Here is a 42325-nt window from a genome sequence, read left to right on the forward strand (position 1 = left end):
GGGGGGGGGGGTTGGTGGTGGGGGGGGGGGGGGGTGGGGGGGGGGGGGGGGGGGGGGGGGGCTACACCGCCCCACCCGGGGGGGTGGGTGGGGGTCCCCCCGCGGCCGCTCGCACGTCCGCGCCATCGCGAAACGGCCCCACACACCACGTGCCACAACCCGGCCCCGGCTCCGGCCCCGGCTCCGGCCGCGGGTAGGGCCGCCAGGTTTGTGGAACATTGTGGCCGCCAGGCGGCCAATAGTTTCCACAAAGCCCGGCAGGAGTGGGCTTGGGGATGGCGTTCGCGCGGGTTCGGCGGAAGATCTGGGCGATCGCGGATCGCGCCGGCGGCGACAGCACCGCGATTCGGGCGTTGACGCGAGGGTTGGAGTCTTCGGAGGAGCTGCTGGGCGACGAGCATCCCTTCGGAGGGCGTTGACAAGAGGTCGTGCGGTGGCAAAGATCTAACCATTCGTGGTGGGTTTAATGGTTAGGGGTTGGCGTGCGGCGGGTTGTGGTGGACGGGGTTTCGAACTTGGGGTTACGGCCGCCGGTGGTGGGAGCGGTGCCGGGGTGTTACAAGTTGGCGGGGGCGGTGCGGGACCAGGGGTTCGTGGGGCGGATCGGGGCGGAGGACGGTGGGTTCGTGACGCCGCCGCGGTACGACCGGGGCGACTGGAAGCCCGGGGACGGCGTGTTCAACGCTGCGGCGATGGCTTCGTACACGGTGCGGCTGGCGGATCGGCTGGAAGGGTTCCTGGGGCAGGGGAAGTTCGTCGTGCTGCTCGGGGGTGAGTGCAGCAATCTGCTGGCGCCGACGTTGGCGTTGAAGCGGCGCGGGCGGTACGGCGTGGTGTATCTCGACGGGCACTCGGATTTCCGGACGGTCGACAACGCGCCGTACGTCGGAGCCGCGGGTGGTGAGGCGTTGGCGTTGGTGACCGGGCGCGGGCAGGCGGATCTGACCGATCTCGAAGGGCGCGGGCCGTACACGCAGGACACCGATGCGGTGCTGCTCGGGATCCGGGCGGATGACGAGTACGTCGCGGACGTGGAGAAGGCCGGGATCCCGGTGTACCCGGCGGCACGGGTCGCGGAGGATCCGGTGGGCGCGGCGCGCGGGACGCTGGAGCATCTCGAGCGGGACCAACTCGACGGGTTCTGGGTGCATCTGGACGTGGACATCCTGGATGCCGCGATCATGCCGGCGGTCGACAGCCCGGATCCGGGTGGGATCGACCACGAACAGCTGCGCGCGCTGCTGCGGCCGCTGCTGGCGTCACCGAAGTGCGTCGGCTTCGACATCGGCATCTTCGACCCCGACCTCGACCCGGACGGCACCTACGCCGCCGAACTCACCGACACCTTGGTCGCCGCCCTCAGCTGACCACCCTCAGCTGGTTGTCCACACCAGTTCTTGGCCGTGGGGAGCGGCGGTGCCGAGGGAGCGTTTCTCGCCGCCGGGCCAGGTCTGCAGGTCGATGCGGTACTCCCACCCGTCCTGCCCGCGCTCATGCGTGATTACGCGGTGCGGCTCGAGGCTGAGGTGCGCGAGCGGCGCCGACGCGGTGGCCTGCGCGCCGAGCTCTTGCAGCCGCAGCTCGATCGCGGACCGGTCGGGCCGGCGCAGGTACTGCCACATGATCGAGTGCCACAGGACCGTGACGTGCCCCTCCGCCAGCTCCAGCGCACGCAGGAACGAGACCGCGTCCTCCCGCCGTACGTCGGCCGGCACGTCCCGCGCGACGACCAACGCGCCCCGCAACCGCTCCAACCGGTCAACCATGTCCGGCCACACGTACGACGCCAGCGTGAGCGCACCGTCGTCCGTCAACGGATTGACCGGCGCGATGTCGCACCCCACCCGCTCCGCGATGCGCAGCTCAACCGACGGCACCGAACCGGTCCAAGCTGGGTCGAACACCACCGGACTGTCCACCGGACCGTACGACGTCCCGTCCGCGACGTACCGGTACCGGTCTGCTCGCAGGTTCAACCCAGCCGACGCACCGATTTCGAACAGCCGCACCGGTAGCGGCAGAGTCTCAACCAGCCGCAGCAAGCCACCGTACAGCGCACCTGAGCGGCCCACCTCGTTCGTTTGCGGCGGTTGGGTCAGTAGCGACCGCACCTCCCCCAGCCGCGACCGCAGTACCTGCTCGAACGCCTCCCAGCCGAGCACCGGGTCCCAGGCGCCGCCGACGCTCGGGTAGAACGCCGCCAGCTCAGGCACCGTGCCGGACAGCACCAGACCGTGTACTGCGCCCAGCAGCCGCAGACCGATCGCCTCGCCGAACGACCGGTCCTCATAACCAGCCAGCACTTCGACAGTCACGCCACCGACCTCGTAGTCATCCACGAGCAGCCGAAGCAGTTCGGCGTACATCGGGGACCCGAGGTCCTCGCAGGCGGTCGCTTGTCGCTGGAGAGCCGTTACGACATCCACGTAGGTGAGACTAGGCCGTGTCTGGCAATTCCGCGCCGTAGCGAGCAGGTGCTCGGTGCGGTAGCTCGGTGCGCGGGAGCGAAGGTCTCGATGCGGAGCATCGTGGCCTTTGCTCACGTGCAGCGAGGTGCCGTGCCGAGTGCCGCGCAGTAGGCGGGGAATTGCCAGACACGGCCTAAAAGGTCAGGCGATCCAGGATCGACTTGGCGGTCGTTCGCGCGTCTTCCGGTTCGAGGGGCGCACCATGACGGTCGGTCAGGTAGAAGACATCCACACACTCCGCACCGAGTGTGCTGACGTGTGCCGACCGGATGTCCGCACCGGTCGCCGCGATCGCCGCAGTCACGTCGTACAGCAGGCCTGGACGGTCATGGGCTCGCAGTTGCAGCACAGTCGCTGTCTCCGACGCATCCGGCAGCAGATCGACCCGGCTGGCGACACGTGCCCGTGCCGCGGAGGAGTCCCGTGCGGTCAACCGCCGTACGACGTCCGTCGAGTCCCGCAGCGCAACGGCCAGCCGGTCCCGCAGGCGCACCGGATCAGGAGGTGATCCAGCAACGGTCCACTGCGAGATGCCAAGCCCTTCAACGGACGTGATGACAGCAGACCGCACAGCCAGCCGCTCCACAGCGAGTACTGCGGCCACAGTCGACAGGGTCCCCACCTGATCCGGTACGGCGACGTTCACGCGCAGATCGCCGTGATGGTCGGACACGGTGACTCCGAGCCGCCCTACGCCGACCACCTGGTGCAGCACGGGCACTGGAATCGGCGGAGCATCGTTCCACATGCCCTCGCCACCGCCTGCGAGCTCACCTCGCACCCGTCGGCACAGCTCACCCACCAGCCGCATCCGCCACGGCGACGACGCAGCCGGGCCGGCCGCCCGCGCATCGGCGTACGTCAACGCCTCCAGCAGGTCCAGCGTCTCGGTGGTCCGGACGATGCCCGCGACCATGTCCACGGTCATCGGGTCCTCCAGGTCGCGTCGCGTCGCGACCTGGGCAAGCATCAGGTGCTGCCGGACCAGCAGCGTGATGACGTCCGCGTCCGGCTCGCTGAATCCGAGCCGCCGCGACACCTTCGCCGCAATAGCCGCACCGGTCACGCTGTGATCACCCTCGACGGCCTTCCCGAGGTCGTGCAGCAGCGCGGCCACCAGCAACAGGTCAGGGCGCCGTACGTCGCGCACCATCGACGACGCCTCGACGCAGGTCTCCAGGAGATGCCGGTCGACAGTGAACCGGTGGATCGCCGACTGCGGCGGCCGGAAGCGCACCGCGTCCCACTCGGGCAGGATCCGCGAGATGTAGCCGGCCTGGTCCAGCCCCTCCCACACTTCGAGCAGTCCGCTGCCCGCACCAAGCAGAGCGCACAGCAGCCGCCGCGCCTCCCCCGGCCACGGCGCTGGCAGGTCTGCGGCTCTCATAGCCAGCCGTCCACAGACAGCCGGCGACAGTACGAGCTCACGATCCGCAGCGACCGCAGCAGCACGCAGACCGAGTACGGCGTCCCGCTCCGGGCGCGCGTCCGGCATCAGCACGACCTCACCCTCGTGCTGGCCCACTCCCTCGTCCAACGCGAGCAGCAACGGCCCACCGGTCCGTAGACGACGTCGCGAGCGCGGCGGCTTGGTCATCAGGCTCTCGACCCGCCGCCACGACACATCGCACACGTGGGCCAGTGTCCGGCCCGTCGCGTACACGTGCCGCAGCAACTCGTCCCGCCCCGACAAACCGACTGCAGCGGCGACCTCGCCCGCCAGGTCAGCCACCAGCCGGTCCGTCGCCCGACCGGCCACCTCATGCAGCGCGTCACGAATCTCGAGCAGGTCCCGCCGCGCACGCTCCACGACCGGATGCGGTACGTCGACCAGCCACGAGGCGACCAATGCGCGCAGTACGACGGCGTCCCGCAACCCGCCGTACGCCTCCTTCAGGTCGGGCTCGGCGAGATGTGCGAGCTCTCCGACCGTGGACGCGCGGTCACGACACGCCTGGGCCAGTCCGGGCAGCCGGGAGCGCGCAGTACGCCGCCAGTCCGCCATCAGCACGGATCGCAGTTGCAGCGTCAGGTGCGAGTCCCCCGCGACGTGCCGCGCGTCCAGCAGCCCGAGGGCCACTCGGTCGTCGGCGGCCGCGGCCTGCTGCGCCTCGACCAGCGTGCGAACGCTGTGGTCCAGCTTGGTCCGCGAGTCCCACAGCGGGTACCAGATCTGGGCAGCCAGCTCGTCGATCTTTGGGTATCCCTCGGCGTGCACAAGCATCACGTCGAGGTCGCTGTACGGCGACAGCTCCTCCCGCCCGTAGCCGCCCACAGCGACGAGGGCGACGCCCTCGGTAGGTACACCGAGGGCGTCGCATGCCTTCGCGAGCAGCAGTTGCAGCAGCGTGTCGGCCTCTTCGGCACGACCGCGCCGCTGCTCTGCCCGATCGATCATCTCAGTGTCCCGTGTGTGGTGTGGTGTGAGCGATAGCGGTGTCCAGGTGCGTGCATCGGGGTGCTTGGTCAGTGGCCTCGATGCGGAGCATCGTGGGCGCTGGGCAAGTGCCGCGAGGTGCGTGCCTGGACGCCGGTAGCGTCATGCCACACCACACACGGGGCACTAGAGCGCGTCCCCGTCCAGCTCGCCGGTCCGGACCCGGACGATCGTCTCCACCGGGGTGACCCAGACCTTGCCGTCGCCGATCTTGCCGGTCTGCGCGGCCTTCACGATCACGTCCGTCACGTCGGCGCTGTCGCCGTCCTCGACGACCACCTCGAGCCGGACCTTCGGGACCAGGTCCACCTCGTACTCCGCGCCGCGGTAGACCTCGGTGTGGCCCTTCTGCCGGCCGTAGCCGCTCGCCTCGGTGACCGTCATGCCGGTGACACCGAACGTCTCCAGGGCGGCCCGGACGTCCTCCAGCTTGTGCGGCTTGACCACCGCGGTGATCAGCTTCATGCGTTCGCACCTTCCTTCTCGGACGTCTCGGTGGACCCATTGTCCTTGTCCTGCGCCGGCGCCGCAGCAGCGGCCGGTCGCAGCGCACCGCGCAGACCCGCGGCGCTGAGGTAGTCGTAGGCCGTCTCCGCGTGCTCGACCTGGTCGACACCGGTGACCTCGTCGTCCTCCTTGAGCCGGAAGCCGATGGTCTTGTCGATCACCTTGCCGAGAATGAACGCGACGGTGAAGGAGTAGACACCGACGACCACGTTGGCCAGCGCCTGCTTACCGAGCTGCGAGACACCGCCGCCGTAGAAGAGGCCGTTGACCGCGGACGGCGCCGCCGCCGAGCCGAGCAGACCGATCGCCAGCGAGCCGAACAGACCGCCGACCAGGTGCACACCGACCACGTCGAGCGAGTCGTCGAAGCCGAGCTTGTACTTCAGCGAGACCGCGAAGGCGCAGATCGCACCGGCGAGCAGGCCGAGGATGATCGCACCGATCGGGGTGACCGCACCACAGGACGGGGTGATCGCGACCAGACCGGCGACCGCACCGGACGCCATACCCAGCGTGGTGGCCTTGCCGTGCCGCAGCCGCTCGATGATCAGCCAGCCGATCACAGCGGCGGCAGTGGCGACCTGGGTGTTCACGAAGGTGACAGCGGCGGTGGTACCGGCGGTCAGCGCCGAACCGGCGTTGAAGCCGAACCAGCCGAACCACAGCAGACCGGCGCCGAGCAGCACCAGCGGCAGGCTGTGCGGCCGCATCGGGTCCTTCTTCCAGCCGATCCGCTTGCCGAGCACGATCGCCAGCGCCAGCGCCGCGGCACCGGCGTTCACGTGCACCGCCGTACCACCGGCGAAGTCGACGGCCTTGAGCTTGTCGCCGATCCAGCCACCGTTGCCGTCGTCCAGGAACCAGACCGAGTGCGCGACCGGGAAGTACACCAGGCAGGTCCAGCCGACCACGAACACGATCCAGCCGCGGAACGTGGCCCGGTCGGCGATCGCACCGGAGATCAGCGCCGGGGTGATGATCGCGAACATCATCTGGAAGGCGACGAAGGCCAGCGTGGGCGTCGACCCGCTCACCGCCTCCGGCGCGAGCAGGCCCTTCAGGCCGACCTCGGAGAAGTTCCCGATCACATGCCCGGAGTCACCGGCGAATGTCAGCGAGTAGCCGACCACCACCCAGAGGATGGTGACGACGGCGATGGTGATGAAACTCATCATCATCATGTTCAGTACGCTCTTGACGCGCACCATGCCGCCGTAGAAGAAAGCCAGGCCCGGGGTCATCAGCATCACCAGGGCGGCACTGGCCAGAACCCAGGCGGTATCGCCGGCGTTGATCTCCATCAACGTCATCCCTTCCATCGAACTGGGGGGTGACCGGCGTCCTCAGTCGGGGAGGTCTCCACAACGCCGGGGAGCCCGCCGCTCGGCCACTCCGCACACGGTGTCGGCGCGCCGTTTCAGCCGATCGGTCCGTTTGTTTCAGGCATGTGACAAAGCACGCTCCCAAGTGACATCCGGGTGACATGCCTCACGGAGGGTCCGAATGTGACACTCTGGCCTGGACCACACGGGACCGCAGCTGCGCCACTGCGCCCGTCCGACCTGGGGAACGAGAAATGGAGCCGAACTATGCAGTGAGACCGCGCCGAGGCAGACCACGGGACCCGGAGGCGGAACCGCGAATCCGCCGGTACGCCGTACAGCTGCTGCTGGAGCGCGGATTCGACGGAATGACGGTGGATGACGTCGCCGAGGCAGCGGGGGTAGGCAAGGCGACGATCTACCGGAGGTGGGCCAGCAAGGAGTTACTCGCGAACGACGCGCTGACCGACCTGTTCGACCTGGAAATCCCGGACGCGGACACCGGCTCGTTGGCCGGTGACCTGTGCGAGGTCTACCGAACGGCATTGTTCTTCGCCAACACCGAGAGGGGGCAGGCACTGATTCGCCTCGCAGTCACCGAGGCGAACCGCGACCAGCGGTCAGCACAGATCTACCGGAAAGTCCTGGACCGGAGGATCGCACTGACGCAGGAAGCACTGGACCGGGCCAGATCCCGGGGTGAACCGATCCGCGACACCGCGGACCCGGTTCTGATGGTGGAGTGGATGGCGGGAGTCTTCGTCGTCCGGGCGCTCACCGGGCGCCCGATGCCACCGCCCGAGGACGCCGATCGCCTGGTCGACGTCACACTTCGGGCAATACTCGACGGACACACCGGAGCGATCTAGCCCGGCACTGTCCCCGCCGGCCTGGACCCCGCCGGAGGGACGAGGTCCTCAGCTGACCTCGATGACGATCGACGCGACGATCAGCGCCACGATCGCCAGCACCACACAGAGCGCCACCGCCCGGCGCCGACGACGCCGCAGCCGCACACCGGCCGCCCACGCCGCGTCGGCGAGATCGGTCTCCGGTAATCGGTCAACTGCTGTCAGCAGCAACGGCTGCACGTCCTCCCGCCTCATTGGGCGTCCCGCCAGTCCCCCGCGCCGAGCGCGGTCCGGAAGCGGCCGAAAGCCGCCATTCCGTGCGCGTGGACGGCGGTGTGGGACATGCCGAGCAGATCGGCCACCTCGAACTCGGTCAGCTCCTCCAGGTGCAGCAGCACGAACACGGTGCGTTGCGCGGGCGTCATGCCGGCCAGCGCCAGCTGCACCTTGTCGTCGGTGTCCACGAACGGCTTCGACCGGTTCCAGGGCCGCAGCGCCGGCTGGTAGAGCAACGGCTGGACGAACGCGTCCGGGTCGTCCACCCTGGTCCACCGAACCGACAGCTGCTTGAAGGCGTGCAGCAGTACCTCTTCTGCTCGCTGCACATCGCCGTACACGAGGTACGTCGTACGGAGCCACCTGCCCTGTCGTGCGTCGACGAACGAGGCGAAATCCGGGTCGACCGTTTCGTGCATCCACCCTCCCGCCTCTATTCAACTCCTCAACTACTGCGGGCTGCTACTGCCTGACGCGTCTCTTCGGTGATCAGGTCGAAGTTGAGGCCGCCGGCGGCCATCAGGCCGGCTGCCGCGGATGGCATGACCTGAGCGGTCGGATTGGTCACGTTGCCTGCCGCGAACACACCAGGGACCTCTGTAGCGCCCATGCCGTCGACTTTCACCGCAGTACCGACCTCGACACCGTTCGACTCGACCAGCGTCGTCTCCAGACCCAGATCGGTCACGAAGCCCGCACGGGCTCGCATGGTGCTCTGAATCGCCACAGCCTGCCGCGGTACGACCGTGCCGCTCTCCAGCCGCACACCGGTGATCTTGTCGCCGGTCACCTCGATCTGCTCGACCTTGCCCTGCACCACGGAGATGCCACGAGCAGCCAGCTCCTCCCACTGCTCCTCGGTCGGCTCCGGTGCGGTGTGCAGGAACAGCGTTACGTCGTCGCTCAGCTGCCGGAACAGCTGCACCTGGTGGATCGCCATCGGACCAGTCGCCAGCACGCCAATAGCCTGGTCCTGCACCTCCCAGCCGTGGCAGTACGGGCAATGCACGACGTCCTTCCCCCACCGCTCGGCCAGCCCGGGTACGTCGGGCAGTACGTCGGTCAGCCCGGTCGTCACCAGCAGCCGCCGACCGCGGTACGTCGTACCGTCGGCCAGCTCGACCGTGAACCCGTCAGCGTCCTTCCGGGCCGTGGTGACGGTGCCGTCGGCGAACTCACCGCCGTACCCGATCACCTCCTGGCGACCGATGGCGTAGATCTCGCCCGGCGGCGTGCCGTCGCGGGTGAGGAAGTTGTGCACGCCGTCGGCGGGCGCGTTGCGTGGGGTGCCGTCGTCGATCACCAGCACCGAACGGCGGAACCGGACCAGGGCGAGCGCTCCGCTCAGCCCGGCGGCACCGCCACCGATCACGATCACGTCGTACGTCGTCATCTCGGGACTCCTCGTTTCTAGGTATACGCCGAGGATGCGTCGTGGTTTTCATTTTCGACAAGTATTGTTGCTGGTATGGCAAACACCGAGACGTTCGACGATGTCCTCGAGTCGGTCGGGCCGCGGCTGCGGGCGCTCCGCATCGAGCGCGGTACGACGCTGGCGCAGTTGTCGGAGGCGACCGGGATCTCGGTCAGCACGCTGTCCCGGCTGGAGTCCGGCGGCCGGAAGCCGACACTGGAGCTGCTGCTGCCGCTGGCCCGCGCCCACCAGGTGCAGCTGGACGAGCTGGTGGACGCGCCGCCGACCGGTGACCCGCGCATTTACGCCAAGCCGATCAAGCGGCACGGCACGGTGCACATCCCGCTCAGCCGGCGGCCGGGTGGACTGCAGGCGTTCAAGCAGATCCTCCCGGAGGGATATCCGGGCACCGACGTCGTACAGAAGACCCACGAGGGCTACGACTGGTTCTACGTGCTGTCCGGCCGGATCCGGCTGAAACTCGGCGACCAGGACTTCGTGCTGAAAGAGGGCGAGGTGGCCGAGTTCGACTGCCGCGTGCCGCACTGGTTCTCCAACCCGGGCCCTGGACCGACCGAGGTGCTATGTCTTTACGGCCCGCAGGGGGAGCGGATGCACGTCCGAGCGCGAACCACATGACAGGCCACATGACAGGAGAGACCTGGTGAGCATTGCGTTGTTCACTCTGGGCGGGACCATCTCGATGGCGGGAACGCATCGGCTGAGCGGTGACGACCTCACCGCCGCGATGCCTGGCCTGGCCGAGCTCGGCCACACGGTCGAGATCCAGGACATCGAGAAGATCCCGAGCGCCAACCTGACCGCCGCCAAGCTGCTCGAGGTCGTCGACGCCGCCTCGAAGGCCGTCGCCGCCGGCGCCACCGGGGTGGTGGTTACCCAAGGCACCGACACCCTGGAAGAGAGCGCCTTCCTGGCCGACCTGGTCTGGCCGCACGCGCAGCCCCTGGTCTTCACCGGCGCGATGCGGAACCCGACACTGGCCGGACCGGATGGCCCGGCCAACCTGCTCGCCGCCCTGCGCGTGGCCGGCTCCCCCGCCGCCCGCGACCTCGGCGCGCTGGTCGTCTTCAAGGAAGAGATCCACGCGGCGCGCTGGGTCCGCAAGACCCACAGCACGAGTACGGCGACGTTCGTGTCACCGAACACGGGCCCGATCGGTCACGTCGTCGAGGACCAGGTCCGCGTCCTCACGCGCCCGCTGCGACTGGACGGCGTACAGGGCAGTGCGGAGCCCGCGACGCTGGACGCGCTTCGCGTCGCGCTCTACACGATCACGATGGACGACGACGGCGTATTGCTGCAGGGGCTGGCGGACACTCATCAGGGCCTGGTCGTCGCCGGGTACGGCGTCGGTCACGTACCGGCCGCCCTCGCGCCCGTGCTCGGCGATCTCGCGGCGCGGATGCCGGTCGTCCTCACGTCGCGGACCGGCGCGGGCTCGGTGGTCCGCAACACCTACCACTCCCCCGGCTCGGAGGCGGATCTACTGCAGCGCGGTCTGATCGACGGCGGCTTCCTCGACCCGTACAAGGCCCGGATCCTGCTTCGGTTGCTCCTGGCAACAGATGAGGACATCGCCGCGGGATTCGCGCAGTACGCCTAACTCAGCGACGCGGCTTTCGTCACCAGGTAGTCGCGTTCGGGGAGGCTCGTCGTACCGCGGGCCGCCGCCCGGAAATGCTCGGCGGCGGCCGACCGGTCGCCGCGCATCTCGTACAGATGGCCGCGGGTGGCGTCGAGGCGGTAGTGGCCGGACAACTCGGTGTCCAGCGGTTCGAGGAGCTTCAGGCCGGCGTCGGGGCCGTCGACCATGGCGGCCGCGATCGCCCGGTTGAGCTTCACCATCGGGTTGCCGGACAGGTCCTCGAGAAGTCCGTAGAGCGCGAGGATCTGCGGCCAGTCGGTGTCCTCGGCACGGTCCACCTCGTCGTGCAGCGCGGCGATCGCCGCCTGGATCTGGTACTCCCCGAGCGGCGGCGCGTTGAACGCCTCCACCGCGAGCGCCACGCCTTCGGTGATGAACTGGTGGTCCCACAGCAGCCGGTCCTGCTCTGCCAGCGGGATGAGCTCGCCGTCCTTACCTGTGCGCGCTGCACGACGTGCATCCGTCAGCAACATCAGCGCGAGCAGGCCAGTGACCTGTCCGTCCTCAGGCAACTGCGTCCGTACTGCGCGCGTCAGCCGGATCGCCTCACTCGACAGGTCACTCCGGTGCAGCTCCGGACCGCTGGTGCTCGTGTAGCCCTCGTTGAACATCAGATAGAGCACGTGCAGAACGTTGTGCAGCCGCTCCGGGTCCGCGTCCAGCGCGAAGCCTGCGCCTTTGAGCTTCTGCTTCGCCCGACTGATCCGCTGCGCCATCGTCGCCTCGGGTACCAGGTACGCCGTGGCGATCTCGGCCGTCGTCAGTCCACCGACCGCCCGCAGCGTGAGTGCGATCGCGGACGCCGGAGTGAGAGCGGGATGACAGCAGAGGAACAGGAGCCGGAGCGTGTCGTCGTACTGCTCGACCTGCTCCGCCGATACGTCGCGCAGCGCGGCGCGTTCCTCGCGGCGCCGGCGGGCCTGCTCCTGACGCACCTCGTCGATCAGCCGTCGGGACGCGGTCTGGATCAGCCAGGCCTTCGGCTTGTCCGGCCGGCCGTCCCGCGGCCACGTGGTCGCGGCCGCGAGCAGTGCCTCCTGTACGGCGTCCTCCGCAGCGGCGAAGTCACCGGACCATCGCACGACTGCTCCGAGGACCTGCGGCGTCAGCTCCCGCAGCAGGTCCTCCAGCTCGTGAGAGGGGTCAGAAGTCGTGGAGATCCCCGTCGCCCTCCATGATCCGGCGTACCTCGATCGGCTGCTCCAGCGGTACGCCGCCGGGCCCGGGCGCGGCGGACTGCCCAGCCGCGATCTCCAGCGCCCGTTCCTCCGACTCCACGTCCACGATCGTGTAGCCGGCCAGGACCTCCTTGGACTCGGCGTACGGGCCGTCGGTCCAGACCGGGGCGTTCAGAGCGGTGGCCCGCACCACCTTGGCGTGCTTGGGCCAGGTCAGCGCGCTCACCTCGACCAGCTCGCCCCGCTTCCGCAACTCGTCCAGCTGGTCGGTCAGGTGCTGCATGTGGGCCTTCATGTCGGCCGCGTCCCACTCCAGCATCGGGGTGTCGCAGTTCCCGCCGTCCATGTTCATCAGCAGCATGAACTTGGTCATGTCATCTCCTCCTCAGGGCCTTTACACGTGAGACGGAGCCGGTGCCGGGTTCTCTACATCAGTCCAGCAGGGCATCGACGAACTGCTCGGGGTCGAACGGGGCCAGGTCGTCCGGACCCTCACCGAGACCCACCAGCTTCACCGGTACGCCGAGTTCGCGCTGCACGGCGATCACGATGCCGCCCTTCGCCGTACCGTCCAGCTTGGTCAGGACCAGGCCGGTGACGTTGATGACCTCGGCGAACACCCGCGCCTGGGTGAGACCGTTCTGCCCGGTGGTGGCGTCGATGACCAGCAGCACCTCGTCCACCTCGGCGGTCTTCTCGATCACCCGCTTCACCTTGCCGAGCTCGTCCATCAGACCGGTCTTGGTGTGCAGGCGGCCGGCGGTGTCGACGAGTACGACGTCGGCCTCCTCCGCGATGCCTTCCTTGACCGCGTCGAACGCGATGCTGGCCGGGTCACCACCCTCGGGACCGCGCACGGTGCGGGCACCGACGCGCTCGCCCCAGGTCTGCAACTGGTCCGCGGCGGCCGCGCGGAACGTGTCGGCGGCACCGAGGACGACGCGCTTGTCCTCGGCGATCAGCACGCGGGCCAGCCGGCCGACGGTCGTGGTCTTGCCGGTGCCGTTCACGCCGACCATCAGCATCACCGCGGGCTGGCCGTCCGTCCGGCTCGCCTTGAGCGACCGGTCCAGCGACGGGTTCACCAGGTCGATCAGCTCCTCGCGGAGGATCTCGCGGGCCTGGGCGGCGCCGACACCCTCGACACGCATCCGGGTGCGCAGCTTCTCGACCAGCTCCTGCGTCGGCGCGACGCCGACGTCGGCGGTGATCAGCGTGGTCTCGATGTCCTCCCACGCCTCCTCGTCGACCTTGTCGCGGGACAGCAGCGCGAGCAGGCCCTTGCCCAGCGACCCCTGCGAGCGGGCCAGCCGGGCCCGGAGCCGGACCAGCCGGCCCTGCGCGGACTCCGGCTTCTCGATCGTCGGGGCCGACGACTCCGGCGTCTCCGGCAGTTCGGTGTCCTCGAGCGTCCGCGTCGGGGTGTCACGCGGTTCCTCGGCGTCCTCACCGACCTTCGGCTCGGCCGCCTCCTTGCCCTCGACCGGACCCTCGACGGAGGGCTTCGGAGCGGCCGGCGGCAGCTCGCCCCGGCGACGGCGGGCGACGACCAGACCGGTGGTACCGACGACCAGGACGACCGCGATCACCACGACGATCGTGATCAGGGCCTGGTCGGTGAGCAGCGAGATGAGCAGTGGGGTCAACACGGTTCCCCATCTTGACAGACGCCCGGCCCGCCGCCCGCATTTGTCACGTCAGGCAAACCAGTTGTCGCGATCCGTGAGGAGGCACCAACTCGGGCCGGTGGGTGAGCAGCACGACGGTGCGGTCTCCTGCCGCGGCGAACAGGTCGGCGAGCAGTGCCCGGCCGGTCTCCTCGTCCAGGTGCTCGGTCGGCTCGTCCAGCACGAGTACGTCGCGGTCCGCGAGCAGCAGCCGAGCGAACGCCAGCCGCTGACGCTCACCACCGGACAGCCTCGCGCCGTGCTCACCGAGCATCGTGTCGAGGCCGTCCGGCAGCTTCTCGACGAACATCCCGAGTCGGGCCCGGTAGAGCGCCTTCCAGAGCTGCAGGTCGCTGACACCGGGTTTCGCGAGCAGCAGGTTCTCCCGGATGCTCGTGTCGAACACGTGGCTCTCCTGCGTCAGCAGACCGACGACGGACCGCACCTGATCGCCTTCGAGCCTGGCCAGGTCCACACCGTCCAGCAGCACCTCTCCCCCGCGCGGCTCGAGGAACCGCAGCAGTACGGCGGCCAGCGTGCTCTTGCCCGAGCCACTCGGGCCTGTGATCACCACACGACTCCCAGCGGGCATGTCCAGGCTGAGACCGTTCAGTACGTCGGTGTCGTCGTACCCGACGCGCAGCAGGTTCACCCGGATGTCGCGCCCGGTCGGGAGCGGCAGCGGGTGCGCTGGCTCGGTGACGGGTTCTGGCGTGTCGACGAGTTCCTGGACTCTCGCGAGGGACGCCCGTACCCGGATGGCGAGTTGGGCTGCTGCGGGGACGCCGCCGAGGACGTCGGCCAGAGCGAGCGGCGTGAGGACCAGTACGGCGAAGACTGCGCCGGTGATGTTCGCCGTACTACCGAGGACCAATGCGGCCACGCTGGCACCGCCGATGCAGAGGACGAGAAGAGCGCTACCGAGGCCGGTGCTCCAGGCGGAGCGGCGTTCGGCGGCGGCCAGACGGGCGTCGTGGCGGCTGAAGTCGTCGAGCACCGAGTCGATCGCGTTGTACGCCACTACGTCGGCCGCGGTCAGCAGAGTCTCGGTGGTGGTGGCTGCGACGTCGCCCCGAGCTCCAGCGATGTTTCGCTCGGCCCGCTCGGCGGTCCGAGCAGTCAGCCACGGTACGACGGTGCACGCGACCAGCACCGCCAGCGCAACGGCTGCACCCGCTGCCGGCAGCAAGAGTGCGAGCAGCGCGACCGTAGCGGCAGCCGTCACCGCTGCGACCGCCACTGGCAGCAGGACCCGCAGCCAGAGGTCGAGGACCGCATCGACGTCCAGTACGAGCCGGGCGAGCAGATCACCCTTCCGCCGCGAGGTGAGCCCACCAGGCGCGATCTTCTCGAGGCGTCCGGTGATGCGAGCCCTCGTCTCCCCCAGAACCCGGTACGCCGCGTCGTGGCCGACCAGGCGTTCGACGTACCGGAAGACGCCGCGGCCGACACCGAAAGCGCGGACGGCCACGATCGGCACCATCAGGAGCAGTACGGGCGGCTGGGCTGACGCAGCGGTGATCAGCCAGGCCGACGTCGCGAGCAGTGCGACCGCCGAACCGGCGGCGGCAACACCAAGCACGAGAGCGAGTAGCAGTCGCCACCGCACACCGGGCTCCGGGCGGGCCAGTTGCCATCCCTTCATGCGTTCACCAGCTCTCGGGTTCCTACCGTGACGGTGCGGTCGGCGGCTTCGATCAGCGCGGGACGGTGGGCGACCATGAGGACCGTGCGGCCGCTGGCGCGCAGACCGGTGACCACTGCGGCCTCGGTGTCCGCGTCCAGGCCGGCCGTTGGCTCGTCGAGGAGGAGGACCGGGGCGTCGGTGATGAGCGCCCGGGCGAGCGCGACCCGCCGCTGCTGACCGCCGGACAGCAGCTGCCCCTGCTCCCCCACCGCCTTGTCCAGCTCCAGTTCGCCGGCGCCTGCAGTGAGAAGTGCCATGCGGATCTCGTCGTCCGACGCGTCCGGCCGACCCAGCCGCACGTTGTCGGCGACCGTCCCCGAACGCAGTCCGGGACGCTGCGGCACCCAAGCGAACTGCCGTCGCCACACCGCGGGATCGAACTCGTCAGCGGCGCTCCCACCGGCCACGACCACACCGCGCTCCGGCTGCACAAACCCAAGCAGCACAGCCAACGCCGTGGACTTCCCAGCTCCACTGGGGCCGGTCAGCGCCACCACCTCGCCCGGCCGCAATTCCAGATCGAACCCGTCCAACGCCGGCTTCCCACGCCCGGGATAGCTCACCGACACGTCGTACAACTGGAGCGGAGTCACCCGCAGGTCCGGTACGTCGGTCCGCTCGCCACGCTCCGGTAGCGGCGTCTCGAGCACGCGGAAGACCTCCTCGCTCGCCGCCACACCGTCTGCGCTCGCGTGGAACTGCTGTCCGACCTGTCGCAACGGCAGGTACGCCTCAGGCGCGAGGATCAGCACCATCAACGCCGTCTCGAGTCCTAGCTTGCCGTCGACCAATCGCAGACCAACGCCCACGGCAACCAACGCCACCGAGATGCTGGCCAGCAGCTCCAACGCGAACGACGACAGGAACGCCAGCCGCAGACTCCGCATCGACGCGGACCGGTGCTCATCGGTCACCCGGCGTACGGCGGACTGCTGAGCCTTGGCGCGACCGAACAGCTTCAGCGTGGTCAGTCCACCGACCACATCCGCGAAGTGGTGAGCCAGCACCGCCAGCGCGTGCTGACGCCGGCGGCTGCGGGCCTGTGTCGCCCAGCCGATCAACGCCATGAAGATCGGAATCAACGGGAGGGTGATCAGTACTGTCCCGGCTGCGATCAGGTCACCAGTGGCCATCCATCCGATCACTCCAGCGGGCACAGTGGAGGCGAGGACAAGCTGGGGCAGGTAACGAGCGAAATACGGGTCCAGATCGTCAAGACCCTTAGTTAGCAGGGTTGTGAGCGCACTGCTCCGTTCACCGCTCAGCCAGACCGGTCCGAGCTTCAAGGAGTGCTCCAGCACCTGTCGCCGCAGCGTGGACTTCACAGCGGCTGCAGCACGCTGAGCGACCACCTCCTGCGCCCACACGAGCAGTGCGCGTCCTGCGATCACCGCAGCCAGTCCCCAGGCCACTGCGGTCACGCTGGCGGATCGCAGTACCACTCCGGTGATGCCGTGAGCCAGGAGGACGGCCTGCGCGACGATGAGGGCTCCGCTGGCGACACCGATGAGTACCGATGCCGCCAGGAAGACACGTGCACCCTTGGCTCGCTTGAGCAGCCGCGGGTCGAGCGGTTTCATGCGGCCGCGACCATGACGCGCTTGCGGAACACCCAGTACGTCCACCCCTGGTAGAGCAGCACCAGCGGGAAGAAGATCGCCGTGATGATCGTCATCACCTTCAAGGTGTACGCCGAGGACGCGGCCCCGACCACGGTGAGGGTTGACCCGGGCTCCAGCGTCGACGGCATCACGTCCGGGAACAGTGCGACGAACAACGACACCACGGCCAGTCCGATCGCGAGCGTCGTACCGACGAAGGCCCAGCCCTCGCGGCGCAGCAGGTTCGCGACCAGTCCGCCGGCGAACGCCACGACCGCGGCGATCGTCAACACCAGCGAGACCGTGTCGCCACGGATCGCCTGCGCCCAGGCCAGGAACGCGATCGTGAGTACCGCGGCGACGACACCGCTGCGGGTCGCTAGCCGATTCGCGCGAACTCGCAGGTCGTCCGTGGTGCGCAGCGCGAGGAAGATCGCGCCGTGGGTGATGAACACCGCGACGAACGTCAGCCCACCGAGCAACGCGAACGGGTTCAGCAGCGTGCCGAAGCCGCCGACGTACTCATGATCGGCGTCCAGCGGTACGCCGCGCACGATGTTGCCGAACGCAATACCCCAGAGCAGCGCCGGCAGCACCGAGCCGACGACGATCATCCAGTCCATCCGGTTGCGCCACGGCGCGTCGTCACGCTTGCCGCGGTACTCCAGCGCGACGCCGCGCACGATCAGGCCGACCAGGATTGCGAACAACGGCAGGTAGAACCCGCTGAACAACGTCGCGTACCACTCCGGGAACGCCGCGAACGTGGCGGCGCCCGCCATGATCAGCCACACCTCGTTGCCGTCCCAGACCGGGCCGATCGTGCTGATCGCGGCCCGGCGTTCGGGCTCGTTGCGGCCGAGCACGCGGAACAGCATCCCGACTCCGAAGTCGAAGCCCTCGAGCACGAAGTACCCGGTCCAGAGCGCCGCGATCGCGACGAACCACACACTCGTCAGTTCCATCTCGAGCCCCTCAGTACGCGTACGACAGCGGTTTGTCCGGCTGGTCCGGAGCGGTCTCGGGTGGCTCGTCCGTCCCGGCCAGACCGGCCCGGATGGTCCGCAGCAGCAGCTTCGTCTCGACCACCGCGAGGACGCCGTACAGCGCGGTGAAGCCGACCAGTGACGTGATCACCTCGCCGCTCGTCGTACCGGGTGAGACACCCGATGCCGTTGGCAACAGTCCGAAGACCAGCCAGGGTTGGCGTCCGGTCTCGGTGAAGATCCAGCCGAAGGTGTTCGCCGCGAGCGGCAGCAGCGGGAGCGGCGCGGCCAGCCAGATCAGCCAGCGCGCCGGCGCCCGGCCGCGGCGGGTCGTCCACAGCAGCCACAGCGCGATCGCCGCGGATGCCATCCCGACCCCGATCATCAACCGGAAGGTCCAGTAGGTCAGCGGGATGTTCGGTTTGTACGACCCTGGGCCGTAGAGCTGCTCGTAGGCGTCCTGCAGCGAGTTGATGCCCTTGACCTCGCCGCCGAAATGCCCGGTGGCCAGGAACGACAGCAGGTAAGGCACCTTGATCGAGAAGATCTCCTTCGAGCCGTCCAGCGTGCCGATGGTGAAGGCCGAGAACGACGCCGGCTTCTCGGTCTCGTACAGCGCCTCGGCCGCGGCCATCTTCATCGGCTGCACCTCGGTCATCACCTTGCCCTGCAGGTCACCGCTGATCGCTACGCCGACGCTCGCGACCAGGACCACCGAGGCGCCGATCTTCAGCGCCGAACGGAACACGTCCTTGTCGACCTTCGGACGCCGGAGCAGGTGCCAGAGCGCGACCCCGGCCACGAACGCGCCACCGACCATGAACGCCGCGAAAATCGTGTGTGGATAGGTGACCAGCACGACCTTGTTGGTCAGCACCGCCCACAGGTCGGTCAGCTCGGCGCGGCCGCGCTCGGCGTTGTAGCGGAAACCGACCGGGTTCTGCATCCACGAGTTCGCCGCGAGGATGAAGTACGCCGACAGTTGCGTGCCGAGCACCACCATCCAGATGCAGCCCAGGTGCACAAGCTTCGGCAGCCGGTCCCAGCCGAAGATCCAGAGGCCGATGAAGGTCGACTCGAGGAAGAACGCGAGCAGCCCCTCGAGCGCCAGCGGGGCGCCGAACACGTCGCCGACGAAACGCGAGTAGTCGCTCCAGTTCATCCCGAACTGGAACTCCTGGACGAGTCCGGTGACCACGCCCATCGCGATGTTGATCAGGAACAGCTTCCCGTAGAACTTGGTCAGCCGGAGGTACTTCTCCTTCCCGGTCCGGTACCAGGCGGTCTGCAGGCCGGCGGTGATCGCAACCAGCGAGATCGTCACCGGGACGAAGAAGAAGTGGTACACGGTGGTGATCGCGAACTGCCAGCGCGCCAGGTCAAGGGTGTCCATCGGCAGGTCTCCAACCCATCTACGACGTGTTGTAGTAGATGCTAGCGCGGATCTACTACGACGTGTAGTTATACTGGTCACGTGGCGAGTGAGGAGAAGGGACCGCGTCCGCTCGGGGACCTGGAGCGACTGGTGATGGAGCAGCTCTGGGCGGCCCCGGCAGCGCTGACCGTGCGCGAGGTGCACGAGCAGCTGAGCGGCACCCGCGAGCTCGCCTACACCACCGTGATGACCGTTCTGGACCGGCTGGCGAAGAAGAAGCTGACCGAGCGCGAGCGCGACGGCAAGGCCTGGCGCTACCGCGCCGCCGCGCCCCGCGAGGAACTCGCCGCCGACCTGATGCGCGACGCGCTCGATCGGGCCGGCGACCGGCGGGAGGCGCTGGTCCGGTTCGTCGGGCAGGTGTCCGACGAAGAGGCAGCGCTGCTGCGCGATGCTCTGTCCCGCTTGGACAACCCGGGGTGATCACCCCGGTCCTGCTGGCCGTCCTGGCGCTGGTGCTGACCGGCCCCGCGCCGGCCGTGCTGGCTCGTTCCCACTGGCCCTACCGGGTCCCGCGTGCGGCAGTCATCCTGTGGCAGGCGATCGCACTGGCCGCCGTACTGGCTGCACTGGGTGCTGGGATCTCGTTGTCGTACTCGATTGCCGGCCGGCCCGGTGAGCCCCGCTTCGACCCGTCGTCGCCACGTGATCTGCTGGCTGCCCTCATCCTCGCGATGACCGCACTCGTCGTTGTACGTCTGCTGTGGGCCGTTGGTCGAGTAGCTGTCGGTACGAGGGCACGGCGCAAACGGCACCGCGATCTGGTCGACGTCCTGGCCACTCCGGACGGGCTGATCCCCGGACTGCGGGTGCTGGCGGAGGAGACGCCACTGGCCTACTGTCTGCCCGCGTTGCGTGGCGCGCGGGTCGTTGTGTCGGTCGGTGCGCTGGATCGACTCGACGACAGCGAGCTGAAGGCCGTGCTCGCCCACGAACAGGCGCATCTGCGCGCGCGGCACGACCTGGTGCTGGAGGAGTTCACCGCACTGCACCACGCGTTCCCGCGGTGGGTCCGCAGCGACGTGGCGCTGGAGCAGGCTCGCACACTCGTCGAGCTGCTCGCCGACGACGACGCCCGCCGTCGCAGCGGCCCGCGCCCCTTGGCCCACGCACTGGTCGCTCTGGCCGGCGCACCAGCTCCGGAAGCAGCCCTGGCCGCAGCAAAGTCCGCCACGGTACTGCGTGTCGAGCGCCTGGCCGGTCCGGCGACCAACGAGCGCCTGCTCTCGACACTGACGTACGCCGGTGCCGCGACGCTGCTGATCCTGCCCACCGTGACGATCGCAGCCCCGATCGTGCAGGCGATCGTGAACGCAGTCAGCTAAACGACCACGGTCAGCTGGTCGACTGGTGCGGTCAGCTGGTCGGTTGGTACCGCACCATGACGCCGGCGGTCCCCCACGGGCGCGCCTCGATCAGATCCAGGTTCACCGGTGACCCACCGGTCGGGAACGCGGCCTTCCCGTTCCCCAGCAGCACCGGACAGATCCGCAACTGGACCTCGTCGACCAGACCGGCCCGCAGCAACGACTGGAACAACGTGATGCTGCCCCACAGGATGATGTCCTTGCCGGTCTGCTCCGCCTTGAGCGCCCGCACCGCGTCGAGGTCCGGGATCACGATGCCCGGCTCGTAGTTGCCCCACGGTGCGCTCTGCAGCGTCGTCGACACGACGACCAGGCGCAGCGCGTTAAGCTTCGCGGCGATCGGCTCACCCGCCGACGCCTCGGTCGGCCAGAACCCCGCGAACAAGCGATACGTCTCGGCGCCCAGCAACATCGTGTCGATGCTGTCGAGCAGCTCGAGGTTGTCGTCGTCCGGCTGCATGCCGATCGAGTCGAAGAACTCCAGTCCCCCGTCCGGACCGGCGGCGTAGCCGTCGAGTGTCACGTACTCCTGGAAGATGAGTCGCCTCATCCCGCGAGGCTACCCGAAATGTTTCCCCTCACCGCGTGCCACGGCGAGCAGCACGAGACCCGACAGAACCAGCAGAACCACCATCGTGACGACGAATGTCAGCACTTCTCTCCCCGACTCCCCAACCCAACAACACAGTCCCTGACGTCCTCAGCGCGTCAGAAGTTCCCCGAATGCCTTCGCGATTTCGTCGACCTGCCAATCCAGCGTGGCCGGCGTCGCCACCACCTCGACCCACGACCACCCCGGTACGTCGGCCGGCTGCCACGGACCGCACAACGCCTCGCGGGTCCGCTCCATCCGCGCGACGGCCGCGTGCTCGATCGACTCCGCCGAGCGCGGTGCGTAGAGCCGGAACGAGTTGGTGTGCGGCGGCTCCGGGAAGACGCGAAAACCCTCGCCCTGCAAGGCTATCGCGACCTCCACGGCCCGCTGGCGCAGGTCGTCCATCAACGGCAGCACCGACCGCAGTCCGTCCCGCGCGGAGACGGCGTACGGGAACAGGGCGAAGAGGTTGCCACCGAGTCGGCGTTGCCACCGGCGTACCTCGGCGATGACGTCCTCGGGGCCGGCCAGTGCCGCACCGCTGACGCCGCCGAGCACCTTGTAGAACGAGACGTACACCGTCGACGCCAGCGCGGCGATCTCCGCCAGGCTGTGCTCGAGGTACGGCGCGCTCTCCCACAACCGTGCTCCGTCGAGGTGCAGCGGTACGCCGCGTTCGGCGCAGGACTCGGAGAACACGACCAGTTCGTCCCACGTCGGCAGCACAAAGCCGGCGTCGCGCAGCGGCAACTCGAGCGTCACCGCGGCGAGCTTCCCTGGAATGGCTGCCAGCTCGTCAGGTCGCGGCTGCCGCGGCTCGGAGGTCATCCGCTCGATGCGCAGGTGGTGCACTTCTTCGAGCGCATTCAGCTCGTGCACCAGCAGGTGGGACAGACCGTGCACTGCGACGCGGCTGGTTCCCGCGCGGTCGGCGTACACGCGCAGCACGCTTTGCTGCGCCATGATGCCGGTCGGCACGAACACCGCGGCCGGCTTGCCCAGCAGCTCGGCTACCTCCTGCTCCAGCGCAGCGACCTCACCACCGTTGCCGTACATGTCGCTCTGGTCGTCTGTGGCCGCCTCTGCGAGCATCCGCAACCGGTCCGGCACCGGCACTCGCCGGTTGGACAGCCAGCGCTCACAGCCGTCGGCCGCGTTCTTCCGTCGCTCCCGCAGGTCCTCGGAGGTAGTAGCCACAGCTCTATCCTCTCGTGTCCCGCAACCCGACTCAGATGGTGGCTGTCACCACGTGCCGTCCCTGCACCGTTCTGATCTCCACCGCATGCACCTGGTCGAGCGGAACCAGCACACCGCCGCCGAAAGTGCTCCCGTCCTTCGCTGCCTTCGCCGACACCAGCCAACTGCCCGCAACCCAGGTCTTACCGGCCTTGTCGGTGACGATCAACTGACATTGGTCTCCGGCCTTCAGGCCCTTCACCTGCACCTGGACCCAGCTCCAGCCGGTCCGCGGCTCGACGGTGGTCGCCATCGTCGTACCCGTCGCCGTGTCCACCGTGGTGACTTCCTTGTACCCGGCTGTCGGCTCCGCGGCCTGCGGTGCGGTCTGCCGACCTAGTACGACGCCACCGCCCAGCGCGCCCCCGACGACAACGAGCGCGGCGGCCACCAGCAACCAGCGGGAGCGCCGCCTGGTCGGAGTGTGCACCGGCGGATCAGTGTCGAGACCACGCGCCTCCCGCAGCGTGCGATGCAGGAGCAGGTCACCGCCCTCCGGCGGCCCGTCCAGGAACGCCTCCGGCGGGACCTCTGCGAGGAAGTCCTTCATCTCGGTCAGCTCAGTCAGCTCAGCCCGGCACTCCGCGCAGGTAGCCAGGTGCTCGTCGACCGCGGCGACCTCTGAAGGCTCCAGTGCGCCCAGTGCGTAGGCGCCCAGCTGTGTACGGTCGTGCTCACTCATGGGGACACCTCCGCCTCTTGTCCGGCCAACACCGCGCGCAAGGCTCGGAGGGCGTAGTACGAACGCGATTTCACGGTACCGGGCGGCACGCCCAGTTCCTTGGCAGCCTCGGCGACGGACCGCCCGCGGTAGTACAGCTGCACGAGTACTTCACGGTGCTCGGGCGACACCTTGTCCAGTGCGTCCATCACCACCATGGTGTTCACCACGGACTCGGAGTGGTCTCCCGCGACCGGTGGAGTGTCCGCCACGTCCGCCACCTCGGCCGGACGCACTGCACGGGCCCGGGCGCGGTCCGTGACGATATTGCGCGCCACAGTGAGCAGCCAGCCCCGCACTGAGCCTTTGCCTGTGGTCAGGTCGTCCGCGTGCTTCCACGCCCGAACAAGCGTTTCTTGTACGACGTCCTCGGCGGCCGCCCGGTCGCCCGTCAGGCGGGTCGCGTACGCCAGCAGACTGCGGCCGTGTTCGGCGTACAGCGTCCGGATCAGCGTTTCGGCATCGTGCGGCGCCGGGTTGTCACCCACCGTCCGCACGATACCGGGAGCAGCGGACGACGACACCCGAACAGCACTGCTCGAATCAGTAGCCGTTGCCATTGCCCGAGCTACTCGACTGCGTGGTGATCTTCGTGCCGTTCGGTGCGACGACCCACCAGAGGCCGAGGACCGCCTGGCCGTTGGCCTCGCCGGCGTTGCTGTCCTTGGCGAACCGGTACAGCGGCATGCCGTTGATGGCCAGCTGCTTGGAGCCGTCCGAGCGGGTGATCGTGGTGATCAGCGACGGCTCGATCCCGGTGAGCTGCGCCGTACCGTTGCCGGCCGGCACCGGGGGCCACTGCGCGAGGCAGTCGCCCGAGCAGTTCGACGTACCGTGGGTGTCCTTGTCGAACACGTACACGGTCCGTCCGTTGCCGTCGACAACGACCTTGCCGTAGGAACCGACGGTGGCGACGCCCAGTTTCGCGGTCCCTGCCGCCGGTTCACTGGCCGACGGACTGGCCGGTGCAGAATTGCCCGAGCCCGAGCTCGAGTAGCCGTTGCCGCCACCACAGGCGGTCAGGCCGGCCGCCCCGAGCACCGCCACGGCGAACACACTCGCCACACGCTTCATCACTACCTCCCGGGGATCACCGACCTACACCCCGCCATACGTACGGATCGACGGATCGGTTCAGACCGGGGCGCTATCGTCGCCGGCATGAGCCAAGAAATCCCCGCCGCAGTACAGCGCGCGCTCGACGCGATCGACGCCCAGGACAACGACGCCTTCGTGGCGGCGTTCGCCGCGGACGGCTACGTGGACGACTGGGGCCGGCAGTTCCGCGGCCACGACCGGATCCGCTCCTGGAGCGACAACGAGCTGATCGGCAAACACGCCACCTTCACCGGCACCGAGGTCAGCACCTCCGGCAACCCCCTGACGATCCTGACCCAGGTCGGTGGCGACGGCTACAACGGCCCGTCCCACTTCACCTTCGACGTCCAGGCCGACACCCTGGCCTCGATGACCATCACCGCCTGAGCCAGAACTACCTGAGCCCGCGGCTCACACAGCTCGAACCGTCAGCAGACCGTCGAGACCTTTGAAGTCGGCCGGATTCCTGGTGTACAACGGCAAATCCCGGCTGGAGGCGATGGCCGCGATCATCAGATCCATCCGACGCGGCTTCCGTTCGCGGCCCGCCGAGAGCACGAGCCCCACCAGACTGCCGTACCTGGCGGCAGCATCGCCGTCGAACGGCAGCGGCTCGAACTGAGCCACGGCAGCCCCGAGCACCTCCGCCCGCGCCGCGCGGGTGAACGGGTCCTTCGCCATCGCGACGCCCTGATGCAGCTCGGCCAGCGTGACCGCCGTCAGTTCGGGATAGTCCGGGAGCGCCTCGACCTCGAGGACCGGAAGGTCGATGTAGGTACAGGTGTCAAGGACCCCGACCGACCGTTCCGTGCTCACTCCCGATCCCACGGATCGTCGGCGCCCACTCTGTCCTCGGTGCCGAAGAACTCGTCCGAATCGGCCCGCAGCTGGGCCGCATCGACCCGAGGCAGCCGACGATGCCGAGCGACGAGCTCCGCAGCAGTCGGCCGCGGCCGACGGACCAGCGGGCGCAGCTCGGCGACCTCGGTGCCGTTCCGGGTGATGTGATACGTCTCGCCCGCTTCGACGGCATCCATCACCGCGGCAGAGTTGTTACGGAACTCGCGCTGCGTGATGACCTTCATGACACCAGCGTAGCGCGAGGAGACACACGGTGCTACGGCTAGACCGGTTCGGGTTCGCGGATGCGTTGGGAGATGACGGCGGAGACGCCGTCGCCGCGCATCGTGACGCCGTACAGGGCGTCGGCGACCTCCATCGTGCGCTTCTGGTGGGTGATCACCAGGAGCTGGCTGTTCTCGCGCAGTTCCTCGTAGATCTCCAGCAGCCGGCCGAGGTTGGTGTCGTCGAGTGCCGCCTCGACCTCGTCGAGGATGTAGAACGGCGACGGCCGGGCCTTGAACAGCGCGACCAGGAACGCGACCGCGACCAGCGAGCGCTCACCACCGGACAGCAGCGACAGCCGCTTGACCTTCTTGCCGGGCGGGCGGGCCTCGACGTCGATACCGGTGGCCAGCATGTCGTCCGGGTCGGTCAGCACCAGCCGGCCCTCACCACCCGGGAACAGCCGGCTGAAGACGTGCTCGAACGCGACCTCCACGTCCCGGTACGCCTCGGTGAAGACCTGCTCGACCCGCTCGTCGACCTCCTTGACGATGTCCATCAGGTCGCGGCGGGACTTCTTCAGGTCGTCGAGCTGCTCCGAGAGGAAGCGGTGCCGCTCCTCCATCGCCTCGAACTCCTCGAGCGCCAGCGGGTTGATCTTGCCCAGCTGGTTCAGCGCCCGCTCGGCCTGCTTGAGCCGCTTCTCGACCTTCGTCCGGTTGAACGGCTCACCCTCGAGCTCCAGCGTGTCGTCACCTGATGGCGTTGTCGGCAGCGGCGGCACCAGCTGGTCCGGTCCGTACTCCGTGACCAGCGCGTCGACTTCGATCCCGAGCTCGCCGAGCGCCTTCTCGTACAGCTGCTCGAGCCGCATCTTCTGCTCGGCCCGCGCCAGCGCGTCCCGGTGCACGGTGTTGGTGAGCTGCTCCAGCTCGGAGCTCAGGTTCCGGGTCGCGGACCGGGCCTGCGACAGCGCCTGCTCCCGGTCGGCCCGCTGCGCCTGGATCTCCGCCCGCTCGGTCGCCGCCAGCTTCAGCGAGGACTCCAGCCGCGCCAGCACGTGACCAGCAGCCAGATGTACGGCGTTCGCCGCTTCCGCCTGCCGCGCCCGCCGGGCCGCCCGCGCGATCGACCGCGCCCGCGCCTCGCGCTCCTGCCGGGCCGCGCGCTCCAGCGAGTCGGCACGACCGGACAGCGCCCGGGCCCGCTCCTCGGTGGTCCGCAGCGCCAGCCGCGCCTCCATCTCGGCCGCCCGACCTGCCTTGGCCTCCTCGGCCAGCCGGTCGCGTTGCGAGGTGTCCGGCTCGTCGCCGTCCTCGTCGAACGCCTCGGCGTCCATCAGCCGTTCTTCGAGCTCGGCCAGGCCGGACAGGTTCTTGTCCCGCTCCTCCTCGGCCGCCGCGATCGCCCCGGCCATCCGCTCGGCCTCACCACGCGACGCCTTCGCCAGCGACCCGAAGTGCGCCAGCTGCTCGGCGACGGCAGCCATCGCCGCGTCGGACTCGTGCAGCCGGGCCAGCGTGATCTCGACGGACTCCTTCTGCCGGGTCCGCTCGTCCTCGAGCCCCTGCAGCTCGAAGCGCAGCCGCTCGCTGCGCGCCGTCGCCTCGGTGAGCTTCTCCGCCGCCTCGTCGACCGCGGACTGCACCTCGATCAGGCTCGGTGCCGCATCCGACCCGCCGTACGCGAAATGCGCCCCGAGTACGTCGCCCGCGCGCGTCGTACACGTGACGTCGGGCAGGTTCCGCACCAGCGACCGCGCCGCGTCCACGTCGTCGACGACCGCGACCTTGCGCAACAGCCGCCGCAGAGCGGGACGCAGCGTCTCGGGGCAGTCCACGACGTCGACGGCGTACGACGCTCCGTAGGGCAAGGCCGGCCAGGCGGCATAGTCCTCGGCCGGCGCGTCGCCGAGCAGCATCCCGGCACGACCCAGGTCGTGCTGCTTGAGGTGATCGACGGCGTGCAACGCGGCGTCGGTGTGGGTGACGGCGACCGCGTCGGCGGCCTCGCCGAGCGCCGCGGCGATCGCGGTCTCGTAGCCGGAGCGGACGCTCAGCAGCGCCGCGACGGAACCCATCAGGCCGTTGATCTGCTCGGAGGCGGCCAGCAGGGCGCCGGCGCCGTCCTTGCGGTTCAGGCCGAGCTCAAGGGCTTCCTTGCGGGCGGCCAGACCGGTGCGCTCACGCTCCGCGTCCCGTTCCTCGGCGCGCAGCTTCTTCAGCCGCTCGTCCATCTCGTCGAGCACCGCCTGCGCGGCCTCGTACTGGTCGTCGAGCCCCTTCTCGCCGGCGTCCAGCCCGGCAACCTGGGTCTCCAGAGCGGTGAAATCGTGCTGGGCCTTGGCGGCCCGCTGCTCGGCCTCGCTCCGGTTGCTAGCGAGGCGGCCGATCTCGGATTCGGCGGCGGCCGCGCGGCTCTGCAGCGCGTTCACCTGGCCGGTCAGCCGGGCCAGGCCTTCGCGGCGGTCGGCCGCGGCCCGGATCAACGCGGAGATCCGGCGCTCCTCCTCGGCCTCCTGCGATTCCAGCTGCTGGCGGCGCTCGACCGACTCGGCGAGCAGCTCGGAGTGCGCCTCGACCTCGGCCTCGATCTGAGCCTCGGTCTCGCGGACCCGGGCGGCCTCCAGCTCGAGTTCCTCGGGGTCACGGCCCGGGCGCGGCTCCTCGGCCTCGTCGTTCAGCGAGCGAATCCGGTCCGCCGCGATCCGCGCCGTACCTTTGATCTTCTCGCCGAAGCCGGACAACTGGTACCAGGTGTCCTGCGCGGCCTGCAGCGCCGGGGCGTCCTCGCGGAGCGCGTCCTCCAGCTCGGCCTCCAGCTCGCGAGCCTCGCGCAGCTTCGCCTCGGTCTCGGTCCGGCGCTGCGTGAGCGCGGCCTCGTCCCGCAGCTCGGCCTCGAGCGCGGACTGCGCCTGGACGATGTCGTCGGCAAGCAACCGGGCCCGGCCGTCCCGGACCTCCGCCTGGATCGTCACCGCCCGGCGCGCCACCTCCGCCTGGCGCCCGAGCGGCTTCAGCTGGCGGCGGATCTCGGTGATCAGGTCCCCGAGCCGGTTCAGGTTGCCCTCGGTGGCCTCGAGCTTCCGGAGCGCCTTCTCCTTGCGCTTGCGGTGCTTCAGGACCCCGGCGGCCTCCTCGACGAACCCGCGGCGGCCTTCCGGCGTGGCGCGCAGGATCGAGTCCAGCTGGCCCTGGCCGACGATGACGTGCATCTCGCGGCCGATACCGGAGTCGCTGAGCAGTTCCTGGACGTCGAGCAGCCGGCAGCTCTGGCCGTTGATCTGGTAGTCGGACCCGCCGTTGCGGAACATCGTCCGGCTGATCGTCACCTCGGCGTACTCGATCGGCAGCGCGCCGTCGGTGTTGTCGATGGTGAGCACCACCTCGGCGCGGCCCAGCGGGGCGCGGCCGGAGGTACCGGCGAAGATGACGTCCTCCATCTTGCCGCCGCGCAGCGACTTGGCGCCCTGCTCACCCATCACCCAGGCCAGCGCGTCGACGACGTTGGACTTCCCGGAGCCGTTCGGGCCGACGATGCAGGTGATGCCTGGTTCGAAGTTCATCGTCGTCGCGGACGCGAACGACTTGAAGCCCCGGAGCGTCATGCTCTTCAGGTACAAGGCGAAGCTCTCCAACCCGTGAAAGGACAGACGATACCGAAGGAACCGTCATAGCTGTTCGTGACGCTGCCGCTACCCGGGGGAAGGTGTTCCGCTTCGCAGTCTACAAAGAGAATCGCGGGATCCAGCGGAGGCCGAGCCGTTCAGAAGTGGCCGGCGAAAGATCTGGGAGCACAACAGGGCTCGGAAAGTGGGCTCTGATACAAGGGCGGCGGAGGCCCGGACGGGGGCCACCGCCGTTCTGCAGCGTAGTGCCGGACGGTCGAGATGTGACTCGTTCGTGCGTCAGACCGAAGCGGGGGCGCGCAGAGCCTCGTCGACGGTGAGCAGCCGACCCTCATGGATCTGGGCCACCAGATGATCGTTCTCTGCCTGAAGCCGCATCACGTGCGCCTCCAGATCTGCGACACGCCGGTTGAGCAGACGAACCTGCTCGAGCATGCGCGGGTCAGTGCCTCCAAGATGCCCTAGAAGAGCCTTGGCCATTGTGCTGTCCTCCGGAAGGGTTCTGGCCGGTCGCGCTCCGCTTCCAGGTCACGAGGGAGCGCCGAAAAGTGTGTGCCGTCTTTCAGGGTGACACCGGCGTGGCCGACGGGTCAACCTGGGCCACATTAGTTAACAATACCTCGCTCACCAGCGGACATGCCGTGGAACGGGCTGACATTTCGGGCACCGGTACGACGAACGGTTCATGAACGGCTCGCGACGGATCGGGCGCCCGTCCCGCGGACACGGCGAACCTTCCTGGCCGTAGACGTTCAGACCGCGCTCGAAGTATCCGGACTCACCGTTCACATTGACGTACAGCGCGTCGAAGCTGGTGCCACCAACGGTCAGCGCCTCGGCCATCACCTCGTGCGCCGCGTCGAGAATCGCCTTGATTTGTTGGGGTTTCAGCGTTTCCGTCGCCCGGGCGTAGTGCAGCTTGGCCCGCCACAACGCCTCGTCGGCATAGATGTTGCCGATCCCGCTGACCGCGGTCTGGTCGAGCAGCGCCCGCTTCAGGCCGGTTCGGCGGCGCCGGATCTTCGCGGCGGCCGCGACCGGATCGAACAGAGGATCGAACGGGTCCCGGGCGATGTGGGCGATCTCGGCCGGCAGCTCCGCGCCACCGTCCGAATACGACAGACCACCGAACATCCGCTGGTCCACAAAGCGGACCTCTCCGCGGTCGTCGGCGAACCGGAACCGGACCCGCAGGTGCGGCTCGTCCGGGGCGCCGACCGGCTGAACCCGGAACTGTCCGCTCATGCCGAGGTGCGTGAGCACCGCGTCACCGGAGGTTAAGGGCAGCCACAGGTACTTCCCGCGCCGCGCCGGCTCGGCGAACACCTGGCCCTTGAGCCGAGACACGAAATCCTCCGGCCCGGCGGCATGACGCCGTACCGGGCGGGGGTGCAGGACCTCGACGGTCTCGATGGTCCGGCCGGTGGTGAACTCGGCCAGACCCCGCCGGACGACCTCTACTTCAGGTAGCTCGGGCACTTCAGGCTTGCGAGGGGTCCACGCTGTCGGGATGCGCGGCGCGCAGGGCCTTCCAGGCGGTCTCGGCGGCCTGCTGCTCGGCTTCCTTCTTGCTCCGGCCGATGCCGTGACCGTACGTGTCGGCGCCGATCCGGACCCGCGCCTCGAACGTCTTCGCGTGGTCCGGCCCGGACTCGGCGATCACGTACTCCGGGACGCCGACGCCGAGCTGGGCGACCAGCTCCTGCAGCGAGGTCTTCCAGTCCAGGCCGGCCCCGAGCCGCGCCGACGACTCCATCAGGTCGTCGAACAGCCGGTGGACGACCCCGCCGGCGACCTCGAAGCCGCGGTCCAGGTAGACGGCACCGATCAGCGCCTCGACGCAGTCGGCGAGGATCGACGACTTGTCGCGGCCGCCGGTGGCCTCTTCGCCGCGGCCGAGCCGCAGGTACTTGCCGAGCTTGAGCTCGCGGGCGACACCCGCGAGCGCACGCATGTTGACCACCGCGGCCCGTAGCTTGGCCAGTCGGCCTTCGGACAGGTCCGGGTGGTTTCGGAACAGCGACTCCGTGACGATGACGCCGAGCACGGAGTCCCCGAGGAACTCCAGCCGCTCGTTCGTCGGCAGCCCACCGTTCTCGTACGCGTACGAACGGTGGGTGAAGGCGTGCTCCAGCAATTCGTCAGCCAGCGATACGCCGAGCCGCTCATTCAGCTCGGCGTAGAGCCCCGTTTCGTTGGCAGAGTTCACTGGGTTGGTGGCCGTTTAGCTCTCGACGACCTGGCGACGCTCGCCCTTGGCGCCGTACTGGCCGCAGTTCGGGCAAACGGTGTGCTGCAGGTGCTTCGCGCGGCAGGCGGGGTTCACGCAGGTGACCAGCGACGGGGCAGTGGTCTTCCACTGGGCCCGGCGGCTGCGGGTGTTGCTGCGCGACATCTTCCGCTTCGGAACGGCCACGGTTACGACTCCTTGCTTCGGCCGGGGGCTGGTGGACCCGGCCGGCTGGCTGACTCGGTTCGGTTGTTCAGTTGTCCTGCTGGTCGTTCTGGAGCAATCCGTCGAGGGCTGCCCAGCGGGGGTCGGTCCGATCCTGGTGTTGATGGCCGGGCTCGTCCGCCAGGCGCACCCCGCACTCGGGGCACAGACCCGGACAGTCGTCCGTACACAACGGCTGGAACGGTAGCGCGAGCACCACCTGGTCCCTCAGCACCGGCTCGAGGTCGATCAGATCGCCCTCCATCCGGCTGGCCTCGTCCGGCTCGGCGTCGCTCTCCGGATAGACGTACAGCTCCTGGACGTCAGCGAGGAACTCGTCCTCGATATCGACCAGGCACCGCGCGCACTCCCCGACCAGACGGCCGCGGGCCGTTCCGGTGACGAGCACCCCTTCGACCACCGATTCCAGCCGTAGATCGAACTGGATCGGATCGCCTTCGGGGACGCCGATCACGTCGATTCCGAGATCCACCGGCGCCGGGCCTGAGAAGGTGACTTCGCGTTGGGACCCTGCGCGGCGGGTCAGCTCGTGGGTGTCGATCACGAGTGGGGACCGCGGGTCCAAGACGCTCAGAGCAAACCTTTCAGGCGTGGGCAGGCAAGAACTCGGTCTCGTCGAGACCGATGAACAACATTACCAACTCTGCGGCGTAGCACCCAATTCGGGGGGACACTAGAGCTTGTCCAGTAACCGCGAGTGAACGGGCGGCGTCACGAACGTACTGACGTCGCCGCCGAGCCGGGCGATCTCCTTCACCCAGCTCGAGGAGATGAACGCGTGCTCCGGCGCGGTCGGCAGGAACACCGTGTCGACGCCGGTCATCCGCCGGTTCAGCTGCGCCATCTGCAGCTCGTAGTCGTAGTCGGCCGCGGAGCGCAGCCCCTTCACGATCACCCCGGCGCCCTCGGCGCGGCAGTAGTCGACGACCAGGCCCTCGAAGCTGCCGACCCGGACGTTCGGGAACGGCGCGACCAGCTCGGTGAGCATCTCGAGGCGCTCCTCCGGCCCGAACAGCCGGTTCTTCGACTGGTTCACCCCGGTCGCGACGATCAGCTCGTCGAAGGCGGCGGCCGCCCTGGTGACGATGTCGAGATGCCCGACAGTGGGTGGATCGAAGGTGCCTGGAAAGACCGCCTTAGCCATGGCGGTGACCGTACCAAAGGCGCGCCTCGCCGTACTTGCGATCTCGCAGCGCGGCGAACCCTTCCGGCCACTCCCACGGCTCCCGCTTGCCGCGCTCGACGACCACCACGGCGTCGTCGGCCAGCCAACCGCTCGCCGCCAGATCCACCAGGATCTCCTGCAACTCGACCGTCTCCAGCTTGTACGGCGGGTCCGCGAACACCAGGTCGAACACCGCCGGAGTGTCACTCGCTGTAACCTTCTCAACCGGTCGCGTCAGCAACTTGGCCCCCGGCAGCCCGACTACCTTGATGTTCGCCGCGATCACCTCCGCGGCCTTCCGGTCCGACTCGACGAGCACGGCCTGCGCGGCGCCTCGCGACAGCGCCTCCAACCCGATCGCTCCCGAGCCGGCGTACAGATCGAGCACCGCCAGCCCGTGGAAGCTCCCGAACTCGGACTCCAGCGAGGAGAACAACGCCTCCCGCACCCGATCAGCCGTCGGCCGCGTCCCACTCCCCGCCGGTACGTCGATCCGCCGCCCACCGACCGCTCCGCCGACGATCCGCGTCATGTCTTCTCCAAGTACTCGGTCGTCTCGGATTCCAGGGCGTTTCGGACAGTCGCTCGCAGCGCCGGGTACTCCGCCAGGTCCGCGTCCACCGAGACGATCGAGTTCGCCACGTGGCGCGCCGCGAAGATGATGTCCTCGTCGCGCAGCACGCTCAGCAACTTCAGGCTCGTACGCCGCCCGGACTGCGCCACGCCGAGGACGTCGCCCTCACGCCGCGTCTCCAGGTCGATCCGGGACAGTTCGAACCCGTCCGTGGTCGAGGCGACCGCCTCCAACCGCCCGTACGACTTCGATCCCGCCCACAGATCCGTGACGAGCAGGCACAGTCCCGGCACCTTGCCCCGCCCGACCCGGCCACGCAACTGGTGCAGCTGCGAGATCCCGAAGCGGTCGGCGTCCATGATCACCATCGTCGAGGCGTTCGGTACGTCGACCCCGACCTCGATCACCGTGGTCGCGATCAGGACGTCGACCTCCCCGGCCGCGAACCGGGACATCACCGCGTCCTTCTCCTCGGCCGGCAGCCGCCCGTGCAGGATCTCCACCCGCAGGTCGTGCAGGATCTCGCCGAGCGCCTCGGCGACCTGGATCACCGAGATCGGCGGCCGGGCCTGTTTCTTCCCGCCTTCGTCGGTGTCGAGGAGCTCGCCTTCCTCGTCGGTGGCGTTCTTGACGTCGTCACCGATCCGCGGGCACACGACGTACACCTGGTGGCCCTTGCCGACCTCCTCGCGGACCCGGGTCCAGGCCCGTTGCAGCCAGTCCGGCTTCTCCTTCGCCGGGACCACCGACGACTGGATCGGCGACCGGCCGGCCGGCAGTTGGGTGAGCGTCGAGACCGCGAGGTCGCCGAACACCGTCATCGCCACGGTCCGCGGGATCGGCGTCGCGGTCATCACCAGCACGTGCGGGGTGTTCTCGCCGGACTTCGCGCTCAACGCGGCCCGCTGTTCGACACCGAACCGGTGCTGCTCGTCGACCACCACCAGCCCGAGATCCGCGAACTGCACCTTGTCCTCGAGCAGCGCGTGCGTCCCGACGACGATCCCCGCGGCGCCACTCACGGCGTCGAGCATCGCCGTACGGCGACCTGCCGCGTTCAGCGAGCCGGTCAGCAGGCCGATCTTGGTGGCATGTTCCGCGCCACCGAGCATGCCCTGCTCGGCCAGGTCACCGAGCATCTTGGTGAGCGTCTTGTGGTGCTGCACGGCCAGCACCTCGGTCGGCGCGAGCAGCGCCGCCTGGCCGCCGTTGTCGACCACGGACAGCATCGCCCGCAGCGCGACCACGGTCTTGCCGGAGCCGACCTCGCCCTGCAGCAACCGGTGCATCGGATGTGGGCGCGCGAGATCGGCGAAGATCTCCTCCCCCACCTCGGCCTGCCCCTCGGTGAGCTCGAACGGCAGCCGCTCGTCGAACTCGTCCAGCAGACCGCCCTGCACCCGCGGCCGCGGTACGGCGTTCAGCGCATCGGTCACCGCGCGACGCTGGGCGAGGATCGTCTGCATCACCAGCGCCTCCTCGAACCGGAACCGCTGCTGCGCGTCGTGGATGTCCTTCTCGGTGTCCGGCAGGTGCACCTTGCGGAGCGCGTCCGGGAGCGCGAGCAGCTTCTCGTTGCGCAGGATCAGGTCCGGGATCGGGTCGTCGAGGCGGTCGTCGAGGCTGTCCAGGACGATCTTGATCGACCGCTCGATCGTTGCGGTCGGCAACTTCGCGGTGGCCGGGTAGAGCGGGCGGAACGGCCGTGCCCGGCGTTCGATCTCGGCCTCGCTCAGATCCTCCTCGTCGAGGATCTCGGTGCCGGGCCCCTTCAGCTGCATGATGTCGCGGAACATCGTCACCTCGCCCCAGAACAGGGCCGCGGTGCCGGGCGTCAGCTTCGTCGCCAGCCAGGGCTGGTTGAAGAACGCGAGCTCCAGGTCCCGGCGGCCGTCGGTGACCACCACCTTGGTCAGCGTCCGCCGCCGCGACCACTTCTGGACGTCGGTCAGCGGGATCTCGGCCTTGGTGTCCAGCGACCGCACGGAGACCTTCTTGACCCGCCCGTTGACGGTCGCCTGGTCACCGACCTCGAGCTCGTCGAACGGGGTCAGCTCGCCCTTCTTCAGGTACCGCCGCGGGTAGTGCCGCAGCAGCTCGCCGACGGTCTCGATGGCGAGCACGTCCGCGAAGGTCTTGGCCGTCTTCGCGCCGAGGAAGTCGCGGAGCTTACGGTCCATGTCGTTCTTCATTCCACCCCGATCAGCAGCGGGTACCTGTCCTGCCCTCCGTCGTACACCACGACGTCGACATCTTTGCGTTGCCGGCGCACGTGGCGCTCCACCGCGTCGGCCAGACCGGGGTCGGCGTCCCGGCCGGTGACGACGGTGAGCAGCTCGCCTCCACCACCGAGCAGCCGGTCGACCACCTTCAGCGCGGCCGACTCGAGGTCCTCGGTGATCAGCGCGAAATCGCCGTCGACGACACCGAGCGCATCGCCGATCCGGCACCGTCCGGCCATCGTCCAGGCGTCCTTGACCGCGATCGTGACCGCACCGTGCCGGGTCTGCCCCGCGGCCGCCGACAGATGAACGACGTCGTCGTCGAAGCTGCGCTCCGGGTCGTGCACCGCGATCGCGGCCAGGCCCTGGACCTGCGCGCGGGTCGGGATCACGGCGACCCGGATCCCGTCCTGGCGCGCGGCGGTCGCGGCGGCCTCGGCGACCCCGATCGAGTCCGAGCCGTTCGGCAGGATCACGATCTCCGGCGCCTGCGAGGTCTCGATCTCCTGCAGCAGCTCACCGGTCGAGCACCGCCGGCCGGGGCCACCGCGGATGATCCGGGCGCCGGACTCGCGGAACAGATCGGCCAGCCCGTCACCGGCGACGACCGCGATCACGGCGCGTCCCGGGGCCGGCTCGTGGTGGTGGGCCTGATCGGCGAAATGAGTGACCCGGATCCGGTGCGGGCGGCCGATGTCGATGCCGTGCTCGATCGCGGCGCCGACATCGTCGGTGTGAACGTGCACGTTCCACAGCCCGTCGCCGCCGACCACGACGACCGAGTCACCGAGCGCGGCCAGCGCCTGCCGGAAGTCGGCGATCTTGTCGTCCCCCGCGTCGAGCAGATACATCACTTCGTACCCGGGTCCCTCGGGGCTGACGCTGCTCTCGCCTTGGGGCTGCACCCGAGCCGGTACCACCACGCGCACGTGCCGACCGGTGAGCACCGACTCCATCGCACCGAGAATCACCACCAGGCCGGCTCCCCCGGCATCCACGACGCCCGCGCGCCGGAGTACGTCCAGCTGCTCTGTCGTCTCGGTGAGGGCCTGGCGGGCGGAGGCGACCGCGGCGAGGCAGACGTCGGCGAGGGTCTTGCCGTCGTTCGCGGCGGTCATCGCACCGGTGGCGGCGGCCCGGGCAACGGTCAGCATGGTGCCCTCGACGGGCTGGGCGACCGCGCCGTACGCGGCGTCGGCGGCGTACGTGAGCGCGTCGGCGAACGCCGCGGCCTCACTCATCCGCGCATCCGCCAACACACCGTCGGCCGAGTCGCGTGGCGGGTTCTCGCCCGCGGCGCGGGCACGCGGGAGGTTCTCGTTGAGGCGGAGGCCGCAGGCGCGGATCAGCTGGGAGGTGATCACGCCGGAGTTCCCGCGGGCGCCGAGCAGCGCGCCGTGGCCGAACGCCTGGATCGCCTCGGTGAAGGTCAGCTCACCCTTCGGCAGCGCGTCACAGGCCGCCTCCCAGGTCAGGTAGAGGTTCGTGCCGGTATCGCCGTCCGGGACCGGGTACACGTTCAGCTCGTCGATCTCGGCCCGCGCCCGCGCCAGCTCCGCCAGCGCCGTCCGGGCCCAGGCCCGCAACACGTCGACCGTCAGTTCCTCCACGCCCGGAAGGCTAACGCGTACCGAAGGACGGGTGGTGGTCCCCTCACCGGCCGGTCCACGCGGCTCGCCAGGCGGGCGGGAGCGTCTGCGTACCCGACTACGTGGTGTTGTTCGGTACGGTTCCCGGGTGAGCGGCGGCAGGAGTGTGTTGTTCTCGGCCGCGGCCGACAGTTACGAGTTGGCTGTGCGCGAGATCCGGGGCGAGTTCGGCCGGGACGTGCGGGTCCAGCGGGTCGGCGCGGATCTGGGGCGGGTGGACGGTCCTTCGGTCCAGGAGTTCGCCGCGGCGTGTGACGTGGGGCGGATCATGTTCGTCCGGCATCTCACGGAGGAGATCGCGAGCTTCGCGGAGCTACCGCCGGAGTACGAGCTCGCGGACCTGGTGCTGGGCGAGCTGCCGGAGTACCCGAAGGCGCTCGCCGTACAGGCCTGGACCGACGATGCGGGCACCGGCGGGTCGTACTACCACCGGCTCGAAGAGGCGTTGACCGGCCGCGGCGTGACCGTGACGCGCTCCGGTCAGGAGCTGGTCGTCTCCTGCTACGTGGGCCGCAAGGCGATCCTGCTCGGGCTCAACCGGCGCGCGGACAGCTTGTCGGACTGGCCGGGTGGGCGCATGCGGCTGGCCCGCGGCGAGGAGCGGGTGTCGCGGTCGGAGTTCAAGCTGGAGGAAGCGATCGCGACCTTCGGACTCGAACTGCCCGCCGGCGGTAAGGCCGTCGACCTCGGCGCCTCACCGGGCGGCTGGACCCGCATCCTGCGGCAGCACGGCCAGGAGGTGTGGTCGGTCGACCCGGGCTCGCTGGACCCACGGCTCCGCTCCGACCGCCGGATCCACCACGAGGCGACCACCGCCGGCCGGTTCTTCGCGGCGAACCGCGTCAGGTTCGACGTGGTGGTCAACGACATGCGCATGGACCAGGTGACTAGCGCCCGCATGATGCTCGACGCGGCCGCCCACCTCCGCCCCGGCGGCCTCGCGATCGTCACCCTCAAGGGCGGCGGCAAGAACCCCTTGGACGGCGCTCGCCGCGGTCTCGATGTGCTCCGCGACCAGTACGCCGTACTCCACGCCCGCCAGCTCCACCACAACCGCAACGAGATCACCACGATCGCCGAGCGCCGCTAGCTCCCGCCCGGCACCGCGAGATCGGCCGGGAACGCGAGTAGGCGCCCGGGAGAACCCGGGCGCCTACTGAAGGCCCTACACGGAGTAAAGCTGAAGGTCAGCCGACGACGCGCTGGACCTTTCCGGCCTTGATGCAGGACGTGCAGACCTTCATGCGGGTCGGGGTGCCCTTGATGAGCGCCCGGACCGGCTGGATGTTGGGGTTGAAACGGCGGGGCGTACGAGCCTTGACCCGCCGGATCATCGCGCCCTTACCCAGGCGGGCAACGCTGTTGCCGAACGTCGGCTGCTTGCCGCAGACATCGCACTTCTTAGACATGATTCTCCGTGTTCAGGGTCGTGACTCCGACAGATCATGTTACATGCGTGTCAGCACACGACCAATTCGGCTGCCCAGCGTCCGCTAGGCAGTGAGATAGGCCACTTCCTCGTCCGTCAGCGTCACCGACAGACCAGGTGTCGAGGTCCGCGTCTCGCTCACGTGCCGCGGCCCGATCAGCGGGAACACCGGGTACGGCTGGTGCAGCAACCACGCGAGCGCGATCGCGGTCGGCTCGACTCCCTTGGCGGCCGCCAGCTCCCGGGCCCGGTCGAGCCTACGGAAGTTGTCGTCGGAGTAGAAGCAGCGCACCAGTTCCTGGTCCGACGTGTCTTCCGGCTTGGCCCGCCCGGTGAAGAACCCGCGTGCCTGGCTCGACCACGGGAACAGCGCGACCTGCCGCTCCCGCAGCCACGCCTGCGACTCGTCGTCGGAGACATGCCGGCACCCGGCCCACGGTACGTCGTACGCGCGGGCGAGGCTGAGGTGGTTGCTCAGCAGCGTGAACGGCTGCTTGCTGTTCGCCTCGGCGTACGCGTTGGCCTCGTCGAAGCGGGCGGTGGACCAGTTCGATCCGCCGTACGCCTTGATCCGGCCGGCCTTGAAGTGCTCGTCGAGGACGTCGACGAACTCACCGACCGGGATCTCCTCGTTGTCGCGGTGCATCAGGTACAGGTCGACGTGGTCGGTCTGCAGCCGCTCGAGGCTCTCGTTCAGCTGCCGCGTGATCGACTCCGGGTCGCAGTACGGCGTGTGCGCGCCCTTCCCGATCACGATCACGTCGTCCCGGTTGCCGCGCGACGTCATCCACTGCCCGAGCAGCTTCTCGCCGCGCCCACCGCCATAGATGTACGCCGTGTCGAACGTCGTACCGCCGCGCTCGACGAAGTCGTCGAAGACGACCGCGGCGTGCGGCAGCGTCTGCTGGTTGTCGACGCCCATCACGAGCCGGGACACCTGCTTGTCCAGGCCCGCCACCTTGCCGTAGGTCATCGGGGCGTCGTCGCGCCGGGTCAGCGGGCGGCCGGTCGCGGTCGGGACGGTCGCGTCGTCCCGCTCGCTCGCGTACTGCTGCCCGATCGCGGCCCGCCACTGGTCCTGCACGGTGAGGTTGCCGAGCGTGTCCGCCCAGGTCATCTCCGGCGCCTGCTTGGCCCCGGAGGCGATCGCGGCCTGCACGGCCTCGGCCTCGGCGGTGTAGATCAGGGCCGGCTCCGCGGAGATCTCCCGCGGCTCCTCCCCCACCTTGTACAGCGTCACGTGGGTCGGCTTGCCGTCACCGCCGAACCACGGGTCGTCGACCTGCAGGTAGCCCTTGCTGCCGTAGATCCGGACCTGGTTCTTGTCACCGAGCCGTACGCCGGTGCTCACCTGGGCCGTGACGCCGCCGTCGAAGAACAGCGTCGCCACCGTCCACTCGTCGACGCCGGTCTCGCCGACGGTGCCGACCGCGGTCACCGCGGCCGGGTCCTGGAACGGCTGCCCGGTCGCCGCACCGGCGATCAGCCGGGCGACCGAGACCGGGTAGCCACCGACGTCGAGGATCCCGCCGCCGGCCAGGTCGTCGGCGAAGATCCGGCTCTCCGGCCGGTACCCGGCGGCGAACGCGAAGGTGGCCTGGATCTGGTGGACGGTGCCGAGCTCGCCGTCGCGGACCAGCTGGGTGATCAGCTTGGTCTGCGGCAGGCACCGGTACATGTACGCCTCCATCAGGAAGACGTCGTTGCGGACCGCGGCCTCGATCATCGCCTCGGCCCAGGCCCGGTTGATCGCGAGCGGCTTCTCGCACAGCACGTGCTTGCCGGCCTCGGCGGTCTTGATCGCCCACTCGACGTGCATCGGGTGCGGGGTGGCGATGTACACCGCGTCGACGGTCTCGTCGGCCAGCAGTTCCTCGTACGAGCCGTGCCGGTTGGCGATGTCCCACTTGTCGGCGAAGGCGTTCGCCGACTCGAGGGACCGGCTGCCGACGGCGACGACCTCGTTGGTGGGCGACGTCGGCACCTGGCTGGCAAAGCGGGATGCGATGTTGCCGGTGCCGATGATGCCCCAGCGGAGCTTGTGGTCAGTCAAAGGGAGTCCCGTGTGTGTTTTGTCGGTTGGGTCAGAATTTCAGAACTTCATGGCGCCTGCGGCCAGGTCCGCGATGAACGAACGCGCGCCGATCAGGAAGACGCCGATCAGGGGGATGACACTCATCAACGCACCGGCCATCACCATCGAGTAGTCGGTGCCGTAGATGCCGTTCAGCTGGTCGAGGGCGACCTGCAGGGTGAGGCGGTTCGGGTCCGTCATCACGATCAACGGCCAGAGGTAGTCGTTCCAGACGTTGATGAAGGTGAAGATGCCGAGGAAGGCCAGGCCGGGCCGGAGCACCGGCAGGCCGACGGTCAGGTACTGCCGGAAGAACCCGGCGCCGTCGACCTTGGCGGCCGCGATCAGTTCGTCGGGGATCGCGCCGCTGGCGTACTGGCGCATCCAGAAAATGCCGAACGCGTTCGCCGCGCCCGGGATGATGAGTGCCTTCAGCGAGCCGATCCAGCCGAACTCGGCGAGCGTCACGAACTGCGGCACCAGCGACAGCTGGGTCGGGATCATGAAGGTCGCGAGCAGCAGCGCGAACAGGAAGTTCCGGCCCGGGAACTGGTACTTCGCGAACGCGAACGCGGCCAGCGAGTCGAAGAACAGCACCAGCACCGTGACGCCGAGTGAGGCGATCAGGGTGAGCAGCATCGAGGAGAAGAACGGCACCGCGTCCAGCACCTTGCCCATGTTCTCGAACAGGTGCGAGCCGATCACGAGTTTCGGTGGGTAGGCGAAGATGTCCGTCGTGGTGTTCGAGGCCATCACGAGCATCCAGTAGAACGGGAAGATCGAGACCGCGACGCCGAGCATCAACACGATGTGCCCGACGACGGTGCGCATGCGCTCAATGGACATCTGCGGCCTCCTTCTTGGCATTCTGGGCTGCGATCCGGCGTTCCACCCGCCGAGCGGCGCGTCGGGTCAGCCGCTCGTCGTCGTTCCCGCCGATCAGCCGCCAGTTGATGATGCTGAACAGCACGATCAGGATGAACAGCGCCCAGCCGATGGCGGCTCCGTACCCGAACTGGTTCTTGATGAACGCGCTCTGGTACAGGTACGAGACGATCGTCAGGCCGGCGTCGCCCGGACCACCGATGTTGTCGGTGTCACCGAACAGCACCCGCGACTCGGTGAAGATCTGCAGACCGCCGATCGTCGAGGTGACGGCGGTGAACAGGATGACCGGCCGCAGCATCGGGACGGTGATCCGCCAGAAGGTCTGCCGGGGACTCGCGCCGTCCACCTTGGCGGCCTCGTAGACGTCGGCCGAGATGGCCTGCAGGCCCGCGAGATAGATGATCGCGTTGTAGCCGACCCAGCGCCAGGTGACGATGGTGGCGATCGCGATCTTGATCCCCCACGGCTGCGTCAGCCACTCGATCTTGCCGACGCCGATGGATTCCAGGAAGGCGTTCAGCAGCCCGAAGTTGTTGCTGAAGATCGAGCCGAACACCAGCGTGACGGCGAACAACGAGGGGAAGTTCGGGATTAAGTAGGAGATCCGGTATAAGATGAGGACCCGGGTCGCGGTGTGAAGCGCGTTGTCGATCACCAGCGCCCG

General features: G+C 68.9%; 43 protein-coding genes. 8 read left to right on the forward strand and 35 right to left on the reverse strand.

Features of this window, described 5'->3' with window-relative positions:
* Window positions 1–563: 563 nt before the first annotated feature.
* Window positions 564–1367, forward strand: coding sequence for an arginase family protein (locus ACWGID_RS39325; RefSeq protein WP_452204480.1), 804 nt, complete (start codon window positions 564–566; stop codon window positions 1365–1367).
* A 6-nt stretch (window positions 1368–1373) separates the two neighbouring features.
* Here ACWGID_RS39325 and ACWGID_RS39330 read toward each other — a convergent pair whose 3' ends face one another.
* The 4 genes from ACWGID_RS39330 to ACWGID_RS39345 form a co-directional block, all read right to left on the reverse strand.
* Window positions 1374–2426, reverse strand: coding sequence for a DUF2332 domain-containing protein (locus ACWGID_RS39330; RefSeq protein WP_452204481.1), 1053 nt, complete (start codon window positions 2424–2426; stop codon window positions 1374–1376).
* Window positions 2427–2601: 175 nt separating this feature from the next.
* Window positions 2602–4866: a [protein-PII] uridylyltransferase gene (locus ACWGID_RS39335; RefSeq protein ID WP_452204482.1), complete on the reverse strand. Its 2265-nt coding sequence runs from the start codon at window positions 4864–4866 to the stop codon at window positions 2602–2604.
* A 165-nt stretch (window positions 4867–5031) separates the two neighbouring features.
* Window positions 5032–5370: a P-II family nitrogen regulator gene (locus ACWGID_RS39340; RefSeq protein WP_355483534.1), complete on the reverse strand. Its 339-nt coding sequence runs from the start codon at window positions 5368–5370 to the stop codon at window positions 5032–5034.
* Window positions 5367–6722, reverse strand: coding sequence for an ammonium transporter (locus ACWGID_RS39345; RefSeq protein ID WP_452204483.1), 1356 nt, complete (start codon window positions 6720–6722; stop codon window positions 5367–5369). The genes ACWGID_RS39340 and ACWGID_RS39345 overlap by 4 nt, the downstream gene beginning before the upstream one ends.
* A 284-nt stretch (window positions 6723–7006) precedes the next feature.
* Here ACWGID_RS39345 and ACWGID_RS39350 point away from each other — a divergent pair, with 284 nt between their 5' ends.
* A complete protein-coding gene (locus ACWGID_RS39350; RefSeq protein ID WP_452204484.1) occupies window positions 7007–7603 on the forward strand; it encodes a TetR/AcrR family transcriptional regulator in 597 nt (198 codons plus the stop codon).
* Between the two features lie 48 nt (window positions 7604–7651).
* Here the strand turns inward: ACWGID_RS39350 and ACWGID_RS39355 are convergent, their stop codons facing one another.
* Genes ACWGID_RS39355 through ACWGID_RS39365 form a run of 3 tightly spaced genes read right to left on the reverse strand, consistent with a single transcriptional unit; the run spans window position 7652 to window position 9254 of the window.
* Window positions 7652–7840, reverse strand: coding sequence for a hypothetical protein (locus ACWGID_RS39355; protein WP_452204485.1), 189 nt, complete (start codon window positions 7838–7840; stop codon window positions 7652–7654).
* Window positions 7837–8280 (reverse strand): RNA polymerase sigma factor, encoded by a 444-nt coding sequence (locus ACWGID_RS39360; protein ID WP_452204486.1) that lies wholly within the window; start codon window positions 8278–8280, stop codon window positions 7837–7839. The genes ACWGID_RS39355 and ACWGID_RS39360 overlap by 4 nt, the downstream gene beginning before the upstream one ends.
* A gap of 26 nt (window positions 8281–8306) precedes the next feature.
* Entirely contained in the window at window positions 8307–9254 is a 948-nt protein-coding gene (locus tag ACWGID_RS39365) for an NAD(P)/FAD-dependent oxidoreductase (RefSeq protein WP_452204487.1), read from the reverse strand.
* Window positions 9255–9329: 75 nt separating this feature from the next.
* On the opposite strand from ACWGID_RS39365, the gene ACWGID_RS39370 reads away from it, so the two are divergent.
* On the forward strand, window positions 9330–9914 hold the full coding sequence (locus ACWGID_RS39370) for a helix-turn-helix domain-containing protein (RefSeq protein ID WP_452204488.1): 585 nt from the start codon (window positions 9330–9332) through the stop codon (window positions 9912–9914).
* Between the two features lie 25 nt (window positions 9915–9939).
* Entirely contained in the window at window positions 9940–10899 is a 960-nt protein-coding gene (locus ACWGID_RS39375; protein ID WP_452204489.1) for an asparaginase, read from the forward strand.
* Here the strand turns inward: ACWGID_RS39375 and ACWGID_RS39380 are convergent.
* From ACWGID_RS39380 to ACWGID_RS39410, 7 genes are read right to left on the reverse strand one after another with little or no spacing between them, the layout of a single operon-like run.
* Window positions 10896–12101, reverse strand: a complete 1206-nt coding sequence (locus tag ACWGID_RS39380; protein WP_452204518.1) for an RNA polymerase sigma factor — start codon at window positions 12099–12101, stop codon at window positions 10896–10898. The genes ACWGID_RS39375 and ACWGID_RS39380 overlap by 4 nt on opposite strands.
* Window positions 12085–12492 (reverse strand): YciI family protein, encoded by a 408-nt coding sequence (locus tag ACWGID_RS39385; protein WP_452204490.1) that lies wholly within the window; start codon window positions 12490–12492, stop codon window positions 12085–12087. Before ACWGID_RS39385 ends, ACWGID_RS39380 begins: the two co-directional genes overlap by 17 nt.
* Before the next feature lie 58 nt (window positions 12493–12550).
* Window positions 12551–13768 carry a signal recognition particle-docking protein FtsY gene (gene ftsY, locus ACWGID_RS39390; RefSeq protein WP_452204491.1) on the reverse strand — a complete coding sequence of 406 codons (1218 nt, stop codon included), beginning with the start codon at window positions 13766–13768 and terminating at the stop codon, window positions 12551–12553.
* 43 nt (window positions 13769–13811) lie between these two features.
* Window positions 13812–15431, reverse strand: a complete 1620-nt coding sequence (cydC, locus tag ACWGID_RS39395; protein ID WP_452204492.1) for a thiol reductant ABC exporter subunit CydC — start codon at window positions 15429–15431, stop codon at window positions 13812–13814.
* Window positions 15428–17053, reverse strand: a complete 1626-nt coding sequence (cydD, locus tag ACWGID_RS39400) for a thiol reductant ABC exporter subunit CydD (RefSeq protein WP_452204493.1) — start codon at window positions 17051–17053, stop codon at window positions 15428–15430. The genes cydC and cydD overlap by 4 nt, the downstream gene beginning before the upstream one ends.
* A complete protein-coding gene (gene cydB, locus ACWGID_RS39405; protein ID WP_452204494.1) occupies window positions 17050–18039 on the reverse strand; it encodes a cytochrome d ubiquinol oxidase subunit II in 990 nt (329 codons plus the stop codon). The genes cydD and cydB overlap by 4 nt, the downstream gene beginning before the upstream one ends.
* 10 nt (window positions 18040–18049) lie before the next feature.
* On the reverse strand, window positions 18050–19453 hold the full coding sequence (locus tag ACWGID_RS39410; protein WP_452204495.1) for a cytochrome ubiquinol oxidase subunit I: 1404 nt from the start codon (window positions 19451–19453) through the stop codon (window positions 18050–18052).
* A gap of 81 nt (window positions 19454–19534) precedes the next feature.
* Here ACWGID_RS39410 and ACWGID_RS39415 point away from each other — a divergent pair, with 81 nt between their 5' ends.
* Together ACWGID_RS39415 and ACWGID_RS39420 are read left to right on the forward strand one after the other, a co-directional pair.
* On the forward strand, window positions 19535–19918 hold the full coding sequence (locus ACWGID_RS39415; protein WP_452204496.1) for a BlaI/MecI/CopY family transcriptional regulator: 384 nt from the start codon (window positions 19535–19537) through the stop codon (window positions 19916–19918).
* Window positions 19915–20820, forward strand: a complete 906-nt coding sequence (locus ACWGID_RS39420) for a M56 family metallopeptidase (protein ID WP_452204497.1) — start codon at window positions 19915–19917, stop codon at window positions 20818–20820. Before ACWGID_RS39415 ends, ACWGID_RS39420 begins: the two co-directional genes overlap by 4 nt.
* Window positions 20821–20851: 31 nt before the next feature.
* Here ACWGID_RS39420 and ACWGID_RS39425 read toward each other — a convergent pair whose 3' ends face one another.
* From ACWGID_RS39425 to ACWGID_RS39445, 5 genes are all read right to left on the reverse strand, one after another.
* Window positions 20852–21412: a dihydrofolate reductase family protein gene (locus ACWGID_RS39425; protein ID WP_452204498.1), complete on the reverse strand. Its 561-nt coding sequence runs from the start codon at window positions 21410–21412 to the stop codon at window positions 20852–20854.
* A 150-nt stretch (window positions 21413–21562) separates the two neighbouring features.
* On the reverse strand, window positions 21563–22654 hold the full coding sequence (locus tag ACWGID_RS39430) for a threonine aldolase family protein (protein WP_452204499.1): 1092 nt from the start codon (window positions 22652–22654) through the stop codon (window positions 21563–21565).
* A 31-nt stretch (window positions 22655–22685) separates the two neighbouring features.
* Entirely contained in the window at window positions 22686–23375 is a 690-nt protein-coding gene (locus ACWGID_RS39435; RefSeq protein WP_452204500.1) for an anti-sigma factor family protein, read from the reverse strand.
* Window positions 23372–23902, reverse strand: coding sequence for a sigma-70 family RNA polymerase sigma factor (locus ACWGID_RS39440; RefSeq protein WP_452204501.1), 531 nt, complete (start codon window positions 23900–23902; stop codon window positions 23372–23374). Before ACWGID_RS39440 ends, ACWGID_RS39435 begins: the two co-directional genes overlap by 4 nt.
* A 55-nt stretch (window positions 23903–23957) precedes the next feature.
* On the reverse strand, window positions 23958–24488 hold the full coding sequence (locus ACWGID_RS39445; protein WP_452204502.1) for a COG4315 family predicted lipoprotein: 531 nt from the start codon (window positions 24486–24488) through the stop codon (window positions 23958–23960).
* Between the two features lie 87 nt (window positions 24489–24575).
* On the opposite strand from ACWGID_RS39445, the gene ACWGID_RS39450 reads away from it, so the two are divergent.
* On the forward strand, window positions 24576–24899 hold the full coding sequence (locus ACWGID_RS39450) for a nuclear transport factor 2 family protein (RefSeq protein WP_452204503.1): 324 nt from the start codon (window positions 24576–24578) through the stop codon (window positions 24897–24899).
* Between the two features lie 24 nt (window positions 24900–24923).
* On the opposite strand, the gene ACWGID_RS39455 is transcribed toward ACWGID_RS39450, so the two are convergent.
* From ACWGID_RS39455 to ACWGID_RS39510, 12 genes are all read right to left on the reverse strand, one after another.
* Complete coding sequence (locus ACWGID_RS39455; protein ID WP_452204504.1) at window positions 24924–25328, reverse strand: VapC toxin family PIN domain ribonuclease; 405 nt, start codon at window positions 25326–25328, stop codon at window positions 24924–24926.
* Window positions 25325–25597, reverse strand: coding sequence for a type II toxin-antitoxin system Phd/YefM family antitoxin (locus tag ACWGID_RS39460; protein WP_452204505.1), 273 nt, complete (start codon window positions 25595–25597; stop codon window positions 25325–25327). Before ACWGID_RS39460 ends, ACWGID_RS39455 begins: the two co-directional genes overlap by 4 nt.
* 38 nt (window positions 25598–25635) lie before the next feature.
* Entirely contained in the window at window positions 25636–29184 is a 3549-nt protein-coding gene (gene smc / locus ACWGID_RS39465) for a chromosome segregation protein SMC (RefSeq protein ID WP_452204506.1), read from the reverse strand.
* Between the two features lie 300 nt (window positions 29185–29484).
* Window positions 29485–29685 (reverse strand): hypothetical protein, encoded by a 201-nt coding sequence (locus ACWGID_RS39470; RefSeq protein ID WP_130449173.1) that lies wholly within the window; start codon window positions 29683–29685, stop codon window positions 29485–29487.
* A gap of 144 nt (window positions 29686–29829) precedes the next feature.
* Complete coding sequence (gene mutM, locus ACWGID_RS39475; protein WP_452204507.1) at window positions 29830–30684, reverse strand: bifunctional DNA-formamidopyrimidine glycosylase/DNA-(apurinic or apyrimidinic site) lyase; 855 nt, start codon at window positions 30682–30684, stop codon at window positions 29830–29832.
* Between the two features lies 1 nt (window position 30685).
* Window positions 30686–31414 carry a ribonuclease III gene (rnc, locus tag ACWGID_RS39480; protein ID WP_452204508.1) on the reverse strand — a complete coding sequence of 243 codons (729 nt, stop codon included), beginning with the start codon at window positions 31412–31414 and terminating at the stop codon, window positions 30686–30688.
* Between the two features lie 15 nt (window positions 31415–31429).
* Entirely contained in the window at window positions 31430–31621 is a 192-nt protein-coding gene (gene rpmF, locus ACWGID_RS39485) for a 50S ribosomal protein L32 (protein ID WP_130387616.1), read from the reverse strand.
* A gap of 67 nt (window positions 31622–31688) precedes the next feature.
* A complete protein-coding gene (locus ACWGID_RS39490; protein ID WP_452204509.1) occupies window positions 31689–32204 on the reverse strand; it encodes a YceD family protein in 516 nt (171 codons plus the stop codon).
* Between the two features lie 129 nt (window positions 32205–32333).
* On the reverse strand, window positions 32334–32804 hold the full coding sequence (coaD, locus tag ACWGID_RS39495) for a pantetheine-phosphate adenylyltransferase (RefSeq protein WP_452204510.1): 471 nt from the start codon (window positions 32802–32804) through the stop codon (window positions 32334–32336).
* Window positions 32797–33357, reverse strand: coding sequence for a 16S rRNA (guanine(966)-N(2))-methyltransferase RsmD (rsmD, locus tag ACWGID_RS39500; RefSeq protein ID WP_452204511.1), 561 nt, complete (start codon window positions 33355–33357; stop codon window positions 32797–32799). The genes coaD and rsmD overlap by 8 nt, the downstream gene beginning before the upstream one ends.
* Window positions 33354–35591 carry an ATP-dependent DNA helicase RecG gene (recG, locus tag ACWGID_RS39505; RefSeq protein ID WP_452204512.1) on the reverse strand — a complete coding sequence of 746 codons (2238 nt, stop codon included), beginning with the start codon at window positions 35589–35591 and terminating at the stop codon, window positions 33354–33356. Before recG ends, rsmD begins: the two co-directional genes overlap by 4 nt.
* The gene (locus ACWGID_RS39510; protein ID WP_452204513.1) at window positions 35588–37231 is read right to left on the reverse strand and encodes a DAK2 domain-containing protein; all 1644 of its coding nucleotides are present in this window, start codon (window positions 37229–37231) and stop codon (window positions 35588–35590) included. Before ACWGID_RS39510 ends, recG begins: the two co-directional genes overlap by 4 nt.
* A 127-nt stretch (window positions 37232–37358) precedes the next feature.
* Between ACWGID_RS39510 and ACWGID_RS39515 the strand changes: the two genes are divergently transcribed.
* Window positions 37359–38360, forward strand: a complete 1002-nt coding sequence (locus tag ACWGID_RS39515; protein WP_452204514.1) for an SAM-dependent methyltransferase — start codon at window positions 37359–37361, stop codon at window positions 38358–38360.
* A gap of 97 nt (window positions 38361–38457) precedes the next feature.
* Here ACWGID_RS39515 and rpmB read toward each other — a convergent pair whose 3' ends face one another.
* From rpmB to ACWGID_RS39535, 4 genes are all read right to left on the reverse strand, one after another.
* Window positions 38458–38679, reverse strand: coding sequence for a 50S ribosomal protein L28 (gene rpmB, locus ACWGID_RS39520; RefSeq protein WP_132153237.1), 222 nt, complete (start codon window positions 38677–38679; stop codon window positions 38458–38460).
* A gap of 84 nt (window positions 38680–38763) precedes the next feature.
* Window positions 38764–40752 carry an aldo/keto reductase gene (locus ACWGID_RS39525; protein WP_452204515.1) on the reverse strand — a complete coding sequence of 663 codons (1989 nt, stop codon included), beginning with the start codon at window positions 40750–40752 and terminating at the stop codon, window positions 38764–38766.
* A gap of 39 nt (window positions 40753–40791) precedes the next feature.
* The gene (locus tag ACWGID_RS39530) at window positions 40792–41619 is read right to left on the reverse strand and encodes a carbohydrate ABC transporter permease (RefSeq protein WP_452204516.1); all 828 of its coding nucleotides are present in this window, start codon (window positions 41617–41619) and stop codon (window positions 40792–40794) included.
* The coding region (locus tag ACWGID_RS39535; RefSeq protein WP_452204517.1) for a carbohydrate ABC transporter permease at window positions 41609–42325 on the reverse strand (717 nt) is incomplete at its 5' end. The genes ACWGID_RS39535 and ACWGID_RS39530, both read right to left, overlap by 11 nt.

This window comes from Kribbella sp. NPDC054772 (assembly GCF_053611945.1).

Excerpts from the sequence above, each read along its gene's own strand:
- ACWGID_RS39335 (WP_452204482.1), bottom strand. The coding sequence starts at position 4,866 with ATGATCGATCGGGCAGAGCAGCGGCGCGGTCGTGCCGAAGAGGCCGAC.
- ACWGID_RS39340 (WP_355483534.1), bottom strand. The coding sequence starts at position 5,370 with ATGAAGCTGATCACCGCGGTGGTCAAGCCGCACAAGCTGGAGGACGTC.
- ACWGID_RS39345 (WP_452204483.1), bottom strand. The coding sequence starts at position 6,722 with ATGACGTTGATGGAGATCAACGCCGGCGATACCGCCTGGGTTCTGGCC.
- ACWGID_RS39355 (WP_452204485.1), bottom strand. The coding sequence starts at position 7,840 with ATGAGGCGGGAGGACGTGCAGCCGTTGCTGCTGACAGCAGTTGACCGA.
- ACWGID_RS39360 (WP_452204486.1), bottom strand. The coding sequence starts at position 8,280 with ATGCACGAAACGGTCGACCCGGATTTCGCCTCGTTCGTCGACGCACGA.
- ACWGID_RS39365 (WP_452204487.1), bottom strand. The coding sequence starts at position 9,254 with ATGACGACGTACGACGTGATCGTGATCGGTGGCGGTGCCGCCGGGCTG.
- ACWGID_RS39370 (WP_452204488.1), top strand. The coding sequence starts at position 9,330 with ATGGCAAACACCGAGACGTTCGACGATGTCCTCGAGTCGGTCGGGCCG.
- ACWGID_RS39385 (WP_452204490.1), bottom strand. The coding sequence starts at position 12,492 with ATGACCAAGTTCATGCTGCTGATGAACATGGACGGCGGGAACTGCGAC.
- cydC (WP_452204492.1), bottom strand. The coding sequence starts at position 15,431 with ATGAAGGGATGGCAACTGGCCCGCCCGGAGCCCGGTGTGCGGTGGCGA.
- cydD (WP_452204493.1), bottom strand. The coding sequence starts at position 17,053 with ATGAAACCGCTCGACCCGCGGCTGCTCAAGCGAGCCAAGGGTGCACGT.
- cydB (WP_452204494.1), bottom strand. The coding sequence starts at position 18,039 with ATGGAACTGACGAGTGTGTGGTTCGTCGCGATCGCGGCGCTCTGGACC.
- ACWGID_RS39410 (WP_452204495.1), bottom strand. The coding sequence starts at position 19,453 with ATGGACACCCTTGACCTGGCGCGCTGGCAGTTCGCGATCACCACCGTG.
- ACWGID_RS39425 (WP_452204498.1), bottom strand. The coding sequence starts at position 21,412 with ATGAGGCGACTCATCTTCCAGGAGTACGTGACACTCGACGGCTACGCC.
- ACWGID_RS39435 (WP_452204500.1), bottom strand. The coding sequence starts at position 23,375 with ATGAGTGAGCACGACCGTACACAGCTGGGCGCCTACGCACTGGGCGCA.
- ACWGID_RS39445 (WP_452204502.1), bottom strand. The coding sequence starts at position 24,488 with ATGAAGCGTGTGGCGAGTGTGTTCGCCGTGGCGGTGCTCGGGGCGGCC.
- ACWGID_RS39450 (WP_452204503.1), top strand. The coding sequence starts at position 24,576 with ATGAGCCAAGAAATCCCCGCCGCAGTACAGCGCGCGCTCGACGCGATC.
- ACWGID_RS39460 (WP_452204505.1), bottom strand. The coding sequence starts at position 25,597 with ATGAAGGTCATCACGCAGCGCGAGTTCCGTAACAACTCTGCCGCGGTG.
- smc (WP_452204506.1), bottom strand. The coding sequence starts at position 29,184 with ATGACGCTCCGGGGCTTCAAGTCGTTCGCGTCCGCGACGACGATGAAC.
- ACWGID_RS39470 (WP_130449173.1), bottom strand. The coding sequence starts at position 29,685 with ATGGCCAAGGCTCTTCTAGGGCATCTTGGAGGCACTGACCCGCGCATG.
- coaD (WP_452204510.1), bottom strand. The coding sequence starts at position 32,804 with ATGGCTAAGGCGGTCTTTCCAGGCACCTTCGATCCACCCACTGTCGGG.
- rsmD (WP_452204511.1), bottom strand. The coding sequence starts at position 33,357 with ATGACGCGGATCGTCGGCGGAGCGGTCGGTGGGCGGCGGATCGACGTA.
- recG (WP_452204512.1), bottom strand. The coding sequence starts at position 35,591 with ATGAAGAACGACATGGACCGTAAGCTCCGCGACTTCCTCGGCGCGAAG.
- rpmB (WP_132153237.1), bottom strand. The coding sequence starts at position 38,679 with ATGTCTAAGAAGTGCGATGTCTGCGGCAAGCAGCCGACGTTCGGCAAC.
- ACWGID_RS39530 (WP_452204516.1), bottom strand. The coding sequence starts at position 41,619 with ATGTCCATTGAGCGCATGCGCACCGTCGTCGGGCACATCGTGTTGATG.